The organism is Achromobacter sp. Bel, from assembly GCF_012928505.1.
Classification (GTDB): Bacteria; Pseudomonadota; Gammaproteobacteria; order Burkholderiales; family Burkholderiaceae_B; genus Achromobacter.
In genome coordinates this window covers 1-55,577 of record NZ_JABBJN010000032.1, presented here as the reverse complement: position 1 = coordinate 55,577, position 55,577 = coordinate 1, and the positions used below count along the sequence as shown (strand labels likewise).

Here is a 55,577-nt window from a genome sequence, read left to right as displayed (position 1 = left end):
CACGTTGATGCTGCATCTGGGCACCAAAGCCGAAAAGGATATTTCGGTGCTGGCCAACCCGGGCAGCGACGAAGAGCGCATCCTGTTTGCCGCCATCAAGGAAACGCTCAAGCGTGATCCCAAGTGGTATTCGACCCGCCTGGCGCAGATCAAAGGCGTGACGGAAGAAACCACGACCGGCGTGCATCGCCTGTACCAGATGTCGCAAAAGGGCGAACTTGCCTTTGCCGCCATTAACGTCAACGACTCGGTCACCAAGTCCAAGTTCGACAACCTGTACGGTTGCCGCGAATCGCTGGTGGACGGCATCAAGCGCGCCACCGACGTGATGGTCGCCGGCAAGATCGCCGTCGTGGCCGGCTACGGCGATGTGGGCAAGGGCTGCGCCCAGGCGTTGGTCGCGCTGCGCGCGCAAGTCTGGGTCACCGAAGTCGACCCGATCTGCGCCCTGCAAGCCGCGATGGAAGGCTTCAAGGTCGTGACGATGGAAGAGGCCGCCGCCCACGGCGACATCTTCGTCACCGCCACCGGCAACTACCACGTCATCACGCGCGAGCATATGAACGTGATGAAGGACCAGGCGATCGTCTGCAACATCGGCCACTTCGACAACGAAATCGACGTCGCCGGCCTGGCGGATTGCCAGTGGGAAGAGATCAAGCCGCAAGTCGACCACGTGATCTTCCCGGACGGCAAGCGCATCATCCTGCTGGCCCAGGGCCGCCTGGTGAACCTGGGTTGCGCCACTGGCCACCCGTCGTTCGTGATGTCGTCGTCGTTTGCCAACCAGACCATCGCCCAGATCGAGCTGTTCACGCGCAACGAAGCGTACAAGTCCGGCGAAGTCTACGTGCTGCCCAAGCACCTGGACGAGAAGGTTGCCCGCCTGCACCTGAAAAAGCTGGGTGTGAAGCTGACGACGCTGCGCCAGGATCAGGCCGACTACATCAACGTGCCGGTGGAAGGCCCCTTCAAGCCCAACCACTACCGCTATTGATGCATGTAGCAAAATAGGGAGGTGCCGCGCCATGTTGGCGCGGGCTTTCCGAACCGCGGAGTTCCCCCGGGCTCGCCTGGCGATCAAGGGGCCGCGGAGCGTTAATACAGGAGAACGAACATGGTGACTTTGATACTCGTCTGGATCCTGAATGCAGTGGCCCTGCTGGCTGTTGCCTACCTGTTGCCCGGCATCGTCGTGGCCAGCTTCGGATCGGCGCTTATCGCCGCGCTGGTGCTGGGCCTGGTGAACATGCTGGTCAAACCGGTGCTTGTGCTGCTGACGCTGCCGATCACGATCGTCACCCTCGGGCTCTTTCTCATTGTCATCAACGCCTTGTTGTTCTGGTTCGTCGGCTCCGTGCTGAAGGGCTTCCAGGTCAACGGGTTCTGGTGGGCCGTGGGCGGTGCGATTCTGTACAGCATCATCTCTGGCCTGCTTACCAAACTGATCCCCTAATGTCCGATTCGATGTCTCCCGCTTTTAGTCTGGAATTCTTTCCCCCGCGCGATCTGGCCGGCCAGGAACGGCTGGTCCGCGCGGCCAAGCAGATGCTGGCCATCCAGCCCAAGTACGTCAGCGTGACTTTTGGCGCGGGCGGTTCCACGCGTGCCGGCACGGCGGACGCCGTGCGCACGCTGCGCAACCTGGGTTGCGATGCGGCGCCTCACTTGTCGTGCGTGGGCGCCACGCGCCAGGATCTGCGGGACATCCTCCAGGCCTACAAGCGTGACGGCGTGCGGCGCGTGGTGGCCCTGCGCGGCGACCTGCCTTCGGGCATGGGCGGCGATGCGGGCGAATTGCGCTACGCCAACGAACTGGTCTCGTTTATCCGCGAGGAAACCGGCGACTGGTTCCACATCGAAGTGGCGGCCTATCCCGAAATGCATCCGCAAGCGGCCAATCCGTCGGCCGACCTGGACCATTTCGTGGCCAAGGTGAATGCCGGCGCCGATGCGGCCATCACGCAGTACTTCTTCAACGCCGACGCCTACTTCGACTTCGTCGACCGGGCCCAGGCCAAGGGCGTGCGCGTACCCATCGTGCCGGGCATCATGCCCATCACGAACCACACGCAGTTGCTGCGCTTTTCCGAAATGTGCGGCGCGGAAGTGCCGCGCTGGATCCGGCTGCGGCTGGCGGAATTCGGCGACGACAAGGCCTCCATCCGTGCCTTCGGCGTGGACGTCGTTACCGAGCTGTGCCAGACCCTGCTGGACAACGGTGCGCCGGGCCTGCATTTCTACACCTTGAACCATGCGGAAGCCCCGCTGGCGGTGTGGAAGGAGCTGGCGCTGTAATCGTTGCGCCCGGGGGCAATGCGAAAGGCCGGCAGATATCTGCCGGCCTTTTTTTCAGCCCTCTGGCGCAGCCTTCAATCCGCGTACACGCCCACCTTCCTGATGATGCCGCCCCACTTGCCGACCTCGGCCTGCAGCCAGGTCTGCAGGCCTTCCGGTGTTTGCTTGGATTCAGGCACGATCTCGGCGCCCAGCTCGGCCATCTTCTGCGAGAAGGCCGGGTCTTTCAGGGCCGCGCGCAGCGCCGCGTTGAACTTCGCGATGGCCTCCGGCGGCGTGCCCTTGGGCGCATAGACGCCGTGCCACACTTTGACCTCGAAGCCCTTCAATCCGCCTTCCTGCAGGGTTGGCGCGTCAGGCAGGGTCTTGATGCGGTCCAGCGTGGTGACGCCGTACAGCTTCACGCGTTCCGCCTTGATCTGCGGAATGGTCTGCGTGGTCTGGTCGCACAGCACATCGACCTGGCCGCCCAATAGCGCCGTCATTGCAGGCGCCGTGCCGGCATACGGCACGGTCGTGAACTGCACGCCCAGGGACTCCTGCAGCAGCATGCCGCACAGTTGCGACACCGCGCCCAGCCCCGCGTTGGCCAGGTTCACCTTGTTGCCGTTCTCTTTCGCATACTTGATGAAGCCCGCCATGCCGTCGGCGGGCAGGTCCTTGCGGCCCAGCAGCGTCATGGGCACGTCCGCCACCTGGCCGACATAAGCGAAGTCCGTCAGCGGATTGAACGACAGCTTGCGGTACAGCGCCGGCGCGGTGGCCATGCCGTTGTGGTGGATCAGGAAGGTATAGCCGTCCGGCGCCGCGCGTGCGACGTGCTGGGAGGCCAGCGTGCCGCCCGCGCCTGTGCGGTTTTCGATGATGATGCTCTGGCCCAGCGTCTTGGCCATGGAGGCGCCCAGGCTGCGCGCCACCACGTCCGTGGGGCCGCCCGCCGCGAACGGCACGACCAGCGAAATGGGATGGTTCGGATACGCGCCCTGCGCGCTGGCGGAACCCCAGGCAAGGCAGGACAGGGCCAGCATGGGCCAGGCGGCACGCGTCGCCGCGCGCGCGAAAATTGGGGGCATGTCTCGCTCCTTGTGGTTTTCTCGGACCCGCGAACGCATCGCGGACCGCAACCAGTGTGGCCTGTCATGCCAAGGATGAGAATTTGCCGTTTTACAAGCCGGGCTTCGGCAGGGGGAAAGCCGGGTTTACTCGGGTTGCGATGGATGCGCGGCAATTGCCGGCCCATCCTGTGCATTTTCCCCGTCGCACGGCGGCGCCGCAGCGTTCACGGACCGGCGTTTAATTCGCCTGGTCCTTGCCCGGGTCTTCCGCCAGTACCTGCGGCGTAGGGTAGTTGGGCTGCGGTGCGTTCACGGGTTCGATGCGCAGCGGCTGGTGGACGCGGCTGGGGGGCACCAGCGAACCGGGGTCATCCGGATTGGTCCACAGCGGGTCCGGGATTTCGGCGAAGACCTGGCGCAGGCGTTCGCCCCAGGTGCCGCGGATCATGCGGAAGTACTCGTTGTGCTCGTCGATGCTGGCGAAGTGCGTGACGCGCAGCGCGTGGGTGTCGTAGACCAGCAGGTCCAGGGGCAGGCCCACCGAAATGTTCGAGCGCAGCGTGGAGTCCATTGAGATCAGCGCGCACTTGGCGGCCTCGTCCAGCGAGGTGTCCGGGCGCAGCACGCGGTCCAGGATGGGCTTGCCGTATTTGGCTTCGCCGATCTGGAAATAGGGGCATTCCTGGCCGGCCTCGATGAAGTTGCCTGCCGAATAGACCTGGAACAGCCGGCAGCGCTCGGCGCCGATCTGTCCCCCGAAGATCATGCTGACGTTGAAGTCCACCCCTTGCTCATGCAGGGCGGGGGCTTCGCGTTGATAGACTTCGCGCACGGCTGCGCCGACGCAGCGGGTGGCCTCGAACAGGTCGGCCGCGCTCCAGATGGTGTCGCCGCCTTCGTCGTGCTGGCGGGTCAGCGCATGCAGCACGGCCTGGCTTACCGCCAGGTTGCCGGAGGTCATCAGGACCATGACGCGCTCGCCCGGGCGCTCGAAGACAGTCATTTTGCGGAAGACGCTGATCTGGTCGACGCCGGCGTTGGTGCGGGAGTCGGACAGGAAAACCAAGCCGGCGTCGAGGCGGGCTGCTACGCAGTAGGTCATGATCGGAAATTTGGAAAAACCACGCCGCATTGTATTGCGGCGCGGATCCGGCGGTTATTGCTGCCCGGAAGTCTGCACCTGCACGCTGATCTCCATGGATTCCTCGCCGCCGCCGCTGCGCACGCCGCGGATCGGCGACGCCGAGTCGTAGTCGCGCGCCACGGCCAGCCGGCAATGGCTGTCCGAGGCGAACTGGCGGTTGGTGATGTCGACGCTGGTCCAACCGATGTCGGGCAGCCAGACGTCGGCCCAGGCGTGGCTGGCGGAATGCTCCGAGGTCGTGTAGACGTAGCCGCTGACGTAGCGGGCGGGAACGCCCAGGCCGCGCACGCAGGCCAGGAACAGATGGGCATGGTCCTGGCAGACGCCATGCCCCATGGCCAGCACCTGGTTCGCCGCCGTGGTGACGTCGGTGGTGCCGGGTTCATAGGCAACCCGGTCGCTGATGGCATTGGCCAGCGCCAGGATGTCGTCCGGCGTGCCCAGGCCGTTGGGCAAGACTTCGCGCACGAAGGCCATGATCGTGTCGTCGGCTTGCGTGAGCGGCGTCTGCACGCAATAGGCGTGCACCGGCAGGCGGCTGTCTTCGCCGCCCAGCACGCCGCGCGCAAGCGGCGTGACCTGCACCTGCCCGACCACGCGCAATTCGATGTCGGTGTGCGGGTGGTTCAGGGTCAGCGTATGCGTGATGTTGCCGTAGGCGTCTACCTGCTTTTCCAGTGCGCCGGGCGCTTCGATGTGCCAGCGCAGCACGCGCTGGTGCTCGTCGTCGCGCGGCGTCAGGCGCAGGGTCTGGATGCTGTAGGTGACCGGCGCCGTGTAGCGGTAGTGGGTGACGTGGGTGATGAACTGTTTCATGGCTGTCTCCGAGTTATGCCGACAGCGGGACCAGGAAGTCCTGGCTGATCCGGTTGCCCAGGTCGTTGATGCGGTCCAGGAAGTGGTCCAGATACTGGTGCAAGCCGCTGTCGAGGATGTCCTCGACGCGGCCGTATTGCAGTTCGGCGCACAGCATGCCGGCGCGGCGTTGCGTTTCGGTCGAACGCTGGTTGGAGACGCGCGCCAGATCGTCGGCCACCGCCCGCATCGACGCCAGCAGCGAGCGCGGCATGTCGCCGTGCAGGATCAGCAGCTCGGCCACGCGGTCGGGCGTGATCACATCGCGGTACACCTTGCGGTAGATCTCCAGCCCCGACACCGAACTCAGCAACGCGGACCAGCGGTAGAACTCGCTTTGCAGCGCGGCGGTGCCGGTGGGTTCGGCGCGTATTTCCTGCGCCCCGTTCTGGGACCCGTTCTGGGACCCGTTCTGCGATGCGCTTTGCGACCCGCTGCCGCCGCGCTCGTGGAACTTCACGTCCAGCATGCGGGCGGTATTGTCGGCCCGTTCCAGGTGCATGCCGATGCGCAGGAAATACAGCGCTTCGTCCTCCAGCATCGTGCCGATGGTGACGCCGCGCGCCAGATGTGACCGGAACTTCACCCATTCAAAGAACTCGCCCGGATTGCGCTCCAGCAGGCCGGTGTGCAGATGCTTCAGCAGTTCAAGCCAGGTGGTGTTGTAGGTCTCCCAGACTTCGGTCGTCAGGCTGCCGCGCACCGCGCGCGCGTTTTCGCGGGCGGCTCGCATGCACGAATAGATGGACGACGGGTTTTCGGGGTCGCGCACCATGTACTGCAACACGTCATGGGGCGAGATGGCGGCGTATTTGCTCTGGTACAGGCCCTGCAGCTCGGAAATGCGCAGGACGCCCAGCCACGAGCCTTCGCGTGTCTGCGGGTCTTGCGGCAGCAAGGACATCTGCAGGTTCACATCAAGCATTCGCGCAGTGTTCTCGGCGCGTTCGGTGTAGCGGCACATCCAGAACAGGTTGTCGGCGGTTCGGCTCAGCATGTTCAGTCCTCCAGAACCCAGGTGTCTTTGGTGCCGCCGCCCTGGCTGCTGTTGACCACCAGCGAGCCTTCGGTCAGCGCCACGCGGCACAGGCCGCCGGGGACGGTGCGGATGTCCTTGCCGCACAGCACGTAGGGGCGCAGGTCCACGTGCCGTGGCGCCACGCCCGATTCCACATAGGTGGGGATGGTGGACAGCGCCAGCGTGGGTTGCGCGATGTAGTTGGCGGGGTTGGCGCGCACGCGGTCCTTGAACGCGTCGACTTCGGCGCGCGTGGCCGAGGGGCCCACCAGCATGCCGTAGCCGCCTGCACCGTGCACTTCCTTCACCACCAGGTCGTGCATGTTCGCCAGCACGTGCGACAGCTCGTCCGGCCGGCCGCAACGCCAGGTGGGAACGTTCGACAGGATGGGCTCTTCGCTGAGATAGAACCGGATCATGTCCGGCACATACAGATAGGTGGACTTGTCGTCGGCGATACCGGTGCCGATGGCGTTGGCGAGCGTGACGCGGCCGGCGCGGTACACCGACAAGAGGCCAGGCACGCCGAGTGCCGAATCGGCGCGGAACGACAGAGGATCGAGGAAGTCGTCGTCCAGCCGGCGGTAGATCACATCCACCTTGCGCGGGCCTTGCGTGGTGCGCATATAGACGGTGTTCTGTTCCACGAACAGGTCCTGGCCTTCCACCAGTTCCACGCCCATCTGCTGGGCCAGGAAGGCGTGCTCGAAATAGGCCGAGTTATACATGCCGGGCGTCAGCACCACCACGGTGGGGTCGTCGCCGCCGTGTGGCGCGACTTCGCGCAGATTGTCCAGCAGCAGGTCGGGGTAGTGCGCCACCGGCTCGACCTTGATGCGGCTGAACGCGTCCGGCATCAGCCGCATCGACATCTTGCGGTTCTCAAGCATGTAGGACACGCCGGAGGGCACGCGCAGGTTGTCTTCCAGCACGTAGAACTCGCCCGCGCCCGCGCGCACGATGTCCACGCCGGCGATGTGGCAGTAGATGTCCTCGGCCACGTCCACGTCCTGCATTTCGGGGCGGTATTGGGCGTTCAGGAACACCTGTTCGGCCGGCACGACGCCCGCGCGCACGATCTCGTGGCCATGGTAGATGTCGTGGATGAACATGTTCAGCGCGCGCACGCGCTGCTTCAGGCCGGCCTCCAGGTGACGCCATTCGTCGGCGGGGATGATCCGGGGGATCAGGTCGAAAGGGATCAGGCGTTCGGTGCCGGCGGCGTCGCCCGCAACCGAAAAGGTGATGCCGACGCGGCGGAAACTCAGGTCGGCTTCGAGCCGTCGCACGGCCATGGCTTCGGCCGATTGCTCTTGGTGCCAGCGCTCGAAGGCCTGGTATTGGGAGCGTATGCCGCCGGCGCTGTCGCGCATTTCGTCAAAAGCGGCTGGACGGGATGATCTGTCCTTCATGGCTCCTCCGATGCTGGGTGCTGCGGCCAGCCGGCAGGCGGCGGCCTTGCACACGGTCATTACCCGGCCGATGCGTGGCCGGTCCCAAAGAATAAGCAACCCCCGTGCCAGCTTTTCGGGCAAGCGGCCGCCTTGGGCACAATATCCTCCCAAGGGTGCCGAAACGCCATCCCCCGCCGCGCGTAATGCGCCTGCGGTACAGAATGCACCATATTGGTGCATTCTATCGGGCCGATCTGGTGCGTCAGTTCATCCGATAGGCGTGCAATGTCGTGCCGTTGGCGCCGCCTCGTTCCAGCGGCGCTTGCGGGACCCAGCCGTCTTGCGTCAGCACGGCATCCAACGGGAAGTCGTGCGCGGCCGGGGCGTAGTCGGCATCCAGTTCGCCGCAGCTCCAGGCGATGCCGATCGTGATGAACGGGTGGCCCCGTTCGCGCAGCGCCGCCAGGGTGCGATCGTAGTACCCGCCGCCGTAACCCAGGCGGTCGCCCTGTTCCGTGTAACCGAGCGTCGGCACCAGAACCACGTCGGGCAGCACGTCGGCACCCGCTGCCGGCTCCTGGATGCCATACGGGCCGGCGCGCAGTTCCGCGTCGGGCGTCCAGGGCAGGAACGCGAGAGGGGCGTTGCGTTCACGCACCACCGGCAGCGCCACGGCGATGCCGTTTTCCACCCATTGCGACAGCAGCGGACGCAGGTCGGGCTCGTCCGCCATGGGCCAGAACGCGGCCACGGTGGCGGGCGCCGGACGGCCGGCGCGGGCCGCTTCGTCGCGGGCCACGTTCAGCCAGGTGAACAGGCGCGCACGCATCAGCAGCCCCCCCCGGCTGCGCTGGTCTTCGGGCATTTCGGCACGCAGTTTCCGCAATCGCGTACGGTGCTGGACTGCGGTATCCTCTGGAGTATTTTGCGTAGTCATGCAGTGGCTGTGATGGGGGTGGACAATGAAGGCGAACATGCTGCAATCAGGCATGCAGGAATCTGGCACGCAGGAATCTGAAACGCCAGTCGGCATGCCGGCGTGCAGGGCCGGTGTATGACGGCAAATGAGGGACGCGGCATGACACAGATTCTGCAAGCTCGACGGTATCAGAAAACCGGTCGGAAATCCCCGCACGGCGCTGTCGCGCCGGACCCCCGCTCCGGCCTGCGCCGCTGGCTGCCGCTGCTGGCCCTGTTCACCGCTGCCTGTGCTCCGGTCGATGCGCAACAGCGCAGCGCCTCGGTCAACCTGCAGCCGCAACCCGCCGTTCAGGCGGCGCAACCGGTCATCTCGGTGCCACCCGCCGTATTGGCGGGCCTGCCGCCCACTGCCGATACCCCCGCCTTGGCCGCCGTGGTGGCCGCGCGTGAAGCGATGAACCGCAAGCAATGGTCCGTGCTGGGCGCGATGGTGCCCCAGGCCAAGTCCGACACGCTGGGCATGTACCCGGAGTATTGGCTGCTGCGCTATCAGCTCTGGACCCCACCCGCCACCGGCCGGCCCACCGCCGACCTGCAACGCTTCATCAGCAGCAACGGCGACGCCTATCTGGCCGATCGCCTGCGTGGCGACTGGCTGCTGGCCGCGGCCCGCAGCGGCGACTTCGAAACCGTGCGCAAGCTGGCGCCCGTGAAGAACAGCAACGCCCAGATCGAATGCGCCATCCTGGACGCCAAGCACATGACCGGCCAGCGCGCCACGGCGGCGCAGGCCAGGGCGGTGTTCGCGCCCGGCAGCGCCTGCTGGGCGCTGTACGACCAGTTGGTGGCCGACGGCATCCTCGGCTGGGAACAGCTGGAGCCGCAACTGCGCGACGCCATCGAGGCCGACAAGACGACGGACGCGCGCAAACTCGTGCAATACATGTTCGAGGCCCGCGACCTGAAGACCTACGACGTCCTCATGAAGGACCCGATGAAGTGGCTGACCCGGCAAGACCGCATGCCGGTGGGCCGCAACGAGAAAGAACTGGTGACCATCGCGTTGGCCCGCCTGGCGCGTTCGGACGTCAGCGTGGCCGATTCCTACCTGCGCCGCGAATGGGCCAAGTCCATGTCCAAGCCGAACCTGGCCTGGGTGCGCGGGCAGTACGCGCTGATGGCCGCCTTGAAGCTGGATAGCCGCGCTGACGACTGGTATCACGAAGCCGGCCACATCCGCATGACCGAATACAACAGCGGCTGGAAGGTGCGCGCCGCGCTGCGCCAACCGAAGATCGATTGGAAGTGGGTCATCGAATCCATCGACGAGATGCCCGCTTCGCAGCGTGACGACCCGTCGTGGGTGTACTGGAAAGCGCGCGGCCTGGCCGCCACCGGCCGCAAGGACCAGGCCAACGCCCTGTACGCCAGCATCGCCGACCGCTTTGATTTTTATGGCCAGCTGTCCGCCGAGGAGCTGGGCAGGCGCATTGACGTGCCGCCGCGTCCGGCGCCCGTCAGCGACCGCGAAATCGCCGAAGCCCGCGCCAATCCCGGCTTGCAGCGGGCCGTGCAGCTGTTCCGCCTGGGCTGGCGCGGCGAAGCCGTGCCCGAATGGAACTTCACGTTGCGCGGCATGAGCGACCGCCAACTGATAGCCGCCGCCGAACTGGCCCGCGCCGAGAACATCTACGACCGCGTAGTCAATACGTCCGACCGCACGGAAAAGGAATTCGATTTCAGCCAGCGCTTCATCGCGCCGTTTGAAGGCCGCGTCACGGCAAAGGCCAACGCCATCGCGCTGGACCCGGCCTGGGTCTATGGCCTGATCCGCCAGGAATCGCGCTTCATCATGGATGCGCGCTCGCACGTGGGCGCCTCCGGCCTGATGCAACTGATGCCGGCCACGGCCAAATGGGTCGCGGGCAAGATCGGCATGACGGATTTCACGCCGTCCAGCGTCAACGACTTCGACACCAACACCGTGCTTGGCACCAACTACCTGAACATGGTGCTGCGCGACCTGAACGGGTCGCAGATGCTGGCCAGCGCAGGCTACAACGCAGGCCCGCGGCGGCCGCACAACTGGCGTTCGACGTTCACGCATCCGGTCGAAGGCGCCATCTTCGCCGAAACCATCCCGTTCAATGAAACCCGCACCTACGTGAAGAACGTGATGTCCAACGCGGTCTATTACGCGGCGATGTTCAGCGGGCAGTCGCAGTCGCTCAAGGAACGCCTGGGCAACATCGTGCCGCTGGGCGCCGAGAGCACCTCGGTTCCATGACGCAGGACCCGGCCACCGACGGCTTGCAGGTCTATATCGTGGGCGGGGCGGTGCGCGACGCACTGCTCGGCCTGCCGCCAGGCGACCACGACTGGGTCGTGGTGGGCGCCACGCCCGAAGACATGGTCCGCCGCGGCTTCATTCCGGTCGGCGGCGATTTTCCGGTGTTCCTGCATCCGCGCACCAAAGAGGAATACGCGCTGGCGCGCACCGAGCGCAAGTCCGGCCGCGGCTATAAGGGGTTCACGTTCTACACCGGCGCCGACGTGACGCTGGAAGAAGACCTGCGCCGCCGCGACCTTACCGTCAACGCCATCGCCCAAACGCAGGACGGCCAACTCGTCGACCCCCTGGGCGGCGAAGCCGACGTTCGCGCGCGCGTGTTCCGTCACGTGGGTGAAGCGTTCCAGGAAGACCCGGTGCGCATCCTGCGGCTGGGCCGGTTCGCGGCGCGTTTCGACGATTTCACCGTGGCGCCCGACACGCTGGCACTGTGCCGGCGCATGGTCGAGGCCGGCGAGGCCGACGCGCTGGTGGCCGAACGGGTCTGGAAGGAATTGTCGCGCGGCCTGATGGCGAAGAAACCGTCGCGGATGCTGGGCCTGCTGCAGGAATCCGGCGCGCTGGCCCGGGTGATGCCCGAACTGCAAGGCGTGGACGCGGTCGGCGCCGACGTGGACCGCGCCGCGGCGCAGGCATTGTCGCTGGCGGGGCGCTATGCCCTGCTGTGCCGGCTGACGCCCGACCGCGAGGCGCTGGGCCGGCGCATGCGCGTGCCCACCGAATGCAATGATTACGCCCGCTTGCTGCCCGAGGTGCTGGCGGGCCTGGATGCCGCTGAAAGCAGCGGCCCGGATGCGCAGCTGGCGCTGATGGAACGCGCCGACGCGTTGCGCAAACCCGAGCGGTTTTTCGATCTCTTGAAGACGGCTTCGGTATTGCAGCCGGTGGACATGGCGGCGTGGCAGGCGCGTGCCGACGCCGTGCGCGGCGTGGATGCCGGCGCGATTGCCAAGGCTTGCGCGGGTGACCCGGCCCGCATCAAGGGCAGCGTGCGCCAGGCGCGGCTGGAGCGGCTTCAGGCGGGCTGAAACCGCCGGCCCGGCGCCGCAGGTCCTGCGCTTACAGCTTGCCCAGCCGGTCGCCGTGCGAGAACCCGGCCAGGGGCGCCGTCATGCCCCGGCCCACGGCCAGCACCTTGAAGAGTTCGCCCATTTCGGCTTCCGACAACAGCTTTTGAACGGGCGCCACGGCTTGCGCGTATTGCTGCGCGTCCGACGGATCCAGTTGCCCAAGCAGGTCCATCAGCCCGGCGTTCATCAGAAAGCGGGCCTGCGAGGTATACCCCAGCACTTGCAGCCCGGCCTCCAGCGCCGCGTCGGCCATGGCGGTGAAATCCACATGCGCGGTGATGTCCTGCAAGCCAGGGGCCGTGAAGGGATCGCCATGCGCGTGGTGCCGCAGGTGGCACATGAGCGTGCCGCCCGCGCGCTGGGGATGGTAGTACTCGCTGCGGGGAAAGCCGTAGTCCACCAGCAGCGCGGCGCCGCGTTCCAGCCAGCTGCCCATTGCGGCGATCCAGGCCTCGCCTTGCAGATTGATTTCCGACACGTAGCCGGGCAGCGCCGGCATGCGCGCGGCAACGGCCGATGCCAGCCCGGGCGGGGCCGACCGGTCTTCCCAGACGAAGCCGCCGTCCGCGTCCAGCGCCACGCCGCGTTCCTGCACGGTGCCGTCCGCGTCCCACGAGAACAGCGACACGGGCATCGCGTCCAGCACCTCGTTGGCCAGCACGCAGCCGGCGAACGCATGGGGCAGCGCATCCAGCCATTGCACGCGATCGCCGAACGGCGCCAGTCGCGCCGCCTGGCGGGCGCGCAGATCCGCGGACACTTCCAGGATCAGATATCGCGTCTGCTCCAATCCCAGCGCGTCCAGCTCGCGCAGCACGCCTTCGGCCAGCGCGCCCGTGCCTGCGCCGAATTCCAGCACGGCTTGTGTCTGCGTCTGGGCCAGCACCTGGGCCGCTTGGCGGGCAATCGTGCGGGCGAACAGCGGCGTCAGTTGCGGCGCGGTGACGAAGTCGCCGGCGGGCGCCTTGGCATCGTCGTCTCCATCGGCCAGTTTGACGTTGCCGGCGGCGTAATAGCCCAGGCCCGGCGCATACAAGGCCTCTGCCATCCAGTGGTCGAACGGTAGCCAGCCGCCATTGGCCGCGATAGCGGCGCGCAAATGCGCGGCGGCGGCGGCGCTGTGTTCCTGGGCGGCGGCGGACAGTGGGGGCAGATTGGCGGGGGCGGGGCGTTGCATGGTCGAAGAAGGCGTGGTCATCGCCACATTTTCCCAAAAAAAGAACGGTCATGCTGCGCGCGTTTTCCGCTCTGAAAACACAAACCCCGCGACAGGCGCGGGGTTTGTTTGGGGGTCAAGCGGGCGAATTAGCCGCGGCGATCAGCCGGCTTGGCGAAGCGCTTGGCGGGGCCGCCGGGGCGCTTGTCGAACGAGGGCTTGGCGCCACGGAAACCGCCTTCCGGACGATCACCGCCGCGGAAGCCGCCTTCGCGTTGCGGACGGTCGCCGAAGCTGGGACGGTCGCCGAAGCTCGGACGGGCGTCACGGTCGCCGCCGCGGAAGCCGCCTTCACGGGGAGCGCGCTCGCTGAACGGGCGGGCATCGCGCTGGGGGCGGTCGCCAAAGCTGGGACGGTCGCCGCCGAAGCTGGGACGCGCATCGCGGTCGCCGCCACGGAAGCCGCCTTCACGCTGGGGACGGTCGCCGAAGGGACGATTGCCCTGGTAGCCGCCTTCGCGCTGGGGACGATCACCGAAGCTGGGGCGGTCGCTGAACGAACGGGCCGGGCGGTCGCCGAAAGGACGATTGCCTTGGTAGCCGCCTTCGCGCGGTGCGCCGTCGCGGTTGCCTTGGTAACCGCCTTCACGCGGCTTGAACTCGCCACGCGGGGCAGCGCCTTCACGCGGGCCGCCAAAAGAACGGCCTTCACGGTTGCCTTGGTAGCCGCCTTCATGGCGCGAACCGCCGAAGCCGCCAGGACGCTTGCCGAACGGCTTGCCGCCGCGCGGGGCGCCGCTGCCGCCGGCCGACGGACGCGGCGTGCGCTTGGGTTCCAGGCCGGCGATCACTTCAGGCGTGATCGATTGGCCGATGTAGTGTTCGATGCGGCGGACCTTGTGGCGCTCGGAGTGCGTCGCCAGCGTGAACGCCAGACCGCTGCGGCCGGCGCGGCCGGTACGGCCGATACGGTGCACGTAGTCTTCGGCTTGCATCGGCAGGTCGAAGTTGACGGCGTGGCTGATGCCTTGCACGTCGATGCCACGGGCGGCCACGTCGGTGGCCACCAGGATGCGCAGCTGGCCGCGTTGCAGTTGCGACAGGGTGCGGGTGCGTTGGCGCTGGTTCATGTCGCCATGCAGGGCAGCGGCGGCAAAGCCTTGGTCGGCCAGGCGGTCGGCCAGGTCATCGGCGCCGCGCTTGGTCGACGTGAAGACAATGGCTTGATCCAGCTTGGCGTCACGCAGCACGTGGTCCAGCAACTGCATCTTGTGGCTGGCATCGTCCGCGTACAACAGGCTTTGCGTGATGTTGGTGTGCTTTTCCTTGGCGCCAGCCAGTTCGATACGCTGCGGGTCGCGCATCATTTTGGCCGCCAGCTTGGCGATCGTGCCATCCAGCGTGGCCGAGAACAGCAGCGTCTGGCGGTCTTCCGGCAGGCGGCCGACGATGGTCTCGATATCTTCGATGAAGCCCATGTCCAGCATGCGGTCGGCTTCGTCCAGGACCAGCGTGTGCACGGTGTTCAGCTTGACGCGGCCCGATTGCAGGTGATCGATCAGGCGGCCGGGGGTGGCGACCAGGACGTCAACGCGGCGCGACAGCGCCTTCAATTGCGCGCCGTAAGGCATGCCGCCGACGACGGTGGCCGTACGCAGGTCAGCCAGCTTGCGGCCGTACATATCGGTCGCTTCGGTGACTTGCAGGGCCAGTTCGCGAGTCGGGGTCAGAACCAGCACTTGCACGCCGACGCCCTTGTTGGCGGGCATCTGGGCAATACGGTGCAGGGCCGGCAGCATGAAGGCGGCGGTCTTGCCGCTACCCGTTTGCGCGGACACCATCAGGTCGTGACCGGCCAATGCTTGCGGAATGGCGGCAGCTTGAACGGGGGTGGGGGTGCTGAAGCCAGCTTCTTGGACGGCCGACAACAGAGCGGGTGCAAGACCCAGGTTTTCAAAAGACATTACTTTCCCTTGCCGCAATCAATGCGACGCAGTGCTTGGTCGGGCCAGGGGATTAGGCGGCCGGATCCAGGCGACGGTTGATGGAGCATCGTGCCGACCGAATCAACCGTGCGCATGGCGCGTTCTCGTATACAGACTGGAACGCAGGGCGAAAGGAAAGGAGGTCAGGAATCGATGATAGTTCGGCATGGGGCCGGGGCGTAGGCTGCCCGGCAGACTGCAAAAAATTCCGCTAAATCAAGGCGGTAAATGCCGAACTCGTTTTGTGCAGTGCGACGATCATAACCCGAATTCGCCTTGCAGCGGAATTATTTTTTTGTCCAGTCCCCAATCAATAGGGTTTTTCCCTTGGTCGACGAGCCAGTCGTTGGTCGCCCGGAAGTGGCCGCAGCCCAGAAAAGGCACCGGAGGCCGCCGGGCGGAAAGCGGGGAGGGATGGTTGGACATCAGGACCAGATGGCCGCTGTTGTCGGGAAGCAACAGCCGCTTGGCCTGCGCATGGGCGCCCCACAGCAGGAACGCCTTGGGCGACGGGTCCCGGGCGACCCGCGAGATCAGGGCGTCGGTCACGGTTTCCCAGCCGCGCTTGGCGTGGGAGGCGGGCTGGCCGTCTTCCACCGTCAGTGCGGTGTTCAACAGCAGCACGCCCTGGTCCGCCCAGGGGCTCAGGTCGTTGCCTTGTGGCACCGGCGTGCCCGGGAACTCCTGCGCGATCTCATTGAAGATGTTGCGCAGGCTGGGCGGGCGCTTGCAATCGTCGGGCACCGAGAACGCCAGGCCCTGGGCCTGGCCAGGCCCGTGATACGGGTCTTGCCCCAGGATCACCACCCGCACGTCCGACGGCGCCAGCCCGTGCAGGGCCCGGAACGGCGTGGCGGGATAGACCACCGCGCCTTCGGCAAGGCGCTTTTCGACGTGGGCGGTGACCGCGGCCAGCGCGTCGGCGACGGCAGGATTGCCGAAGGCGGCGGCCCAGGCGTCGGGAAGTTGCGCCGTCTGGGCGGCGAGGGCGTGGGGAACGAGGCGGTTATCGATCGGCATGGGCGCGATTTTGGCATAGCGGGGCGCGCCGGAATATTCGCGTCCCGGCCCATGCCGGAATCAGACTGGCCAGCCGGCTTGCCGGTGGGCCGAATCCCAGAACATCCATTCCAGTTGGGCGGCGTGCGTGTAGGCCTGGTGCATGGCCTCGCGCGTGTGGGCCGACGCCGTTTCGGCGGCGCGGTCCACCGAGGCGATCACGGCACGCACCAGGGCATGGAAGTCGTCGCCGGCATACGTGTCGATCCATGCCGCATAGGGATTGGGGCGCACCGCATGCGCATGGATCTCGCGGCCGATCTCGGCATAGATCCAGAAGCACGGCAGCAGCGCCGCCAGCGCCACCGGATACGGCGCGCTCCAGGCGGTGGCGATCAGGAAGCTCGTGTAGTGGTGGCTGGCAGGCGTCAGGGGCGTGGCCTCGAAGGTGGCGGCGTCGATGCCGAATTGCTTCATGAAGCCCGCATGCAGCGAACGCTCGGCCACGACGGCGCCTTTGGCCGCATCCGCGAACTGCACGACGCCGTCGGCATCGTCCGCCTTGGCGGCCGCGATCGCCAGCGCGCGACCGAACGCCACCAGGTAGTGCGCGTCCTGGATCATGTAGTGCTTGAATGCGTTCTCGTCGAGCAGGCCGCTGGCCAGTTCCTGGTTGAACGGCATATCGCGCGTTTTTTCGTAGAGCGCGGCATTGCGCGCCCAGGCGTCAGAGCTGAAAGACATGGGATTCCTTATGCCCGCAGGCAAGCCAATGGCGGCCGGCACGCAACGCCGCGCGCCGGCCAACGGCATAAGGGTATCAACTTCGGCGCGTCGGCCGCCTATTGCATGTACCAGCCGTGGCTGACCACGAACGATTGGCCGGTGAAGGCCGCGCTGGGGAAGGCGCACAGGAAAAGCGCGGTTTGCGCTACGTCTTCCACGGTGGTGAAGACGCCGTCCACCGTATCGCCCAGCATGACCTTCTTCACCACGTCCTCTTCGCTGATGCCCAGTTCGCGGGCCTGCTCGGGGATTTGCTTTTCCACCAGCGGCGTGCGTACGAAACCGGGGCAGATGACGTGCGAACGCACGTTGTGCGCCGCGCCTTCCTTGGCCAGCACGCGGGCCAGGCCCAGCAGCGCATGCTTGGCGGCGACATAGGCGGACTTCAGCGGCGAGGCTTCGTGCGAATGCACCGACCCCATGTAGATGACCACGCCGCCGCGATTGCCCTGGTACATGTGCTTGAGCGCCGCCTTGGTCGTCAGGAAGGCGCCGTCCACGTGGATGGCCTGCATCTTCTTCCAGTCCGAGTAGGCGAAGTTCTCGATCGGATTAACGATCTGGATGCCGGCGTTCGAGATCAGGATGTCGATACTGCCGTAGGCGGCCGCCACCTTGTCGATGCCCTGGTTCACGGCGTCTTCGCTGGTGACGTCCATCGCCACGCCCATCGCCTTGCCGCCCGCCTGCTCGATTTCGCGGGCAACGGCGTCCGCGCCCGCCTGGTTCAGGTCGGCGATCGCGACCGTCGCGCCTGCGCGGGCGAGGGTCAGGGCGATCTCTTTGCCGATGCCGCTGGCGGCGCCGGTCACGACGGCGACTTTTCCATTCAATTGGCTCATGCTGCTACCTCCGGGTCAGGAACGCCGGCATGTCCGCGCACGCTGCGTGGGGGCGCGGGCCGGCAATGGGCCTTGCGGGCAAGGACGGGTGCGCCGCTTGCTCAAGGAGCCTTCCTGGATGGTAGTCCTTCCGCTTGAGTGCAGCCTGAACGCCGGCAACCCTCGGTTGCCGGTAACATCTGCCCCATTCCGGTGGCCGGACCGCTTCCAGCTGCCTACCTTCTTGCTGGGGATCATCATCGGCGCCGCATCCGCGTTCATCCGTCGTTCTTCATGGGCCGCGACCCGCCTGGCGCTCTGCGCAGCAGGTCCGCTGGCGGCGCTGCCGGCGCAGGCCGCGCATATCGTCGTGGACACCGGGCACACGCTCAGCCGGCCTGGCGCGACGGGTGCAAGCGGGCGGGTGGAGTACCTGTACAACCTGGACGTCAGTAATCTGGTGGCGGCCGATCTGCGTGCCGCCGGCGACCGCGTGACCCAGGTGGCGGCGGACGGCGCGGAAGTGGAATTGGGCAAGCGGTCGCGCATGGCGCCGACGGCGGATCTTTTCGTCTCGATCCATCACGATTCGATGCAGCAGAAGTACATCGACGCGGGCCGCCAGCGCGAGTTCGCGGGCTTCTCGGTGTTCGTGTCCGAACGCAATCCCAAGTATGAACAGAGCCTGCGCTGCGCGCGCGCCATCGGCGAGGCGTTGGTGGCTGCCGGGGAAAAGCCTTCGCTGTACCACGCCGAACCCATCGCCGGCGAAAACCGGCCGTTGATCGACCGCGGGCTGGGTGTGCACCGCTTCGACGGGTTGGCGGTGCTGAAGACCGCGCCCATGCCTGCCGTGTTGGTGGAGGTGGGCGTGATCGTGAATCCGGACGAGGAACGCCGGCTGGCTCGCCCCGATGTCATGAAACGAGCCGCGCAAGCGATCGCACGCGGCGTTCGCGCCTGCCAGCAGCCCTAGGGCATGGCGGGACTCAGGCCGCGCGCGCGGGGTGGTGGCGCGCGTACTCGTGCAGCGCGTCGCACAGTACGACGGCCTGGTTGTGTTCGGTGTTGCGGGCGCCGTACAGCAGCGTCAGCGGGCGCTTGCCGGCCGCTTGAAGCAGGGCGGCCATGCGGGCCTGCTGCTCGGGCGCGGCCAGTTGCGCCAGGTACTGGGCGCGGAAGTCTTCCCAGCGTTCGTCCACGTGGCTGAACCACTTGCACAGCTCGGCGGTGGGCGCGATGTCGCGCGCCCATTCGTCCAGGCCCAGGTCGGCGCGGCGCAGGCCGCGCGGCCACATGCGATCGACCAGCGCCCGGTAGCTGCCCTCGGGGCCGGTGCCTTCATAGACGCGCTGCACATGGATGGTGGGCCGTTTCATCACGCCTCCTGCGAAAACGTTGCGGCCAGTCTACTGCAACGTCCGCAGGGCAGCTCAGCGCGGCTGCGCGGGTTCGGCCGACGTGCCGCTCATGCGCAGTAGCAGGAAGCCGACCACCGCCGACGCGAGCGATCCTGTCAGCACGCCGATCTTGGTGGCGTCCACGGTGGCTGCGTCGGTGAAGGCCAGCGCGCCGATGAACAGGCTCATGGTGAAGCCGATGCCGCACAGCAGCGCCACGCCGTACAGCTGCGTGAACGAGGCATGGCGCGGCAGGCTGGCCATGCCCATCTTGATGGCCAGCCAGGCAAAGCCGAACACGCCCAGCTGCTTGCCCAGGAACAGGCCCAGCGCCACACCCAGCGGCACCGGTTGCGCCAGGCTGGCCAGGCCCATGCCGGCGAACGACACGCCGGCGTTGGCGAAGCCGAATATGGGCACGATCAGCAAGGCCACGGGCTTGTGCAACGCGTGTTCCAGATCGTGCAGCGGCGAATGCGCCTCCGGTTTGCCCGCGTTGCGCGGCCGAAGGGGGATCGTCAGCGCCAGCGCCACGCCGGCCAAGGTGGCGTGCACGCCGGATTTCAGCACGAAATACCACAGCACGGCGCCGATCAGCAGGTACGGGGTCAGCCGCAGCACGCCTGCGCGGTTCAGGCAGAACAGGCAGGCCAGCAGCGCGCCGGCCATGACCAGTGCGAAGACATTCAATTGCGAGGTGTAGAACAGGGCGATGATGATGATGGCGCCCAGGTCGTCCAGGATCGCCAGCGCGGTCAGGAAGATCTTCAGGGACGTCGGTACGCGGCTGCCCAGTAGCGCCAGGATGCCCAGCGCGAAGGCGATGTCGGTGGCAGCGGGAATGGCCCAGCCGCGCAAGGTGCCGGGGCTGCCCAGGTTGATCAGCACGTAGATCAGCGCCGGCGCCGCCATGCCGCCCAGGGCGGCGATCCCGGGCAGGATGATCCTTCCCGCGCCGCGCAATTGGCCGTCCAGCACTTCGCGCTTGATTTCCAGCCCGACCAGCAGGAAGAACACGGCCATCAGGCCGTCGTTGATCCAGTGCAACACCGTTTCCTTGAGCACGACGGGCCCGGCCTGGAACCCAAGCTTGGTTTCCAACGCGTCGAAGTAGAACGGCGCGGCCGGACTGTTGGCGATGATCAGGGCGGCCAGCGCGGCGGCCATGAGCACATAGCCGCCTAAGGCTTCGGATTGCAGGAATGCCTGCAGGAATGAGGGGGGGCGGGAGTGGGGCGGAACCTGCTGGCTCACTGGGCCTCCTTGGTTATATTTTGTTAAGATACTGAATAGAGGCTGAATTTTAACTTAGCATGATTTCGGGGACAGATTAAATCCATCGAACGTCGGCCATTTTCTATTCAATTCTTGAAAAGAAGCGCTTACGTCAATCAATCTCCCGTCGCTCGACATTGCGGTGAGTACTGATGACCCCCCGGGCCCTTCCTACTAAATTCGATTTGCGGTGCCTTGGCGCGTAAAAAATATCTCAACCAATTTCAAAAATCGCGTTTTTTTTGAATATTTTGACCAGTTCGTGGCAAGCAACGCCGCCTGGCGACACCTGCTAGCCCATGACCCTGCCCACCTTATCTGTGGTGATCTACACCCCCGCAAAGCTCGGCGCCACAAGCCGTCTGGTCGACGTGGGGGAGTCATTGGACGCGCCCGCCGGCCAGCCGTCGCATGGCAGCTATCAACTCAAGCGGCTGTCGCCCAGCATGCGCCTCTTGACGTGGCAACGCGAGGGAGCGCGCTTCGATTGTTCGCGTAGCGGGGGGATCCGCGTGTGGACGGGTGGCCAGTTGATAGCGGCGGAGCACGCTTCCGACCCTTGGTCGGCGTCCGCGGCGCCACTGGCGCCCGAAGACATCGCTTATCTCGAAGCCTATCTGCTGCTGCAAAACCGTGGTTGGAACGATCCCGCCACCGTCGAGGGTCTTTCCCCATGATGCCCAGTCCCGCTGAACCGAATGCCGGCACCGCCGGCGCCCGCCTGCGCATCCTGCACACCGAGGCCGCCACGTCTTTCGGCGGGCAGGAGTTCTGCATCTACAAAGAGATGATCGCCATGCGCGACCGGGGCCATCACCTTGAACTGGTCTGCCAGCCGGGGGCCGAGCTGGGCGACCGCCTGGGCGCGGCCGGGTTTACGGTGCACCGCATCGGCATGGACGGCGCGGGCAACTTCGTGCGCGGGGTGGCATGGGTGCGGCGCTTGCTGCGGCGCGAACGTTTCGATGTGGTGAACACCCACAGCCGGCGTGACACCGTGCTGGCTGCCATCGCCGCGCGCCTGGCCGGCACGCCGTTGATCGTGCGCACGCGTCATCTGGCCAAGCCCATCAATTCCCTCTATGCCTACACCTGGCTGGCGCATCGGGTCATCGCCGTCAGCCGCTATGTGCAGAAGCAATTGCTGGACGGTGGGGCACGGCCGGAGTCGGTCACCACGATCCATTCCCCGGTTGTACTGCCGCAAGTGCGCGAAGGCGCGTGCGTGCGCCGCGAACTGGGGGTGCCGCAGGACGCGCTGGTGGTGGGCTGCGTGGCCGTGATGCGGGCCGAAAAGGGGCATGGCGATCTGATCGACGCCTTTCACCACGTGTCTGCCCGCTTTCCGTCGGCGCACCTGGTCCTGGTGGGCGATGGCATGCCGCTGTTCGATCAACTGCGTGCCAAGGCATCAGCGCTGGGGCTGACGGACAGGGTGCATTTCACCGGACGCCGGCAGGATATCGGCAACGTGCTGATGGCGTTGGACGTGTTTGCCTTGCCGACGCATCGCGAGGCCTTGGGCACGGTGTTCATCGAAGCGGCGGCGATGGGCGTGCCCGTCATCGGCACGGAAGTCGGCGGTGTTCCGGAAACCATGCAGGCCGGCGTGACCGGCTTGCTGGTACCGCCGCGCGATCCCGCCGCGCTGGCCGCGGCGCTGGAAACGCTGCTGGCGGATCCCGCCATGCGCCGCCGGATGGGCGACGCTGGCCGCCAACGGATCCGGGGCGAAGGCCTGTTTTCCGCCGAGCGCACCGCAGGCCTGGTGGAAGACGCCTACACGCACTGGCTGGCCGAGCTGGGCCGGTCGGTGCGCGTGGCCTGAGGCCCGAACCGCCGGCCCGGCCGGCATTCTGTGCCGGGTTCAATGCATGAGCAGCGCGTTCATCGCTTCGATCACGCGATTGCGGTAGCGGGGCAGCAAGGCTTGCGTGCGGGCTTGGCGGTCGCGCCATTGCGCGGGCTCGGACCCCGCCGCGACGCGAGGCGCCGCCCAGATCGGATCGGGGAAATGGCGGTCGCCGCGCCAGCGCGGAATCACATGCCAGTGCAGGTGCGGCACCATGTTGCCCAGCGAGGCCAGATTGATCTTGTCCGGCGCCAACACCGATTGCTGCGCTTCTTCCACCGCGTACACGGCGCGCATCAACAGGTCGCGCCCATGCGTGGACAGGCTGGTCATTTCGGCCAGGTGGGCGTTCCAGATAACGCGTGTGAAACCGGGGTAATCGGCATCGCCGACTTCGATCACGCGCAAATGCGGGCCGCGCCACAACAGCGTGCCGCCGTCTTCCTGGCACAGGGGGCAGTGGGGGTCGCGAGCGCTCAAGCCATCACCTTGCGGTACTGGATGAAGCCGGAGCGGTCCGCGATGCGGTCGTACAGCTGCATGGCGGTCGCGTTGGTTTCGTGGGTCAGCCAGTACACCCGGGCGCAATTGTTGGCCGCGGCCTGGGCGTAGACATGTTCGATCAGCTTGCGCCCCGCACCCGTGCCGCGCACGTCCGGATCCACATACAGGTCTTGCAGATAGCAGTAGTCGCCTGCCGTCCAGGTGGACCGGTGGAAGATCCAGTGCACCATGCCGACCGCCCGGCCGCTTTCATAGGCAAGCGCGGCGTGCATGGGTTCGGCCGGGTCGAGGAAGCGCGCCCACGTGTTGCGGGTGACGGCGTCGTCGATGCTGACGCGGTAGAAATCCTGGTAGCCCTTCCACAGGGGCAGCCAGACTTCGAAGTCGGCGGCGACGATGGGGCGGATATCGGCGGTGCTCATGGCGCAAGGCCTCCTGTTGTGTTCAGAGTTGGTCTTCCATCGCTTCGACGATGTGTCGCAGCACTTGCAGGCGAGCGTAGCGCTTGTCGTTGGCGGACACCAGATGCCACGGCGCATGCGCGACGTCGGTGCGGGCCAGCATCTCGTTGGTCGCCGCCGCGTATTCCTTCCACTTATCGCGATTGCGCCAGTCGTCGGGGGTGATCTTGAAATTCTTGAAAGGCGATTTCTCGCGTTCCTTGAAGCGCTCGAGCTGCACGTCGGCCGTCACGGCCAGCCAGAATTTCAGAACGATCGCGCCGCTTGCCGCCAGTTGCTCCTCGAAGTCGTTGATCTCGGCGTAGGCGCGGCGCCAGCGGGCGGGGGCGGTCAGTTTTTCCACGCGTTCGACCAGCACGCGGCCGTACCAGGAGCGGTCGAAGATCGCAACGCGGCCGTGGCGCGGCAGTTGGCGCCAGAAGCGCCACAGGTAGGGGCGCGACAGCTCGTAGCTGTTCGGCGCGGCCACGGGGGTGATGTCGAACTGCCGGGCGTCCAGCGCGTGGGTCACGCGGCGGATGGCGCCGCCCTTGCCGGCGGCGTCCTGGCCTTCGAATACCAGCACGAGCGAACGCTCCAGGAATTTTTCGGAGCGGGCCGCACGCGCCAGCCGGCCTTGCAGCAAGCCCAGTTCGGACTCGTAGTCGGCCTTGTCGACGCGCGCTTCGTAATCCATTTCGCCCAGCCGGTCGACGATGCGGGCAGGGGTGGAATGCGCCAGGAACGATTGCGGGATGCGGGGCACGCCGCGCTGGCGCATCGCGGCCAGCACGGCTTCGGCCGTGCGGGCGGAACGCATGTTCTCGTCGGCGCTGGGGATGACCACCCAGGGCGCGTGGCCGCTGTCGGTGTGGTTCACCACGACCTGGCCGCCTGCGCGGATGCGGTCGTACTTCTTGTAGACCTTCAGGTCCACCGGGCTGACCTGCCAGGACGTTTCGGGGCTGGCCAGAAGACGCTGCGCGCGGTCCTGTTGCGCCTTGGCCGACAAGTGGAACCACAGTTTGATGATCTGCACGCCTTCCGCAGCCAGCATCGCCTCGAAGCGGCGGATCGCGGCGGCCCGCGCCTCGATGGCCTCGTGGTCGGGCTTCTTGCGGGCGGCTTCGATGATCAGCGGCGCATACCAGGACCCGAACACGATGCCGGTGCTGCCCTTGGGCGGCAGGTCTTTCCAGTAACGCCAGAACGGCGGGCGGTCCTGCTCATCGCCTTCGGGCGGGCCGTAGGCCAGCGTCTTGATGTGGCGCGGGTCCATCCATTCATTCAGCAGGTTGACCGTGGCGCCCTTGCCGGCGCCGTCGATCCCCGCCACCACTACCAGCAGCGTCTTGTCCGCACTTTCAAGGCGCCGGTATTGCGCATTGAGCAGGGCGACGCGTAGCCGTGCCTCCAGCGGTTTGAATTCCTCTTTGGACAGGCTGGGGTCGGTTTCGGCTTCTGCGAACATGGGGGATCCGTCTGATCGGCAATCGGTAGATCGGCCGATCTTGCGGGATAAGCGCCCGGCGCGCAAGTGCGGCGCGGCGGCCCGGTCAGAGCGCGTCGAGGGGTATTTTCAGGTAGCGCACCCCGTTGTCTTCGGGCGGCGGGAAATGCCCCGCGCGGATGTTCACCTGGATGGCCGGCAGGATCAAGGTGGGCATGGACAGCGTGGCGTCGCGCCGGGTGCGCATGGCGACGAAGTCGTCTTCGCTGATGCCGTCGTGCACATGGATGTTGGCGGCCCGCTGTTCGGCCACGGATGTCTGCCAGCGGGCTTCGCGCGCCGGCGGCGGGTAGTCGTGGCACATGAAGAGGCGCGTGCCGCCAGGCAGGTGCAGCAGCCGCTGGATCGACCGGTACAACTGGTGTGCGTCGCCGCCGGGGAAGTCGCAGCGCGCGGTGCCCACGTCGGGCATGAACATCGTGTCGCCCACGAATGCGGCGTCGCCGACCAGATAGGCCATGTCGGCCGGCGTGTGGCCGGGCACATGGATCGCGGTGGCCTCCAGTGCCCCGATGCGGAAGGTTTCGCCATCGGCGAACAGGTGGCCGAACTGGGAGCCATCCAGTTGGAATTCCGGTTCCAGGTTGAAGATCTGCTTGAAGACGCCCTGCACGGTGCGGATGCTTTGCCCGATGGCGATGACCCCGCCCAACTGCCGTTGCAGGTAGGGGGCGGCGGACAGATGGTCGGCATGGGCGTGCGTTTCCAGCAGCCATTGGGTGGCCAGCCCTTGCTCGCGCACATAGGCCGCCACGCGGTCCGCGCTGGCGGTGCTGCTGCGCCCGGACTTGGGGTCGTAGTCCAGCACCGAATCGATGATGGCGCAGGCGCTGCCGTCGTGCACGACATACGTGACGGTCGCGGTGACGGGGTCGAAAAAGGCTTGTATGTGGGGATTCATGGCCACCGGCAGATAACAATATATGTATTTAAATAATATTGTTTGATAGTTTATTCGTCAATATAATGACCTATTCACGTTTGACCTGCCTATCCGCCGAATGAATGCCGCCCTGACCGATTGTGAACTTGCCGTCCTGCGGGAATCCGCCGCCCAGGCGTGCACGTTGCTTAAAGCGCTGGCCAACGAAGACCGCCTGCTGCTGCTGTGCCAACTGGTGCAGAACGAACGCAACGTCAGCGAACTGGAATCGCTGACCGGTATCCGCCAGCCGACCCTGTCCCAGCAGCTGGGCGTGCTGCGCGACGAAGGGCTGGTGACGACGCGCCGCGACGGCAAATACGTCTATTACCAGATGGCCAGCTTCGAAGTCAGCCAGGTCATGAAAACGCTATCCAGTTTGTACTGCGGCCGCGCGTTGGAGTCACTCGCATGAATCTGGACTGGGCCGCCTTCACTCCGGCGCAGGCCGCGGCGGGCGGTCTGCTGATCGGCGCCGCCGCCGTGTTGCTGATGGCGGGGGCGGGGCGCATCGCGGGCATCAGCGGCATCCTTGGCGGGTTGCTGCCGCCGCGGCGCGATGGCCTGTGGCGCGTGGCATTCCTGGCGGGCCTGTGCGCGTCGCCCTGGCTGTATCAATGGGGGGCGGCGTTGCCGACGATCACTGTCGAGGCGGGCACGCCGCGCCTGATCGTTGCCGGCCTGCTGGTGGGCATCGGCACCCGGTTCGCCTCGGGCTGCACCAGCGGCCACGGCGTCTGCGGCTTGTCGCGCGGATCGCGGCGGTCGTTCGTGGCCACTGCCGTGTTCATGGCCGCGGGCTTTGCCACGGTTTACGCCGTGCGGCATCTGGCGGGGGGCTGAGATGGTTGCGCTGATCGCCTTTGCGTCGGGCCTCGTCTTCGGGCTGGGCCTGATCGTGTCCGGCATGGCCAATCCCGCCAAGGTGCTGGGCTTCCTGGATATCGCCGGCAGCTGGGATCCGTCGCTGGCTTTCGTGATGGGCGGTGCGGTGCTGGTCACGGCCGCAGGTTTCGCCGTGCTGCGTCGCCGTCGGGCCAGTTTGTCCGGCGAGCCGATGCGCTGGCCGGCGGCTACCGAGATCGACCTGCGCCTGGCCGCGGGCAGCCTGGCGTTCGGCGCGGGCTGGGGGTTGGCGGGATTTTGTCCGGGACCTGCGCTGGTGGCCGCTTCGGCGGGCGTGACCGAGGCGCTGATCTTCGTGGCCGCGATGTTGGTCGGCATGGGGGTATTCTCGGCGTTTGAACATTTCAACAGCCGGTAGACCGGCGCGGAGACAGACATGCCCCAAGCAGAGTCAGCAGCACCGGCATCCGCCGATTTCGATGTCGTGGTGGTGGGCGGGGGAGCGGCCGGCATCGGCGTGACCGCCAGCCTGTTGCGGCGCCGGCCGGACCTGCGCATCGCCGTGATCGAACCCAGCGACAAGCACTATTACCAGCCGGCCTGGACGCTGGTGGGCGGCGGCGCGTTCGACGTGAAAAAGACCGTGCGCCCCACCCGTTCGGTGATGCCGTCGCGCGCCACATGGCTGCACGCGTCGGCGGCGGGCTTCGAGCCGCAAGCGAACCAGGTGCGGCTGGCGGACGGCGGCAGTGTGACGTACCAGCAGTTGATCGTGTGCCCCGGCCTGCGGCTGGCCTGGGACAAGATCGACGGCCTGTCCGACGCGCTCGGCCAGCACGGGGTGACGTCCAACTATCGCTATGACCTGGCGCCCTACACGTGGGAGACGGTGCGGTCGATGCGGCAAGGGCAGGCGCTGTTCACCCAGCCCGCCATGCCGATCAAATGCGCTGGCGCGCCGCAAAAGGCGATGTATCTGGCGTGTGACCATTGGCGCCGGACCGGTGTGCTGGACCGCATGCATGTGGAATTCGACCTGGCGGGCGCGGCGCTGTTCGGCGTGCCCACGTTTGTGCCGCCGCTGATGCGCTATGTTGAAAGCTATGGCATCGACCTGGCCTTCAATTCCGCCCTGGTGGCGGTGGACGGGCCGGCGCGCAAGGCCTGGTTCGATGTGAAGGGCGCTGACGGCAGCGTGTCGCGCGTGGAGAAGTCCTTCGACATGTTGCACGCCGTGCCGCCGCAAGTGCCGCACGACGTGGTGCGCGACAGCGCGCTGGCGGATGCGGCCGGCTGGTGTGAGGTCGACCCCGGCAGCCTGCGCCATGTGCGCTTCGACAACGTGTTCGGCCTGGGCGACGGCATCAGCACCAGCAACGCCAAGACGGCGGCCGCCGCGCGCAAGCAGATCGTGACCGTGGCGGAAAACCTGATCGCGGTGCGCGAAGGGCACGCCATGCCGGTCACGTACGACGGCTATGGATCGTGCCCGTTGACGGTCGAGCGCGGCCGCATCGTGCTGGCCGAGTTCGGCTACGGCGGCAAACTGCTGCCCACGTTTCCGCTGGACCCGACCGTGCCCCGCAAGAGCGCCTGGTTCCTCAAAGCCACGCTGCTGCCGTGGATCTACTGGAACGGCATGCTGCGCGGCCGCGAATGGCTGGCGCGGCCGCTGGGCAACTGAACGCGCGCTACTCGTAGGTGCGCACGTCGTCGATGACCTTGCCGTCGTTCGGCAGGCCGTCGGCGTCCACCCATTCCACGTCGGCGCGCAGCTTGGTCACGTCGCGCACCGATTCGGCGATCCGCTGGGACAGGTCTTCGCCGCGCACGCGCGAATCCACCTTCAACACCATGCGGTCCGATCCGGTGCTGCCGCTGATGACCAGGCGCGCGCGCAGGATTTCGGGATGGCGCCGCACGACGTCAGCGACTTGCGACGGGTGCACGAACATGCCGCGCACCTTGGTCGTCTGGTCCGCGCGGCCCATCCAGCCCTTGATGCGCGTATTGGTGCGCCCGCAAGGCGAAATGCCGGGCATGACCGCCGACAGGTCGCCGGTGCCAAAGCGCACCAGCGGGTAATCCGGATTCAACGTGGTGACGACCACTTCGCCGACTTCGCCGTCGGGCACGGGCTCGCCGGTGCCGGGGCGCACGATCTCGACGATGATGTCTTCGCCCAGCACCAGGCCCTGGCGGGCGGGCGTCTCAAAGGCGATCATGCCCAGGTCGGCGCTGCCGTAGGCCTGGTAGCCTTCGATGCCGCGGGCGGCCAGCCAGTCGCGCAGCGACGGCGGGAAGGCCTCGCCCGACACCAGTGCGCGCCGCAGGGAATCCAGCTTCACGCCCAGCTCGTCGGATTTCTCCAGGATGATCTTCAGGAAGCTGGGTGTGCCCGTATAGCCGCTGGGGGCCAGATCCTGGATGGCGCGCACCTGCTGCTCGGTTTGGCCCGTGCCGCCGGGAAAGACGGTGCAGCCCACGGCATGCGCCGCCGTTTCCATCATGGAGCCGGCTGGCGTGAAGTGGTAGGAAAAGCAGTTGTAGGCCAGTTCGCCGGCGCGAAAGCCCGCCGCGTACAGGGCACGCGCAAAGCGCCAGTAATCCGCGCGCGCGCTTTCGGGTTCGTAGATGGGGCCGGGCGAGGCGAAGACGCGCATCGCCTCGCCCCAGCCGATCGCCGAGAAGCCGCCGAAGGCTTTGCCAGGGCCGGCGGGCGCTGCCGCGTCGTCGCGGCTGTGCTGCTGGCGCTCCAGCAGTTCGTGCTTGCGCAGCACGGGCAGTCGGGCCAGCGCCGCGCGCGACGTGATGGCGGCGGGATCTATGCCGCGTAGCTGCTCGGCGATCGCCGGCGCGCGGGCAATCGCCCGTGTGATCGCGCCGGGCAAGGCGGCCATCAGCTCGCGCTCGCGTTGCTCGGGCGCTCGGGTTTCCAGGACATCGAAAAACTCGGACATGGGATCGCACCCTCTCGTGTGCCGTACTGCGGTGTCGTTGCTGGCGGGGCGCCGGTCCATACCGGCGCTGCCGCTCCAGGGATCAGGCCAGCCAGCGTTTGCGGCGGCGGTAGAACTTGTTGTCGCGGAAACTCTTTCTCTCGCCGCTGGAAATGCCCAGGTAGAACTCTTTGACGTCCTCGTTCTGGGCCAGGTCCAGCGCGGCGCCGTCCATCATCACGCGTCCGTTTTCCAGGATGTAGCCGTAGTCGGCGTAGCGCAGCGCGATGTTGGTGTTCTGCTCGGCCAGCAGGAAGCTCACGCGTTCGCGCTGGTTCAGGTCGCGCACGATCTCGAAAATCTCTTCCACGATTTGCGGGGCCAGCCCCATGGACGGTTCGTCCAGCAGGATCATGTTGGGGTTGGCCATCAGCGCGCGGCCGATGGCGGTCATCTGCTGTTCGCCGCCCGAGGTATAGCCGGACTGGCTGGCGCGCCGTTGCTTTAAGCGCGGAAAATACTGATAGACACGCTCCAGCGCGGCCGTGGTGTCGCCGCGGCTCATGCTGCGGGTGTAGGCGCCGGTCAGCAGGTTTTCTTCGATGGTCAGGTGGGCGAAGCAATGCCGGCCTTCCATCACTTGCACGACGCCGCGCTTGACCAGTTCCGCCGGGGACAGCCTTTCGATGCGCTGGCCGCGGTACTGGATATGGCCCTTGGTGACGTCGCCGCGCTCGCCCTTGAGCAGGTTCGAGATGGCGCGCAAAGTGGTGGTCTTGCCGGCGCCGTTGGCGCCCAGCAAAGCCACGATCTTGCCTTCTGGCACTTGCAGGGACACGCCCTTGAGCACCAGGATCACGTGGTTGTAAATCACCTCGATCCCGTTCACGTCGAGCAGCACCTTGGGCGCGTCGGCGGAAGGGGAGGCGGCGGGTGCAGCGGTAGATGCGGCAGTTGTTGCAGCGGTCATGACGATTCCTGCGGCGTGGTGGCGGCGGGCGCCGGCAAAGGCGCCCGCCGCCGGTTCACATCAGTTCTCGCAAGTGCGGGGCGTGATGTTCTTTTCCTTGGCGTACTTGGCCGCGGCTTCCTTGACCATCGGGTCCAGGATGGTCTTGTCGGCCTGGTACCAGTCGGAGGCGACCTTGAACTTGGCGCCGTCCCACTGCACGATGCGGGCCCAGTCGTCGCCTTTGTGGTTGCTGCACGAGGTCTTCACCGGGCGCATGATCTGGCCAAAGCCCAGCTTGTCCAGTTTCTCTTGCGTCAGGTTCAGGTTCTCGAAGCCCCAACGCACCTGCTCGGGCGTCAACGCCTTGCCTTTGCCGAATTTCTCTTGCGCCGTGCGGATCGCTTCCACTTGCAGCATCGAAATCATCATGCCGCGCGTGTGGGCGATGGTGCCCAGCGTGTTCTTGGCCGTCTTGTCCGAGCCCTGGCCCTTGTCGTAGACGAACTTCTTCAGGTCGTCGTAGACCTTGTCGTGCTCGGCGCCGCTGTTGTGCACGGTGATGGCGTTGTAGCCCTTGGCGACATCGCCCAGGTCCTTCACGTCGCCTTCAGAGCCGGCCCACCAGATCGCGTACATCTTGTCGCGCGGGTAGCCGCTGGCCTGCGCTTCGCGGATGGCGGTGGGCGTCATGATGCCCGCGCTCCACAGCAGCACATAGGCCGGACGCGCCTGGCGAATTTGCAGCCAGGTGGACTTCTGCTCGACGCCCGGCGCGGTCACCGGATACAACACCAGCTCGAAGCCTTCCTTGGCGGCGCGCTTCTGCAGCAGCGGGATCGGTTCCTTGCCATAGGGCGAGTCGTGGTAGACCAGGGCGATCTTCTTGCCCTTGAGCTTGTCCATGCCGCCTTCTTTCTTGGCGATGTCCTGGATCATCACGTCGGCCGCGGTCCAGTACGTGCCCAAGAGCGGGAAGTTCCACTCGAACACGCTGCCATCCACCGATTGCGACAGGCCGTAGCCCATCGTTTCGACGGGGACCTTGTCGACCATGGCCTTGTCGCTGACCGCGAACGTGATGCCGGTGGACTGGGTGTCGAAGCCCGAGGCCCCCGTGCCCTTGCCCTTCAGGCGTTCATAGCATTCCACGCCGCGGTCGGTGGCGTATGCGGTCTCGCACTCTTCGTACGTGATCTTGACGCCGTTGACGCCGCCGTCGCGCTCGTTGACCAGTTTCAGATAGTCCAGCTTGCCATCGGCCCAGGGAATGCCCAGCGGCGCGAACGACCCGGTGCGATACACCAGCAACGGAACGAACTGCTCTTCGGCCGCCATTGCCGGCGTGGCCACGGCGCCGACGGCGCCGGCTGCGGCCACCAGGGCTGCCGCCAATTTCAGGTTAAGACGCTTCATCTCCATTTACCTCCTGCGTGGTGTTTGGGGCAGTAAACCCTGGGACACCGGGATTGGCCCGGTCTTGAGCCGGGTATTCAGGATTCCGGTCGTGGCGCTTGTGCCGCCATGGCCGGTAATGATCAATACGGTCGTGATGCGATACCAAAAATCCTTCCGCTTGTGCGGTCCTGCTGCATGACACTTCGGTCTCCCTCATCGGGGCCGCGGCGGATCCGGCTTTGCCGGTCCCCAGCGGCGCCCCCTTTGGGGGGGAAGCGCCAAAGGCGCTTCGGGGGTGGGTCTTGCCCTCAATGGGGGAACGGCCAGATGCGCAGCTTTTCTTTTCCAATGCTCCACAAGCGCGCCAGTCCGTGCGGTTCCGCGATCAGGAAGAACACGATCAGCGCACCGAACACCATGTGTTCGATGTGCGCGGCCGTGTCTACCGACAGCGGGATGCCCAGCGCGTGCGGGATGTTCGACAACGCCACCGGCACCAGCACGATGAAGGCCGCGCCGAAGAAGCTGCCGATGATCGAACCCAGCCCGCCGATGATCACCATGAACAGCAGCTGGAACGACCGCGTCAGATCAAACGCCAGCGGTTCCCACGAACCCAGGTGGATGTAGCCCCACAAGGCGCCGGCCACGCCGACGATGAACGAGCTGACCGCAAAGGCGGTGAGCTTGGCGTACATGGGCCGGATGCCGATGACGGAGGCGGCCACGTCCATGTCGCGGATCGCCATCCACTGGCGGCCGATGGCGCCGCGCACCAGATTCTTGGCCAGCAGGCTGAAGACAACCACCAGGATCAGTACGAACAGGTACTTTTCCAGCGCGGACTGCACGGGCAGGCCGAAAGCCGTCAGCGGCGGCACCGACACGTTGCCCGACGACGAGTAGTTGGTGAAGAACGGGATGCGCAGGAACGCCCAGTCCACGAAGAACTGCGCGGCCAGCGTGGCAACGGCCAGGTACAGTCCGCGAATACGCAGGCTGGGGATGCCGAAGATCACGCCCACGATTGTGGCAAAGCAGCCGCCCAGCAGGATCTGGATCACCAGCGGCATGCCGGGAAAGCGCACGCCGAAGTTCCAGGCCGCATACGCGCCCACCGCCATGAAGGCGCCGGTGCCCAGCGAGATCTGGCCGCAATAGCCGACCAGGATGTTCAGGCCCACCGCCGCCAGCGCCAGGATCAGGAACGGGATCAGGATGGCGCGCAGCAGATAGTCGGACGACAGCGCCGGCACGGCGATGAACGCCACCGCCAGCAGCAGCCAGATGAAGATGCGGTCCTGGCGGATCGGGAAGATCTGCTGGTCGGCCCGGTAGCTGGTTTTGAACTGGCCGTTTTCGCGATAGAACATGTTTTTATCCTAGAGGGCCTGGTGGTTTACACGCGGTCGATGATCTTCTCGCCGAACAGCCCTTGCGGACGGAACAGCAGGAACACCAGCGCCAGCACATAGGCGAACCAGATTTCGATACCGCCGCCCACGAGCGACCCCAGGTAGACCTCGGACAGCTTCTCCCCCACGCCGATGATCAGGCCGCCCAGGATGGCGCCCGGCACCGACGTCAGGCCGCCCAGGATCACCACCGGCAAGGCGCGCAGCGCCGCGGTGGACAGCGTGAACTGCACGCCGAACTTCGATCCCCAGATGATGCCGGCCACCAGCGCGACCAGGCCTGCCACGCACCACACGATCACCCAGATGCGGTTCAGCGGGATGCCGATGGACTGCGCGGCCTGGTGGTCGTCGGCCACGGCGCGCAGCGCGCGGCCGGTCGAGGTGTACTGGAAGAACAGCGCCAGCACCGCCACCAGCAAGGCCGCGATGACCGCCGCCGTCAGGTCTTCCAGGTTGATGAGCAGCCCGCCTTCGAAGACGGTGTCCAGGATCATCATCGGATCCTTGGGCATGCCCACGTTGATGGAATACACCGAGCTGCCGAACGTGATCTGGCCCAGGCCGTCAAGGAAGTAGCTGATGCCCAGCGTTGCCATCAGCAGGGTCGTGGCTTCCTGGTTGACCAGGTGGCGCAGCACGAAGCGCTCGATGGCGACCGCCAGCAGGAACATCACCATGGCGCTGACGATGAACGCCAGCACGTTGGCCAGGAGCATGTTGTCAAAGCCGAGCCAGCGCGGTATCCACTCCGAGAAGCGCGCCATGGACAAGGCGGCCACCAGCACCATGGCGCCTTGGGCGAAGTTGAAGACGCCCGATGCCTTGAAGATCAGCACGAAGCCCAGGCCGATCAGCGCATACATCATGCCGCTCATCAAGCCGCCGAATAAGGTCTCTAGAAAAAATCCCATGTCTGTCCGCCTTAGTGCGACACGCCGAGGTAGGCTTTGATGACATCTTCGTTCGCGCGGACTTCGTCCGGGCGGCCGTCGCCGATCTTCTTGCCGTAATCGAGCACCACCACGCGGTCCGAGATGTCCATGACCACGCCCATGTCGTGCTCGATCAGCACGATGGTCGTGCCGAATTCGTCGTTCACATCCAGGATGAAGCGGCTCATGTCCTGCTTTTCCTCGATGTTCATGCCGGCCATCGGCTCGTCCAGCAGTAGCAGGCGCGGCTCCATCGCCAGCGCGCGGCCCAGGTCCACGCGCTTTTGCAGGCCGTAGGGCAGGCGTCCTACCGGGGTTTTGCGATAGGCCTGGATCTCCAGGAAGTCGACGATGTTCTCGACGAATTCCCGATGCCGGGTCTCTTCGCGCTCGGCCGGCCCCAGGCGGAACGCCTGCGACAGCAGCCCGCACTTCATGCGCAGGTTGCGGCCGGTCATGATGTTGTCCAGCACGCTCATGCCCTTGAACAGGGCCAGGTTCTGGAACGTGCGCGCGATGCCCATTTCGGCGGCGCGGCGCGGGTTCATCTTCGAGAAGCGCTCGCCCCGGAACGCGATGCCGCCTTGCTGCGGCGTGTAGACGCCGTTGATGACGTTCAGCATCGAACTCTTGCCCGCGCCGTTGGGGCCGATGATGGCGCGGATCTCGTGCTCGCGCACATTGAAGGAAATGTCCGTCAGCGCCTTGACGCCGCCGAAGGACAGGGAGATGTTCTGCATGTCCAGCATGACGTCGCCGATACGCTGGTCGCGGTCGTTGTTGCTCATGATCTCTACGCGGCCTTGGCGGTGATGGCGGGGAACGTCTTGACGGGGCGGATCTTCAGGTCGGCCGAGATCTTGCCGGAGCGTCCGTCTTCAAACTTCACTTCGGTCTCGATGAACTGCGATTGCTTGCCGCCGAACAGCGCGTCGATCAGCACGCCGTACTTCTGCGCGATGAAGGCGCGGCGCACTTTGCGCGTGCGCGTCAGTTCGTCGTCGTCCGGGTCCAGTTCCTTGTGCAGGATCAGGAAGCGGCTGACCTGCGAGGCCGACAGCTTCGGATCCGTGGCCAGGTCGGCGTTGACCTGCTCGACGCATTCCGCGATCAACTGGTAGACCTCGTCCTTGGCGGCCAGGTCGGTGTAGCCGGCATAGGGCAGGCCGCGGCGCTCGGCCCAGTTGCCCACGGCCTCCAGGTCGATGTTGATGAAGGCGCAGACGTCTTCGCGGTCGGCGCCGAAGGCCACGGCTTCCTTGATGTGCGGGAAGAACTTCAGCTTGTTCTCGATGTACTTGGGCGCGAACAGGCTGCCGTTGGCCAGCTTGCCCACGTCCTTGGCGCGGTCGATGATCTTCAGTTGGCCGTCGGTGTCCAGATAGCCCGCGTCGCCCGTGTGGAACCAACCGTCGGCGCTGCGCGCCTCGGCCGTGGCGTCGGGGTTGCGGTAGTACTCCTTGAACAGGCCCGGGCTCTTGACCAGGATCTCGCCGTTGTCCGCCACTCGGATCTCGACGCCGGCCACCGGCGGCCCGACGGTGTCGTCGCGCACGTGGCCGTCGGGCTGCACGCAGACAAACACGGAGGTTTCGGTCGAACCGTACAACTGCTTCAGGTTGATGCCGATGGAGCGGTAGAAGACGAACAGGTCGGGGCCGATGGCCTCGCCGGCGGTATAGGCGACGCGCACGCGGCTCATGCCCAGCGCGTTGCGCAAGGGGCCGTAGATCAGCGCGTTACCCAGCGCGTAGCGCAGACGGTCCCAGGCGTTAACGGATTCGCCATCCAGGATCCTGGCGCCGACGCGGCGAGCCAGGTTCATGCAGGCGCCGAATAGCTTTCGTTTGATGAAGCCCGCGTCTTCCATGCGGATCATCACATGGGTCAGCAGACCTTCCAGCACGCGCGGCGGCGCGAAATAGTAGGTGGGTCCGATGTCGCGCATGTCGATCGACACGGTGTCGGGCGACTCGGGGTGGTTCACGGTAAAGCCGGTGACCAGCAGCTGCGTGTACGAAAACATATTCTGGCCGATCCATGCGGGCGGCAAGTACGCCAGCACGTCTTCCTGGTCGGTCAGTTTCTCCATGTCGGACACGGCGCGGGCGCGGTCGATCAGCGCATGGTGCGTCAGCACCACGCCCTTGGGTTTGCCGGTGGTGCCCGAGGTATAGAACATGGCGGCCGGATCGTGCGGCTGCACGGCGGCAATGGCGCGGGCGAGATACTCGGGATGCTGCGCCGCGTATTCCTGGCCCCGCGTTTCCAGCTGCTCATAAGACAGCAGCATGGGGTCCGTGTAATGGCGCAGGCCGCGCGGGTCGTCGAACACCACATGCTTCAAGGCCGGGCATTGCTCGCGCACTTCCAGCATCTTGTCGACCTGTTCCTGGTCTTCCACGACGGCCACGCTGATCTCGGCGTCTTGCAGCACGTAGACCATTTCTTGCGCGACGGCGTCTTGATAGAGCGGCACGGGGATCGCGCCCAGCGACTGCGCCGCCATCATCGCCATATACAGGCGTGGCCGGTTTTCTCCGATGACGGCCACGTGCATGCCGGGCCGGATGCCCAGCGAGGCAAGGCCGTTGGCCACATGGCGGACATGCTCCGCCACGTCGGACCACGTAAGGGTTTGCCAGATCCCCAGATTTTTTTCACGTATCGCGGGCCGCGACCCGCGAACTTCGGCATGCGCGAACAGCAGCGCTGGAAAGGTGTCCAGCGCCGCCGGCACCTGTGCAGATGCGGGCGATGAATGTGCCACGTTGTCTCCTCCGGTTTGGGCACATCGCGCCAGGCGTCCGCGGGAGCGGCAGTGGCGGTGAAGGGCTTGACCAGTTGGTTTTAGATTTACGGCAGGAGTTAAGGTATAAGGTTGGGTTGCTACCAACTGTCACCATCGCGACATTCAAGGAACTTTTAGGGTATTCCCGATGCAGCTAGCCGACTCCCTGCAACTTGCCGCGGCCTGGTTTCGCTTGCTCAACGCCGAGCAGCAAACGCGCGTCGAGCGGGACCTGACCGTGCAGCAAGCCGTTGCCGGATCGATCATAGAGCGCAAAGGCGAACTCGCCCAGGCTTGGATTGGCGTATTGGCCGGGTTGGTCAAAGTGTCGGTCGGCAATGCCGAGGGCAAGGTCGCATCGCTGACCGGCGTGCCCGCCGGGGGTTGGATCGGCGAAGGGTCGTTACTGAAACGCGAAGTCCGCAAATACGACATCGTCGCGCTGCGCGATTCGGTGGTGGCCCGCCTGCCGGCGCCCACGTTCGACTGGTTGCTGGACACCAGCATCCCGTTCAACCGCTACCTGCTGCATCAACTGAACGAGCGCGTGGCGCAATTCATCGGCAAGGCGGAGTACGACCGCCTGCTGGATCCGGACGCGCGCGTGGCGCGCTGCCTGGCCGAGCTCTTCAACCCTTTGCTGTATCCCGGCATGGGGATGCGGCTGACGATTACGCAAGAAGAAGTCGGCTATCTGGCCCGGGTGTCGCGCCAGCGCGCGAACCAGGCGCTGCGCAAGCTGGAAGAGGCGGGCCTCTTGAACGTGGAATACGGTGCGGTCCGGGTGCTGGATCTTGAAGGCCTGAAACTTTACGGATCCGACCGCAGCACGGTCGAGGGCGAGCCGGCAATCTGATCGGGTGCGGATTTCTTTTTGAAAAAAGCGCTTGACGATAAATAGTGCGCTATTTAATATTGCACAATGAAATCCAGATCCAAACCCAAAGGCGCGTTCAACCCGCTGCTGCTGGACAGCCAGCTGTGCTTCGCCCTGTACTCGACCTCGCTGGCGATGAGCAAGGTGTACCGCAAGCTGCTGCGCGGGCTGGACCTGACCTATCCGCAGTATCTGGTGATGCTGGTGCTGTGGGAGGGCGACGAGATTACGGTGACGGATATCGGCGACCGCCTGTTCCTGGATTCCGCGACGCTGACGCCGTTGCTCAAGCGCCTGGAGGCCGCAGGCCTGGTCAGCCGCAAGCGGGCCGTGGACGACGAGCGCCAGGTGATCGTGTCGCTGACCAAGCAAGGGCGCGATCTGCGCGAGCAGGCGGAATCCGTCCCCCACGCCATTGCGGGCGCGGCGCAGTGCACGCTGGACGAAGCGCAGGGGATGATGAAGACGCTGCATGCGCTGCGGGAAAAGCTGGTCGACAGTCTTTGAAGTAAAGGGTGACGCGTGTCGTCATTCACTTAAATAAGTAGTGCGCGATATAGTTGTGTGCTATTAATGTGGTTCAGCGGGTTTGCATGTCATCGGTAAGCGCCAGCGCGGGAGGGCCCGCCCGGCGAGGCAGTTCAACTTTCATCCTATAAAGGAAACGCACCATGTCTATCGAAAAAGTCCTCTACCGCGCCAACGCCACCGCAACCGGCGGCCGTGAAGGCCGTGGCGTCAGCGATGACGGCAACCTCGACGTCAAGCTGACCACCCCGCGCGAGCTGGGCGGCGCAGGTGCGGCCGGCACCAACCCGGAACAACTGTTCGCCGTGGGCTATTCGGCCTGCTTCCTGGGCGCGATGAAGTTCGTCGGCGGCCGCGACAAGATCGCCATCCCGTCGGACGTGTCGGTAAACGGCATCGTCGGCATCGGCCCGATCCCCACGGGCTTCGGCATCGAAGTGGAATTGAAGATCTCGTTGCCCGGGATGGAGCGCGAGTTGGCCGAGAAGCTGGTGGCCGCGGCGCATATCGTTTGCCCGTACTCGAACGCGACGCGCGGCAATATTGATGTGACGTTGACGATTGTCTGATCGTTGATTGCTTTGGTTTTGCGGCGCGGGTGGGTGAGCTTCGTAGGTCGCCCGTCTAAGAGGGAGACTGTCTCGCACTCACCGTAGGCTGGGGGCGGCGCGGCAAATCCGTCACGAGACCAATGCTCGACATCGCACGCACCGCGCGCGAAGCGACATCATCGCACCGCAAGACGCCGCGTAGGCCCCACGAGGCCGCCTGCGCGGCCGGTATGGGGCGGGCCCCGCAAGATCTTCCACCCCACCCCGCCGGGGGTGCGAAGCCAAAGCAAGCCATTCGCCCCGGCCGCGGTGAGATTGCAACTGATGGAGCCTGGCGCGCCGGCGGCCTGCGGGATGCGGGGAGTCGATAAGCCCGAGGGAATCTGAAGGCAGTTGCCGTAGGCAACGACGAAGATGACGAAGGGGAAGTCCGGAGCGGAGGCTCCGGACCGCAATCGTTGACCCGCATCCCGCAGGCCGCCGGTGCGTCAGGCGTCTTAAGAACCCTACCGCCCACGCACAAAAAGCCCTTTAATGCCCACCCCCAAGATAAGCCGCCACCACCGCCGGATCATCCCGTAACTTCTCTGCACTCCCATGCACGGAAATGCGCCCGTTCTCCAGCACGTACCCGTAATCCGCCACGTTCAACGCGGCGGCGGCGAACTGTTCCACCAGCAGCATCGTCACGCCCTCGTCCTTTAACCGCGCAATGATCCGGAACACCTCTTCCACCAGGATCGGCGCCAGCCCCATCGACGGTTCGTCCAGCAGCACCAGTTCAGGATTCAGCATCACCGCGCGCGCCATGGCCAGCATCTGCTGCTCACCTCCCGACAGCGTGCCGGCCAATTGCTCGCGGCGTTCCTTCAGGCGCGGGAACAGGTCCATGGCACGGCCCAGGTCGGCCTGCACATCGCCCTTGGGGCGGCTGCCGGTCAGGCGCGGGAAAGCGCCCAGCAGCAGGTTGTCGGTCACCGACAGCGTCGGGAAAACACGGCGGCCCTCGGGCGAATGGGCCAGGCCCAGCCGCGCGATGCGGTGGGATTCCAGGCCGTCGATGCGTTTGCCGCTTAGCGTGACTTCGCCCGCGGTCGGGCGGATCATGCCGGACAGCGCGCGCATCGTGGTGGTCTTGCCGGCGCCGTTGGAGCCGATCAGCGTCACGACCTTCGCCTTCGGCACCTCCATGCTGATGCCGTGCAGCACTTTCACCTTGCCGTAACCCGCTTCCAGATTCTTGATCGATAGCATCTTGTTGTCCTCTTGGCGTCAGGCGGGCGCGCCGCCCAGATACGCCTCGATAACCTTGGCGTTGCTTTGCACCTCGTTCGGCAGGCCTTCGGCGATCTTCTGGCCGAAGTCCAGCACCGACACGGTGTCGCACACTCCCATCACCACATCCATATGGTGTTCGATGAGGATCTGCGTGATGCCGTGGTCGCGAACCTTGCGGATGATGGCCAGCAGCTCCACGATGTCGGGGGCAGTCAGCCCGGCCGCGGGTTCGTCCAGCAACAGCAGTTGCGGATCCAGCGCCAGCGCGCGGGCGATTTCCAGCAGGCGTTGCTTGCCGTAGGGCAAGTTGCGGGCTTCTTCATTGGCCAGCGATTCCAGGCCCACGAATTCCAGCAGCGCCATGGCGCGGGCGCGGGCGCCTTGCTCTTCGCCCTTCCACTTCGGCGTGCGCAGCGCGATGCCGGCCAGCCCGGTCGTGAAGGTGTGGTGCAGGCCCACCAGCACGTTCTCAAGCGCGGTCATTTCACCGAACAGCTGCACGTTCTGGAACGTGCGGGCGATACCGGCGGCGGCGATGTCCGCAGGCGCCAGGCCGACCAGCGACTTGCCCGAGAATTCCACCGCGCCGGCCGTCGGCACATAGATGCCGGTCAGCACGTTCATCATGGTGCTCTTGCCGGACCCGTTGGGTCCGATCAGGCCGTGGATGGTGCCGCGCTTGACGGTCAGGTCCACCTCGTTCAGCGCTTTCAAGCCGCCGAACTGCATCAGCACGCTCTTGGCGGTCAGCAGCGTTTCGCCCTTGCCGGCCACGGCCGCTGCCTCGGGGACCGCGTCCTGTTCCTTCACCAGGTCCGTCTTGACCGTCAGCGCCGCGCGGCGGGTCGAGAAGAACAGGTTGCGCACGAAGCCGACGATGCCGTCGGGCAGGTAGTACACGACGAACAGGATCATGGCGCCGAAGATGGTCAGGCGCCAGTCGGTCACGGCGTCCAGCCAATACGAGAAGACCGCCAGCACGATGGTGCCGACGACGGGCACCACCACGCGCCGGGGTTCCGCGCGGCCCTTGGACACCGCTACGATGCTGCCCACCGTTACCAGGATGGCCACGGCCAGAGCGATCAGCCGGAAGGTGCCGATGTCGTCCAGCATCTTGGGCAGCAGCACGATGATGGATGCGCCAAGCAGGGCGCCCGTGCGGCTCTTGCGGCCGCCCATGATGATGGCCAGCAGGAACAGGATGGTCAGTTCGAAGTTGTACGTGTTGGGCGAGATGTACTGTTCGGAATACGAGTACAGCGCGCCCGCCAGCCCGGCGAAACCGGCGCTGATCACGAAGGCGAACACTTTGTGCCGGTAGACCGACACGCCCATGCAGTCAGAGGCGATCGGGCTGTCGCGCAGGGCCTCGAAGGAACGGCCCAGATGCGACTTCATGATGCGGTGCACGACGATCAGCGAGATCACCAGCAGCGCGCCCACCAACCAGAAGTACTCGCTTTTCGTCAGGATGTGCCCGCCGATCGACGGCTTGGGGATCTTGATGCCTAAGGGGCCTTCGGTCATGAAGGTCATCTCGTTGATCAGGATCTGGATGATGGTGCCGAAGGCCAGCGTCACCATGGCCAGGTACGGCCCGGTGACCCGCAGCGCGGGCAGCGCCAGCACCACGCCGAACGCCGCCGCGATCAGGATGGCGGCGGGAAGGATCACCCAGATGGGCATCTGCAGATGGAAGAACAGCACGCCGGCGACGTATGAGCCGATGCCGAACAGCCCGGCATGACCCAGCGACACCTGGCCGGTGTAGCCCACCACGATATCGAGCCCGAACAGCAGGATCGAATAGATCATGATCGTTTCGATCAGGTGCAGGTAGTACGTGTTGGTCACGCCCAGCGGCACGGCGGCCAGGCAGGCTACGGCCACGACGGAAAGCAATAGATGCAAGGGTTTCATCGCTTACACCTTCTTGATCGCGGTCTTGCCGAACAGGCCGGCGGGCTTGAAGGTCAGAACGAGCAGCAGCAACACCAATCCCGGCACGTCTTTGTACCCCGTCGAAAGATAGAAACCGGTGGTCGTTTCGGCGATCCCGAGGATCAGCCCGCCCACCACGACGCCCATCCCGCTGGACAGGCCGCCGATGATCGCCACGGCGAATGCCTTAAGCCCCAGCACCGCGCCCATGGTCGCGCCGGTCAGCGTCAGCGGCGCCACCAGGACGCCGGCGAACGCGGCCGTCAGCGACGACAGCGCATAGGAAAACGTGATCACCATGCCCGTGTTGATGCCCATCAGGCCGGCCGCGTCGCGATCATTCGAGGTGGCGACGAAGGCCTTGCCGTAGATGGACTTGCGGTTGAAGATCTCCACCAGAATCATCATGCCCAGCGCGCCGAACACAACCAGCAGTTCCATGGGCAGCACGTTCGCGCCGAACACCTGGATCGGCGCTTCGGGTAGCGGGGAGGGAAAGCGCAGGTCGTCGCGGCCCCAGATGTTTTCGGCCACGTTCTTGAAGATGATCCCCAAGGCGATGGTTGCCATGATCCAGCCGAACTCCGACCGCGTCTTGATGGCCGGCCGCACGCCGACCCGTTCGACGAGTGCGCCTTGTGCGAAGCCGAAAATGCAGACGATGGGAATCATGACCCAGTAGTTCACGCCCAGGCCGACCAGCGTCAGCCCGACCAGCGCGCCCAGCATCAGGGCTTCGCCCTGGCCGAAGTTCAAGGTGCCCGACGTGGCGAAAGTAAGCTGGTATCCGAACGCGATGACGGCATAGATCATGCCTAGCGCGATACCGCTATAAATAAGCTGTAGAAGAATCATGGTGTGTGTCTTGAGGCGCTGTGTTCCGTCCCAACGCCCTTGGGCAGAACGCTGTTTTCAGGCGGCTGCATGCCCCGCGCCCGATCCGGGGCGCGGGCGGCGGCGGCCGGGAAGCCGCCGCCTACCTGCTACTTGATGCTCAGTTGGCCTTGACGACGCGTCCGCCCTTGACCTCGCCGATGACCACTTCCTTCGCGGTGATCGCGTCGTGGTTGTCGTGAGTAAACGGCTTGTTGTAGGTCATCACCACGCCTTCGACCGGCGTTTGCAGGTTTTCAAGCGCTTCGCGGACCTTCGGGCCGTCGGTGGAGTTGGCCTGCTTGATGGCCGCGGCCAACAGGAAGATCGAGTCGTAGCCCTGGGCCGCAGACACCGGGGAATCGATGCGGTTGTTCTTGGGCTTGAACTTGGCCAGGTAGGCGTCGATGAACGCCTTGCGCTTCGCGGTGTCGGGGTCCTGGATGAAGGTCTGCGGCATGCGCGCGCCTTCACCGTTGGCGCCCGAGTTGTCGATGTAGTTGGCCATCGACAGGGTCCAGCTGCCGATGATCGGCACCTTCCAGCCCAGCTTGGTCATGCCGTTGGCGATCTGCGCCAGTTCCGGGCCGATGCCGTAGGTCAGCACGGCTTCGGCACCGGCGGCCTTGGCCTTCAACAGCTGGGCCGTCATGTCGACGTCCTTGATGTTGAACTTTTCCACGGCCACGGCCTTGATGCCCTTGGCGTCCAGCGCCTTTTCCAGGTCTTCGCGGCCCAACTGGCCATAGTTGGTGGAGTCGGCCAGGATCGCGACCTTCTTGTAGCCGCGGCGGGTGATCGCTTCTTCCACGATCATCGGGGCCTGGATGCTGTCATGCGCCGCGTTGCGGAACACGTAGTTGTCGGGGTATTCCGGGGCCTTGAACTGGTGCGTGATCACGCTGCCGGTGGCCACGTTGTTGAAGACCGGGATCTTGGCGTCCTGGTAGAAGCGTTGCGAGGCCAGCGCCACGCCCGTATTGATGTAGCCGACCGTGGCCGCCACCTGCTCCTTGTTGATCAATTCCTGGGCGATCTGCACGCCGCGTTCGTTCTTGGCCTCGTCGTCGCGCTCGACAGCCACCAACTGGCGTCCGAGCACGCCGCCGTTCTTGTTGATTTCTTCAATGGCAAGCCGCACACCATCGCGCATGCTCACGCCCATGGATGAGGAGCCGCCGGTGTAGGGGCCGGCCACGCCGATCTTGATGGGGTCGGCGGCGAAAGACCCGGCCGATGCGGCAAACGCAAGGGTTCCTGCTAGCAGCTTCAAACGAAAATCCATGGATGTCTCCGTTGTAATTAGATGAACTGCGTGGAAAACCGTGTGCCGGCGCCCGACGGCGGGAAATCGAATGTTGCGGCGCTCTCCTGTGTTGCGTGTTGTGACTGTCTGCTTAATCGCTTACGCGAATCTGACCCGGCGGGGTTTTTCCGCGTAAATACCTAGTACAGGCGCAAGGGGCGCGGGCCATGCGTCGCAATGCAGCATGGACCGGCGGGCAAGGCGGGGCTTGCGGGGCGCCACCGCGTGCGACGGGCGGACAGCCGCGTTGGCCGCATGCTAGCCAGCGCAGGCGGCAGGCGCGCGGAAATTCGTTCCGCCCTTTACTGGAAATTTATTCCTGACGGGCCGGCAGGCCGCGTGGCCATTGGGATGCCAGTTTGCACACGTCTTCCAGCCATAGGGAAAACGCTTGGACCGCGCGGCCCGGCGGGCGCGCGCTTTCGGTGCACAGGTAGTACTGGGATTCGCCGGGGATGTCGATGTCCAGCACGCGCACCAGTTTGCCTTCATCCAGCCATTCGGCGGCCAACGTTCGACGGGTCAGAGCCAGGCCCTGGCCGGCACGAGCGGCGGCCAGCATCATGCCCAGGTCCACCAGCCAGACCCCGCGCGAGGGCTCGGGCCAGTCCAGGCCGGCCGCGTCCAGCCAGGGGCGCCAGGGCTCCATGGGACAACGCAGCAGGCCGGCTTGGGCCAGATCGGCCGGGCGGTGGAACGGGCCATGTTTGGCCAGGTACGACGGCGAGCACACGGCGAACACCGGGTCCGCCGTGAGTTGCCGCGCCTGCAGGCCGGGATACTTGCCGCTGCCGAACCGTATCCAGACGTCGGCGTTGGGGGGCATGATGTCCAGGTAGGGGATGGACAGCATGATTTCCAGTTCGACGTCGGGATGCGCGGCCGTGAAACTGGGCAGATAGGGGATCAGCACCTGGCGGGCGAAGGTGGGCGTGGAGACGACGCGCAGCGGTTCCGGTTTGGGTTCGCCGCGCTTGTGCAGCGAGGCGTCGGACAGCAGGTCCAGCGCGGTGCGCACCTGGTTCAGGTAGTCCCGTCCGGCGGCGCTGAGGGTGGCGCCGCGGCTGCTGCGGATGAACAGCGACACGTCCAGCAACGCTTCCAGCGCGGCGATGCGCTTGCCGATGGCGCTGGCGGTGACGAAGAGTTCTTCGCTGGCGCGTTCGAACGAGCCCAGCCGGGCGGCGGCTTCGAAGGCCTGGATGGCGGCCAGCGGGGGCAGGCGCACATCTTTGGAAGGGGAGGGTCCGCGCATGATCGTCTGGCGGGCCGGCCGTGCGCCCGACGAAAGAGTGGCAACGGGGACATTATAAAAGTGATGGCGGCGCGCCTTCCCGGCGCGCCGCGGTGGCCCGGACAAGCCGGGCCGGCTTAGATGCCCTTGATGGCCAGGCTGACCGCCAGGCCGGCCATGATCACGGCGATGAGGCCGTCCAGGACGCGCCAGGCCGACGCGCTGGCGAAGAAGCGGGCGAACAGGCGCGAGCCGATGCCCAGCACGGCCAGCCACAGCAGGCTCGCGGTGAAAGCGCCGGCGGCGAATGCCATGCGGGCGTCGTCGAAGCCGTGCGCGAGTGAACCCACCACCACCATGTCCAGCCAGAAATGGGGGTTCAGCAGCGAAAAGCCCAGCGCGCCCAGCATGGCCGCGCGGCGCGACGGGACCACGTCGCGTGCGGCGGCCAGGCCGCCGGTGGCCGTCCAGGCGCGGCGGGCCGATTGCACGGCATACCAGGACAGGAAGGCCACGCCGAACCACAGCACGGCGGTGGTCAGCCACGGGAACCAGGACGTCAGCGCCTGCAAACCGGACACGCTGGCGAAGATGAACACGGCGTCGATCAGCGCGCAGATGGCGACAACGCTGAGCAGATGCGCCCGCATCAGGCCTTGGCGCAGGATGAAGGCGCTTTGCGCGCCGACCACGGCGAACAGGCCCAATCCGGTGGCGGTTCCGCTGGCCCAGGCGGTCAGGAAGAGGGGGGATGACAAGGTGGCGAACATGATGCAAATACCTGTGACTGCAACGCCTGTGGCGGCGCTTTGATGAGGGTTCCAGAGGCATTGCGCACTCTGGAGATAGCGTATTTTCGCTTGCGTGCGAGATGAAATACAGCTAATTTTCCTTCACTATATTAAGTAAAACTAATCAATGAAACTCGATCACGGAAACTTGCGGGCGCTGGCCGCCGTGGTGCGCGAAGGCAGCTTCGAACGCGCCGCGCTGTCCCTGAGCGTGACGCCGTCGGCGGTGTCGCAGCGGATCAAGGCGTTGGAAGACCGAATGGGCCGCCTGCTGGTCCAGCGCACCGTGCCGGCCGCCGCCACGGCGGACGGGCAAGTGCTGGTGCAACTGGCCGAACAGACGGCGCTGCTGGAGCACGATGCGCTGAACCGCCTGGGGGTGTCGGACGACGAGGTTCCCCACGCCAGCATCCCCATCGCGGTCAACCACGACAGTCTGGAGACCTGGTTCGTCGACGCGGCCCTGCAGTTCTCGGCCCGCACCCGGGCCACGCTGGACATGTTGTCCGAAGACCAGGACCACACCGCGGCGCTGCTGCGCAACGGCTCGGTGCTGGGCGCCGTGACCACGTTGGCCGACCCCGTGCAGGGTTGCCGCATCCACGCGTTGGGCTGCATGCGCTATGTGGCCACCTGCACGCCGGATTTCCACAAACGCTACTTCGCGCAGGGCGTGAACGCGCAGACCCTGGCCGAAGCCCCGGTGCTGGTGTTCAACCGCAAGGACGCCTTGCAGGCGCGCTTTGCCCACAAGATATCGGATCCGGCGCCGTGGCAGCCTCCGGTCTGGTGGGTGCCTTCCACGCGCGCTTTCGTGCAGGCCACGCTGGGCGGACTGGGCTGGACCATGAATCCGCTGCCGCTCGTCCAGGAGCACCTTGATGCAGGTCAGTTGATGCTGCTTCGGGGCCGCGCCTGGGAGGATGTGCCGCTGTATTGGCAGCATTGGCGGGTAAACTCCGAGGCGATGGAAGCCTTGACCGATTCGGTTCTGTCGGCCGCCCGCAGCTTGGTCCGGCGGCGTTAACCCACTAGGAGGACACCCCATGAACATCCGCAAGTTCGCAGTCATTGCCGCCCTGGGCCTGTGTACGGCCGGCACGGCATGGGCGAAGGACTACAAGGTCGGCCAGGTCGAAGTCGACGACCTGTGGGTCCGCGCCTCGGCGCCGGGCCAGTCCAACGGCGCGGGGTATATGGATATCGATAACGACGCCAAGACCGAAGACCGCCTGCTGTCGGTGTCGTCGGATGCCGCCGAGCGGGTCGAACTACATACCGTGCAGACCGAGAACGGCGTGTCGAAAATGCGTCAGGTCGAGGGCGGCATTGCGCTGCCTGCCGATACCGAGGTCAAGCTCAGCCCGGGCGGCTACCACGTCATGTTCATCAAACTGAAGGCGCCGTTCACCGACGGCGCGACCGTGCCCGCCACCCTGAAGTTCGAAAAGGCCGGCGAAGTCGCCGTGCAGTTCAAGGTCAAGCCGGCCTCGCACAACCCCGGCATGAGCCATGGCGGCATGGACCACGGCGCGATGAAACACTAGGCGTCCAGCGCAGCCCGCGCCTGCTGGCGCGGGTGTGTTTCACCTGAACAGACTCTCAATCGGGCATGTCTGTCCCGATCAGAGGCAGGTCTACCCCAATCGGGGCCGCGCGGATCCGGCTTCGCCGGTCCGCAGCGGCGCCCCCCTGGGGGGGAAGCGCGCAGCGCTGCGGGGGGGGGGGAAATCAATACAGCCCTTGCTGGCGCATCGCGTCTGCCACCTTCACGAAACCAGCGATGTTGGCGCCGTCCAGGTAGTTGACGTATTCGCGCTCGCTATGGCCGTGACGCACGCAGTTCTCGTGGATGTCGCGCATGATGGCGTGCAGACGGGCGTCGACCTCTTCGCGTGTCCAGGCCAGGCGCGCGGAGTTCTGGGCCATTTCCAGGCCCGATACGGCCACGCCGCCGGCATTGGTGGCCTTGCCCGGGGCGTACAGCACGCGGGCGGCGATGAAGGCCTTGGCGGCTTCCAGCGTGGCGGGCATGTTGGCGCCCTCGGCCACGCATAGCACGCCGTTCTTGATCAGCGTTTGCGCATCGGCCAGTTCCAGTTCGTTCTGCGTGGCGCACGGCAGGGCCACGTCCACCGGCACGTGCCACGGACGCTTGCCGGCTTCGTACTTCAGGCCGAATTGCTGGGCATAGGTGTCCAGGCGGCCGCGCAGGTCGTTCTTGATGTGCATCAGGGCCACCAGCTTCTCATGCGTGAAGCCGGCTTCGTCCACCACGGTGCCGTTCGAATCCGACACCGTGACGACCTTGGCGCCCAGCGACATGGCTTTTTCGATGGCGTATTGCGCCACGTTGCCCGACCCCGAGACCGACACGCGCAGGCCGTCGAAGGACTTGCCGACGCGCTTGAGCATCTCTTCGGCGAAGTAGACGGTGCCATAGCCGGTGGCTTCGGGGCGGATCAGGCTGCCGCCGAAGGTCAGGCCCTTACCCGTGAAGACGCTGGCGGTCGAATTCGACAGCTTTTTCATCATGCCGGCCATGAAGCCGACTTCGCGCGCGCCCACGCCGATGTCGCCGGCCGGCACGTCGGTGTCCGGGCCCAGGTGGCGGTACAGCTCGATCATCAGCGCCTGGCAGAAGCGCATGACTTCGGCGTCGGACTTGCCCTTGGGATCGAAGTCCGACCCCCCCTTGCCGCCGCCCATGGGCAGCGTGGTCAGCGAGTTCTTCAGCGTCTGTTCGAACGCCAGGAACTTCAGGATGGACAGGTTCACCGAGGGGTGAAAGCGCATGCCGCCCTTGTACGGGCCGATGGCCGAGCTGTGCTGGATGCGGAAAGCGCGGTTGACCTGGGCGCGGCCTTGGTCATCGGTCCAGCACACGCGGAACTGGATCACGCGTTCCGGCTCGACCAGGCGCTCCAGCACGGCATGTTCGGCGTAGTGCGGGTGTTTTTCGATGAAAGGCCACAGGCTCAGCATCACCTCCTGGACGGCTTGCATGAACTCAGGCTGCTGCGGGTCGCGCGCGGCGACGCCACGCAGGAAGTCGTCCAGACTCTGCACTTTCAACATGATCTCCTCGGGGGTGCTTCGAACAGGTGCGGGTGTGCGCCGTTTTGGGGCGCGAATTATTGGTTCTGGTGCATGATTCGCACCAGCATGGTGCGGAATTGTAGGGGCAAATTGTTGCTCTGCGCAAAGCCAGAAACGTCGCCATCACCTTGATATTTAAGCACTTTTTATTGCTGTATATTGGGGACGTATTAAATCCCGAGAAACCCGGTTTGCAGGGGAAAAGACGTGGTGCGGGGGCATTAGCCTTGTATTTACAGGGAAAATTAATATGTCCCCGTTTTATTGGAAGATGCCTGAAGGCTGCGGAACGGTCCATCCCTCAGGAAATAAGGGGCTCCTGGCGGTATCCGGGTGTCCCGCCTCTCGTTTCTTCCTATTTATGCGTCCCCATTATTTATTTGAGAAAGATCACCTGATTCCACGCGGAATCAGACCTGTACAACCGCCAGTGTCGCGCCCAATGCCATCAAGATGGCGCCCACCACCCGGTCAGCGGTGCGCTGGTGATCCAGCAGCAGCCGGCGCAGGATCACCGACGACACCGACCACGCCACCACGCTGAACCACACCCAATGCGCGAAGGACATGAACAGTCCGTAGCCGAACTGCTGGGGCAGCGGCGTGCCGGGTGCCACCACCTGCGTATAGGTGCTGATGACAAACAGCGTGGTCTTGGGATTCAGCGCATTGGTCAGAAAGCCGCTGTAGAGCGCCTGCCAGGCCGAGATCGGGGGGCGCGCCGACAGGTCGCGGCTGACCGGGGTACGGTTGAAGAAGGTCTTCCAGCCCATGAAGACCAGATAGCAGGCGCCGGCCAGTTTGATGCCTTGCAGCACGGGCTGCGCGTAATGGGCCAGCAGGCTTACGCCGAACATCGTATAGAACACGTGGACCTGCACGCCCAGGGCGATGCCTAGCGCGCAGACAAGGCCCGTGCGCCGGCCGAACAGGTAGCTGTAGCGTGTCACCATCGCAAAATCGGGCCCCGGGCTGATGACGGCAAGCACGGTGATGAGGGCAACGGCGATCAGTTCGGTCATGGCAGCGGCGGCGGGAAAGGCGCGCGACAAGGGTTATGGAAGGGGCGCCCATTGTGTGGCGCTGGTGCAGCGATGAAAAACGATTTTTAATGCCGGATATCCGTCAGAAAAAATCACCTATTACGATGAAGCTTCCCCCACTGGGCTCCTTGCGTGTCTTCGATGCCGCAGCCCGCCATGAGGCCTTTGGCCGGGCGGCGGAAGAGTTGCATGTCACACACGGCGCGGTCAGCCGGCAGATCAAGCAGTTGGAGCAGGCGTTGGGGCTGGTCTTGTTCGAACGCCGGAATCGGGCTGTTTTCCTGACCGATGCCGGGCGCCAGCTGCTGGTGCTGACGCGCAGTCTGTTCGAGCAGTTGTCAGCGGGGCTGGCGCAACTGCGCCAGCCTGCCGCCGACGCGCCGCTGGTGCTCTCGTGTGAGCCGACCATTGCCATGATGTGGTTGATTCCGCGCCTGCCCGATTTCCAGCGGGCACATCCGGGCATCCAGGTGCACCTGTATGCGGCGGGCGGCCCTGTGGATTTCGCGGCGCAGGGCGTGGACGTGGCGCTGCGGCGCAACGATTTTGAATGGGACGCGGCCGTGCATGCCGAGCGCGTATGCGATGAATGGACGGGCCCGGTCTGCCGGCCGGGCGTGGCGGGCGGTTCAGGCGAGCAAGCCTGGAATGGTGCGGCGGCCTTGGGCAGCGCGACCCGGCCCGGCGCTTGGCGGCAATGGGCTCAGGTCTCGGGCCACAAGGCCCCGCGCAAGGCAGGACCAGTCTATGAACATTTCTATCTCAGCCTGCAGGCGGCCGCGGCAGGCTTGGGGCTAGCCATCGGCTCGGCACTGATGGTGCGGGACGCGTTGCGCGACCACCGGCTGGAGGCGCCTTGTGGGTTCATCCGCGACGGTTCGGCGTACTTCCTGCTGTCGCCCCGCCCGTTCGAGAAGGATCCCCGGGCGGCGGCGTTCCTGGCATGGCTGCGCCAGGAGGCTGCGGCGTCGTTGCCGGATGCGGAGGGCTACGACGCCTGGCCGCGTCAGAGCGTGGCGTCGTAGTCGATCGTCAGCGGCGCGTGGTCCGAGAAGCGCTCGTCCTTGTAGATGGCCACGTTGCGGGCGCGGGCCGCGATGCCCGGGGTCGCGATCTGGTAATCGATCCGCCACCCGACGTTCTTGGCCCAGGCTTGGCCGCGGTTGCTCCACCAGGTGTACTGGTCGGGCCGGTCGTCGATGGTGCGGAACACGTCCACGAAGCCGCGCTTGTCGAACACGTCGGTCAGCCAGGCGCGTTCCTCGGGCAGGAAACCGGAATTCTTCAGGTTGCCCTTCCAGTTCTTCAGGTCGATTTCCTTGTGCGCGATGTTCCAGTCGCCGCAGATGATGAACTCGCGGCCGGTGGTCTTGTGCTCGTGCATCAGGGCGTCGATCCAGGGGCCGAAACGGTCCAGGAAACGGTACTTGGCTTGCTGCCGTTCGTCGCCGCTGGAACCCGACGGCAGGTAGGCGCTGATCACCGACAGGTTCTTCCAGTCGGCGCGGATGATGCGGCCTTCGGGGTCGAACTCTTCGCAGTCCAGTCCGACGTTCACGCGTTCGGCGGCGTCGCGCAGGTAGATGCCCACCCCGCTGTAGCCCTTCTTGACCGCATGGTGGAAGTGGCCGGTATAGCCGGGAGGGTGGCGCAGGTCGTCGGTCAGGTCCGCCTCGGCGATCTTGATTTCCTGAAGGCAAAGGACGTCTGCGGCATGCTTGTCCATCCAGGGTTGCAGGCCCTTGCGGAAGGCGGACCGGATGCCGTTGAGATTGATGGACGTGATGCGCAGCAAAGCGAGACTCCTGTAGAGCGGCCGCGGAGGCCGGAACAATGCCAGGAATTTAACCGACTCGGCGCCGGCGCCGGGCAATAGCCCTGACAACGGATAAAATGCCGGGGTTTGCCATCTACCGGATCCCCCTCGTATGCCCGCCGCCACTTCTTCCGCCACCTCCCTCGATTTTGTCCGCTTTGCCCTGAACGAAGGCGTGCTGCGCTTTGGCAGTTTCAAGGTCAAGTCGGGCCGGATCAGCCCCTATTTCTTCAATGCCGGCCTGTTCAACAGCGGCGGCTCGGTCGGCAAGCTGGCGCAGTTCTACGCGCAGGCGCTGCTGGATTCGGGCGTGGCATTCGACATGTTGTTCGGCCCGGCATACAAGGGCATCCCGTTGGCGACCGCAACGGCCGTGGCGCTGGCCGGCCACCCGGCCATGCAAGGCCGCGGCGACGTGCCGTTCGCCTACAACCGCAAGGAGGCCAAGGACCACGGCGAAGGCGGCACCCTGGTCGGCGCACCGCTAAAGGGCAAGGTCGTCATCATTGATGACGTGATCACGGCAGGCACGTCGGTGCGCGAATCGGTGGAGATCATCCGCAGCGCGGGCGCCGAACCGGCCGCCGTGCTGATCGCCATGGACCGCATGGAACGCGCCGGCCCGGACGACGCGCTGTCGGCACATTCGGCCGTGCAGGATGTGGCCAAGACCTACGGCATTCCGGTCGTGGCGATCGCGTCGCTGTCGGACATCATGGCGTTGTTGCAAGACGACGCATCGTTCGCCGAAAACCGCGACGCCGTGCAGGCGTACCGGACGAAGTACGGGGTGAAATAAAAGCGGTGCGGCAAGGGGCTGGCGGGCGCGTCCAATTCCGCTCAGCCGTATCGCGCCACGGATTCAGCAACGCCATGGCGCTGCCCGAACACCGGCACGCCATAGGCTCGGGCGGCGTCAGCCAGTTTCTTGTCGAACGTGGCCAAATTGCTGCCGGACCTGGCAGCTAGCTCCACGTAGGCCGCGTCATAGGCCGTCAAGGCATGCGTCGTTGCGATGTTATGTGTGGATCGCCATCTATCGGGGGTGTGCGGCCGGTCGTGCTGTATTGCCAGCCGTTCAAGCTTATCCAGGAAGGCACTGGTTTCGGTGGCGGACACCGCGCGAGCGCGTTGGGTTCCTTAGCATGCCATTGCCGACCTCGGCGTGCCAGTGGTGCGGAACAAGGATTTTGAAGTGCTTGGCCTGTTCCAGCAGATGCCTTGCGACCAACGCTTCAGAGCGATCGTTGCGGATCAACAGCCATGCAAGCGCAACCGACGCATCCAGCACGGTTTTCATCGCTGGTCCTCGGTGACCCAGGCGCGAACTTGCTCGTCCGACACGCCCCGATTCAAGGGGAAGGCCTGCAGCGCCTCAATAGCGTCGTACATGTCTTCGGTCATGTCCGGATTCGCCGGGCGGATATAGGCGCGGGCGACGCCGTCTTTCGTGATGACGACACGTGCGCCGTTCTGGGCGGCCAGAATCAGCGCCTCAAGGCGCTCAGCGACGGCGTCCTGGGACACTTCGATGTAGGCAGACATTTGGGGGCTCCGATCAAAGGTTGACCATCCCCATTCTTCGCAAAAGAAAAGGCCGCGGCAAGGTGCCGCGGCCTGTTATCAGTCTGATTCCCGACGGAACTATCAGCTGTCGAGCTTCTGCTTGAGCAGGTCGTTCACTTGCTGCGGATTGGCCTTGCCGCGGGCGGCCTTCATGATCTGGCCCACCAGCGAGTTGAAGGCCTTCTGCTTGCCGGCCCGGTACTCTTCCACGATGGCCAGGTTGGCGGCCAGCACCTCGTCGATCATGGCGCCGATGGCGCCCGTGTCGCTGATCTGCTTCAAGCCGCGCGCGTCGATGATGGCGTCGGCGTCGCCGCCGTTCTCGCCCGCCCACATGGCGCCGAAGACTTCGCGGGCGATCTTGTTGGAGATCGTGCCGTCGATGATGCGGCCGATCAGCGCGGCCAGCGCCGGCGCCTGCACGGGCGAATCGGCGATGCTCTTTTCGTCCTTGTTCAAGGCGGCGGCGACTTCGCCCATGACCCAGTTGGCGGCCAGCTTGGCCTGGCCCGCCGGCAGCACGCGCGCCACGGCTTCGAAGTAGGCGGCCAGATCGCGGGCAACGGTCAGTTGGGCGGCGTCGTAGGCGGGCAGGCCGAATTCCGATTCGAAGCGGGCGCGCTGGGCGGCCGGCAGTTCGGGCATGGTGGCGCGCACCTCGTCCACCCAGGCGGGCGAGATCACCAGCGTGGGCAGATCGGGGTCGGGGAAGTAGCGGTAGTCGTGCGCGTCTTCCTTGCTGCGCATGCTGCGTGTCTCGTCGCGGTCGGCGTCGTACAGGCGCGTTTCCTGCACGACCGTGCCGCCGTCCTCGATCAGTTCGATCTGGCGGCGCGCTTCATAGACGATGGCGCGTTCCAGGAAGCGGAACGAGTTGACGTTCTTGATCTCGGTGCGGGTGCCGAATTCCTTCTGGCCCACCGGACGCACCGACACGTTGGCGTCGCAGCGAAACGACCCTTCCTGCATGTTGCCGTCGCAGATGCCCAGCCAGACCACCAGGCTGTGCAGGGCGCGGGCATAGGACACGGCCTCGGCGGCCGAGCGCATTTCAGGCTCGGTCACGATTTCCAGCAGCGGGGTGCCGGCGCGGTTCAGGTCGATGCCGCTGGCGGGCGCGCCGTTGGCCAGGGTGAAGTCGTCGTGCAGCGATTTGCCGGCGTCTTCTTCCAGGTGCGCGCGCGTCAGGTTGACGGTCTTTTCTTCTTCGCCCACGAAGAACGACAGCGAGCCGCCTACGACCACCGGCAGTTCGTATTGGCTGATCTGGTAGCCCTTGGGCAGGTCGGGATAGAAGTAGTTCTTGCGTGCAAAGACCGAACGCGGCGCGATGGTGGCGCCCACGGCCAGGCCGAAACGGATGGCGCGTTCGGCCGCACCGCGGTTCATGACCGGCAGGCTGCCCGGCAGGGCCAGGTCCACTTCGTTGGCATGCGTGTTGGGTGCGGCGCCGAAGGCGGTGCTGCTGCCCGAAAAGATCTTGGAGCCGGTGGAAAGCTGAGTGTGCGTTTCCAGGCCGATTACGATTTCCCAGTTCATTATCTGTAGTTCCAATCAATAGTGCCGCAGCGGCGCGCGCCAGCGGCGCCGGGCCGCCCCAAGGCGCTGGCAGCCCCCTCGGGGGGCAGCGAACGGAGTGAGCG

General features: G+C 65.6%; 56 protein-coding genes (1 of these 56 running past the window's edge). 19 read left to right on the top strand and 37 right to left on the bottom strand.

The window, feature by feature from the left end; all coding sequences use genetic code 11:
- The 3 genes from ahcY to metF form a co-directional block, all read left to right on the top strand.
- Positions 1–997, top strand: the 3' portion of a protein-coding gene (gene ahcY / locus HG262_RS19725) for an adenosylhomocysteinase (protein WP_169272622.1). Its footprint begins 422 nt before the window's first position; only the last 997 of its 1,419 coding nucleotides appear in the window; the start codon falls outside the window, past its left edge; it ends in the stop codon at positions 995–997.
- Positions 998–1,120: 123 nt separating this feature from the next.
- Entirely contained in the window at positions 1,121–1,456 is a 336-nt protein-coding gene (locus tag HG262_RS19720) for a phage holin family protein (RefSeq protein WP_043518993.1), read from the top strand.
- A complete protein-coding gene (gene metF / locus HG262_RS19715) occupies positions 1,456–2,298 on the top strand; it encodes a methylenetetrahydrofolate reductase [NAD(P)H] (RefSeq protein WP_169272621.1) in 843 nt (280 codons plus the stop codon). Before HG262_RS19720 ends, metF begins: the two co-directional genes overlap by 1 nt.
- Positions 2,299–2,372: 74 nt before the next feature.
- Here metF and HG262_RS19710 read toward each other — a convergent pair whose 3' ends face one another.
- From HG262_RS19710 to HG262_RS19685, 6 genes are all read right to left on the bottom strand, one after another.
- On the bottom strand, positions 2,373–3,371 hold the full coding sequence (locus HG262_RS19710) for a tripartite tricarboxylate transporter substrate-binding protein (protein WP_169272620.1): 999 nt from the start codon (positions 3,369–3,371) through the stop codon (positions 2,373–2,375).
- 220 nt (positions 3,372–3,591) lie between these two features.
- Positions 3,592–4,455, bottom strand: a complete 864-nt coding sequence (locus HG262_RS19705) for a proteasome-type protease (protein WP_169272619.1) — start codon at positions 4,453–4,455, stop codon at positions 3,592–3,594.
- Between the two features lie 54 nt (positions 4,456–4,509).
- Positions 4,510–5,313: a transglutaminase family protein gene (locus tag HG262_RS19700; protein WP_169272618.1), complete on the bottom strand. Its 804-nt coding sequence runs from the start codon at positions 5,311–5,313 to the stop codon at positions 4,510–4,512.
- A gap of 13 nt (positions 5,314–5,326) precedes the next feature.
- Positions 5,327–6,349 (bottom strand): alpha-E domain-containing protein, encoded by a 1,023-nt coding sequence (locus tag HG262_RS19695; protein ID WP_169272617.1) that lies wholly within the window; start codon positions 6,347–6,349, stop codon positions 5,327–5,329.
- 2 nt (positions 6,350–6,351) lie between these two features.
- Positions 6,352–7,782 (bottom strand): circularly permuted type 2 ATP-grasp protein, encoded by a 1,431-nt coding sequence (locus HG262_RS19690; protein ID WP_169272616.1) that lies wholly within the window; start codon positions 7,780–7,782, stop codon positions 6,352–6,354.
- A 244-nt stretch (positions 7,783–8,026) separates the two neighbouring features.
- Complete coding sequence (locus tag HG262_RS19685) at positions 8,027–8,701, bottom strand: 5-formyltetrahydrofolate cyclo-ligase (protein WP_169272615.1); 675 nt, start codon at positions 8,699–8,701, stop codon at positions 8,027–8,029.
- Between the two features lie 141 nt (positions 8,702–8,842).
- Between HG262_RS19685 and HG262_RS19680 the strand changes: the two genes are divergently transcribed.
- The gene (locus HG262_RS19680; protein WP_169272614.1) at positions 8,843–10,972 is read left to right on the top strand and encodes a lytic transglycosylase domain-containing protein; all 2,130 of its coding nucleotides are present in this window, start codon (positions 8,843–8,845) and stop codon (positions 10,970–10,972) included.
- Positions 10,969–12,063 carry a CCA tRNA nucleotidyltransferase gene (locus HG262_RS19675; RefSeq protein WP_169272613.1) on the top strand — a complete coding sequence of 365 codons (1,095 nt, stop codon included), beginning with the start codon at positions 10,969–10,971 and terminating at the stop codon, positions 12,061–12,063. Before HG262_RS19680 ends, HG262_RS19675 begins: the two co-directional genes overlap by 4 nt.
- A gap of 31 nt (positions 12,064–12,094) precedes the next feature.
- Here HG262_RS19675 and HG262_RS19670 read toward each other — a convergent pair whose 3' ends face one another.
- The 5 genes from HG262_RS19670 to HG262_RS19650 all read right to left on the bottom strand — a co-directional run bounded on the left by HG262_RS19670 (position 12,095) and on the right by HG262_RS19650 (position 17,873).
- Positions 12,095–13,282: an SAM-dependent methyltransferase gene (locus HG262_RS19670; RefSeq protein ID WP_169272643.1), complete on the bottom strand. Its 1,188-nt coding sequence runs from the start codon at positions 13,280–13,282 to the stop codon at positions 12,095–12,097.
- 128 nt (positions 13,283–13,410) lie between these two features.
- Complete coding sequence (locus tag HG262_RS19665) at positions 13,411–15,225, bottom strand: DEAD/DEAH box helicase (protein ID WP_169272612.1); 1,815 nt, start codon at positions 15,223–15,225, stop codon at positions 13,411–13,413.
- A gap of 279 nt (positions 15,226–15,504) precedes the next feature.
- The gene (locus HG262_RS19660) at positions 15,505–16,266 is read right to left on the bottom strand and encodes a uracil-DNA glycosylase (RefSeq protein ID WP_169272611.1); all 762 of its coding nucleotides are present in this window, start codon (positions 16,264–16,266) and stop codon (positions 15,505–15,507) included.
- A 60-nt stretch (positions 16,267–16,326) separates the two neighbouring features.
- Positions 16,327–16,989, bottom strand: coding sequence for a thiaminase II (gene tenA, locus HG262_RS19655; protein ID WP_169272610.1), 663 nt, complete (start codon positions 16,987–16,989; stop codon positions 16,327–16,329).
- A 98-nt stretch (positions 16,990–17,087) separates the two neighbouring features.
- Complete coding sequence (locus HG262_RS19650; RefSeq protein WP_169272609.1) at positions 17,088–17,873, bottom strand: 3-hydroxybutyrate dehydrogenase; 786 nt, start codon at positions 17,871–17,873, stop codon at positions 17,088–17,090.
- A gap of 226 nt (positions 17,874–18,099) precedes the next feature.
- Here HG262_RS19650 and HG262_RS19645 point away from each other — a divergent pair, with 226 nt between their 5' ends.
- Positions 18,100–18,828: an N-acetylmuramoyl-L-alanine amidase gene (locus HG262_RS19645; RefSeq protein ID WP_169272642.1), complete on the top strand. Its 729-nt coding sequence runs from the start codon at positions 18,100–18,102 to the stop codon at positions 18,826–18,828.
- 13 nt (positions 18,829–18,841) lie between these two features.
- On the opposite strand, the gene HG262_RS19640 is transcribed toward HG262_RS19645, so the two are convergent.
- On the bottom strand, positions 18,842–19,231 hold the full coding sequence (locus HG262_RS19640) for a DUF488 family protein (RefSeq protein ID WP_169272608.1): 390 nt from the start codon (positions 19,229–19,231) through the stop codon (positions 18,842–18,844).
- A 54-nt stretch (positions 19,232–19,285) separates the two neighbouring features.
- The gene (gene nhaA, locus HG262_RS19635; RefSeq protein ID WP_169272607.1) at positions 19,286–20,506 is read right to left on the bottom strand and encodes a Na+/H+ antiporter NhaA; all 1,221 of its coding nucleotides are present in this window, start codon (positions 20,504–20,506) and stop codon (positions 19,286–19,288) included.
- A gap of 320 nt (positions 20,507–20,826) precedes the next feature.
- Between nhaA and HG262_RS19630 the strand changes: the two genes are divergently transcribed.
- Both HG262_RS19630 and HG262_RS19625 read left to right on the top strand, forming a co-directional pair.
- Positions 20,827–21,204, top strand: coding sequence for a hydrogenase (locus HG262_RS19630; RefSeq protein ID WP_169272606.1), 378 nt, complete (start codon positions 20,827–20,829; stop codon positions 21,202–21,204).
- Positions 21,201–22,355, top strand: coding sequence for a glycosyltransferase (locus tag HG262_RS19625; protein ID WP_169272605.1), 1,155 nt, complete (start codon positions 21,201–21,203; stop codon positions 22,353–22,355). Before HG262_RS19630 ends, HG262_RS19625 begins: the two co-directional genes overlap by 4 nt.
- 39 nt (positions 22,356–22,394) lie before the next feature.
- Here the strand turns inward: HG262_RS19625 and HG262_RS19620 are convergent, their stop codons facing one another.
- The 4 genes from HG262_RS19620 to HG262_RS19605 all read right to left on the bottom strand — a co-directional run bounded on the left by HG262_RS19620 (position 22,395) and on the right by HG262_RS19605 (position 25,734).
- Positions 22,395–22,859 carry an HIT family protein gene (locus HG262_RS19620; RefSeq protein ID WP_169272604.1) on the bottom strand — a complete coding sequence of 155 codons (465 nt, stop codon included), beginning with the start codon at positions 22,857–22,859 and terminating at the stop codon, positions 22,395–22,397.
- Positions 22,856–23,305: a GNAT family N-acetyltransferase gene (locus HG262_RS19615; protein ID WP_169272603.1), complete on the bottom strand. Its 450-nt coding sequence runs from the start codon at positions 23,303–23,305 to the stop codon at positions 22,856–22,858. Before HG262_RS19615 ends, HG262_RS19620 begins: the two co-directional genes overlap by 4 nt.
- 22 nt (positions 23,306–23,327) lie before the next feature.
- Positions 23,328–24,794, bottom strand: a complete 1,467-nt coding sequence (gene pap / locus HG262_RS19610) for a polyphosphate:AMP phosphotransferase (RefSeq protein ID WP_169272602.1) — start codon at positions 24,792–24,794, stop codon at positions 23,328–23,330.
- 85 nt (positions 24,795–24,879) lie between these two features.
- Positions 24,880–25,734 carry an MBL fold metallo-hydrolase gene (locus HG262_RS19605; RefSeq protein ID WP_169272601.1) on the bottom strand — a complete coding sequence of 285 codons (855 nt, stop codon included), beginning with the start codon at positions 25,732–25,734 and terminating at the stop codon, positions 24,880–24,882.
- Between the two features lie 100 nt (positions 25,735–25,834).
- Between HG262_RS19605 and HG262_RS19600 the strand changes: the two genes are divergently transcribed.
- From HG262_RS19600 to HG262_RS19585, 4 genes are read left to right on the top strand one after another with little or no spacing between them, the layout of a single operon-like run.
- Positions 25,835–26,170 (top strand): metalloregulator ArsR/SmtB family transcription factor, encoded by a 336-nt coding sequence (locus HG262_RS19600; protein WP_169272600.1) that lies wholly within the window; start codon positions 25,835–25,837, stop codon positions 26,168–26,170.
- Positions 26,167–26,598: a YeeE/YedE family protein gene (locus tag HG262_RS19595; protein WP_169272599.1), complete on the top strand. Its 432-nt coding sequence runs from the start codon at positions 26,167–26,169 to the stop codon at positions 26,596–26,598. The genes HG262_RS19600 and HG262_RS19595 overlap by 4 nt, the downstream gene beginning before the upstream one ends.
- Position 26,599: 1 nt before the next feature.
- Positions 26,600–27,019 (top strand): YeeE/YedE family protein, encoded by a 420-nt coding sequence (locus HG262_RS19590; protein ID WP_169272598.1) that lies wholly within the window; start codon positions 26,600–26,602, stop codon positions 27,017–27,019.
- A gap of 18 nt (positions 27,020–27,037) precedes the next feature.
- Positions 27,038–28,285, top strand: coding sequence for an FAD/NAD(P)-binding oxidoreductase (locus HG262_RS19585; RefSeq protein ID WP_169272597.1), 1,248 nt, complete (start codon positions 27,038–27,040; stop codon positions 28,283–28,285).
- 7 nt (positions 28,286–28,292) lie between these two features.
- On the opposite strand, the gene HG262_RS19580 is transcribed toward HG262_RS19585, so the two are convergent.
- The 7 genes from HG262_RS19580 to HG262_RS19550 form a co-directional block, all read right to left on the bottom strand.
- A complete protein-coding gene (locus HG262_RS19580; RefSeq protein WP_169272596.1) occupies positions 28,293–29,561 on the bottom strand; it encodes an AMP-binding protein in 1,269 nt (422 codons plus the stop codon).
- A gap of 82 nt (positions 29,562–29,643) precedes the next feature.
- On the bottom strand, positions 29,644–30,510 hold the full coding sequence (locus HG262_RS19575) for an ABC transporter ATP-binding protein (RefSeq protein WP_169272595.1): 867 nt from the start codon (positions 30,508–30,510) through the stop codon (positions 29,644–29,646).
- 60 nt (positions 30,511–30,570) lie between these two features.
- Entirely contained in the window at positions 30,571–31,911 is a 1,341-nt protein-coding gene (locus HG262_RS19570; RefSeq protein WP_211187555.1) for an ABC transporter substrate-binding protein, read from the bottom strand.
- A gap of 284 nt (positions 31,912–32,195) precedes the next feature.
- Positions 32,196–33,260: a branched-chain amino acid ABC transporter permease gene (locus tag HG262_RS19565; protein WP_169272593.1), complete on the bottom strand. Its 1,065-nt coding sequence runs from the start codon at positions 33,258–33,260 to the stop codon at positions 32,196–32,198.
- A gap of 26 nt (positions 33,261–33,286) precedes the next feature.
- Positions 33,287–34,216: a branched-chain amino acid ABC transporter permease gene (locus tag HG262_RS19560; protein ID WP_169272592.1), complete on the bottom strand. Its 930-nt coding sequence runs from the start codon at positions 34,214–34,216 to the stop codon at positions 33,287–33,289.
- Between the two features lie 11 nt (positions 34,217–34,227).
- Positions 34,228–35,025, bottom strand: coding sequence for an ABC transporter ATP-binding protein (locus HG262_RS19555; RefSeq protein WP_169272591.1), 798 nt, complete (start codon positions 35,023–35,025; stop codon positions 34,228–34,230).
- Positions 35,026–35,030: 5 nt separating this feature from the next.
- Positions 35,031–37,007 (bottom strand): AMP-binding protein, encoded by a 1,977-nt coding sequence (locus HG262_RS19550; RefSeq protein WP_169272590.1) that lies wholly within the window; start codon positions 37,005–37,007, stop codon positions 35,031–35,033.
- A 169-nt stretch (positions 37,008–37,176) separates the two neighbouring features.
- Here HG262_RS19550 and HG262_RS19545 point away from each other — a divergent pair, with 169 nt between their 5' ends.
- The 3 genes from HG262_RS19545 to HG262_RS19535 all read left to right on the top strand — a co-directional run bounded on the left by HG262_RS19545 (position 37,177) and on the right by HG262_RS19535 (position 39,002).
- Positions 37,177–37,884, top strand: a complete 708-nt coding sequence (locus HG262_RS19545; protein WP_169272589.1) for a Crp/Fnr family transcriptional regulator — start codon at positions 37,177–37,179, stop codon at positions 37,882–37,884.
- Positions 37,885–37,950: 66 nt separating this feature from the next.
- A complete protein-coding gene (locus HG262_RS19540) occupies positions 37,951–38,412 on the top strand; it encodes a MarR family transcriptional regulator (RefSeq protein WP_169272588.1) in 462 nt (153 codons plus the stop codon).
- A 164-nt stretch (positions 38,413–38,576) separates the two neighbouring features.
- Positions 38,577–39,002, top strand: a complete 426-nt coding sequence (locus HG262_RS19535) for an organic hydroperoxide resistance protein (RefSeq protein ID WP_006224765.1) — start codon at positions 38,577–38,579, stop codon at positions 39,000–39,002.
- Between the two features lie 513 nt (positions 39,003–39,515).
- On the opposite strand, the gene HG262_RS19530 is transcribed toward HG262_RS19535, so the two are convergent.
- The 6 genes from HG262_RS19530 to HG262_RS19505 form a co-directional block, all read right to left on the bottom strand.
- Positions 39,516–40,238, bottom strand: coding sequence for an ABC transporter ATP-binding protein (locus tag HG262_RS19530; protein ID WP_006224764.1), 723 nt, complete (start codon positions 40,236–40,238; stop codon positions 39,516–39,518).
- A gap of 18 nt (positions 40,239–40,256) precedes the next feature.
- Positions 40,257–42,185, bottom strand: coding sequence for a branched-chain amino acid ABC transporter ATP-binding protein/permease (locus tag HG262_RS19525; RefSeq protein WP_169272587.1), 1,929 nt, complete (start codon positions 42,183–42,185; stop codon positions 40,257–40,259).
- Between the two features lie 3 nt (positions 42,186–42,188).
- Positions 42,189–43,061 carry a branched-chain amino acid ABC transporter permease gene (locus tag HG262_RS19520; protein WP_088588679.1) on the bottom strand — a complete coding sequence of 291 codons (873 nt, stop codon included), beginning with the start codon at positions 43,059–43,061 and terminating at the stop codon, positions 42,189–42,191.
- 139 nt (positions 43,062–43,200) lie between these two features.
- On the bottom strand, positions 43,201–44,364 hold the full coding sequence (locus HG262_RS19515; protein WP_169272586.1) for an ABC transporter substrate-binding protein: 1,164 nt from the start codon (positions 44,362–44,364) through the stop codon (positions 43,201–43,203).
- A 334-nt stretch (positions 44,365–44,698) separates the two neighbouring features.
- Positions 44,699–45,640, bottom strand: coding sequence for a LysR substrate-binding domain-containing protein (locus HG262_RS19510; RefSeq protein WP_169272585.1), 942 nt, complete (start codon positions 45,638–45,640; stop codon positions 44,699–44,701).
- A gap of 116 nt (positions 45,641–45,756) precedes the next feature.
- Positions 45,757–46,389 carry a LysE family transporter gene (locus HG262_RS19505; RefSeq protein ID WP_169272584.1) on the bottom strand — a complete coding sequence of 211 codons (633 nt, stop codon included), beginning with the start codon at positions 46,387–46,389 and terminating at the stop codon, positions 45,757–45,759.
- A gap of 148 nt (positions 46,390–46,537) precedes the next feature.
- Between HG262_RS19505 and HG262_RS19500 the strand changes: the two genes are divergently transcribed.
- Both HG262_RS19500 and HG262_RS19495 read left to right on the top strand, forming a co-directional pair.
- Positions 46,538–47,437 carry a LysR family transcriptional regulator ArgP gene (locus tag HG262_RS19500; protein WP_169272583.1) on the top strand — a complete coding sequence of 300 codons (900 nt, stop codon included), beginning with the start codon at positions 46,538–46,540 and terminating at the stop codon, positions 47,435–47,437.
- A gap of 19 nt (positions 47,438–47,456) precedes the next feature.
- The gene (locus HG262_RS19495; protein WP_169272582.1) at positions 47,457–47,957 is read left to right on the top strand and encodes a copper chaperone PCu(A)C; all 501 of its coding nucleotides are present in this window, start codon (positions 47,457–47,459) and stop codon (positions 47,955–47,957) included.
- A 184-nt stretch (positions 47,958–48,141) separates the two neighbouring features.
- Here HG262_RS19495 and gdhA read toward each other — a convergent pair whose 3' ends face one another.
- Positions 48,142–49,488 (bottom strand): NADP-specific glutamate dehydrogenase, encoded by a 1,347-nt coding sequence (gdhA, locus tag HG262_RS19490; RefSeq protein WP_169272581.1) that lies wholly within the window; start codon positions 49,486–49,488, stop codon positions 48,142–48,144.
- Positions 49,489–49,919: 431 nt separating this feature from the next.
- Complete coding sequence (locus tag HG262_RS19485) at positions 49,920–50,531, bottom strand: LysE family translocator (protein ID WP_169272580.1); 612 nt, start codon at positions 50,529–50,531, stop codon at positions 49,920–49,922.
- A 125-nt stretch (positions 50,532–50,656) separates the two neighbouring features.
- On the opposite strand from HG262_RS19485, the gene HG262_RS19480 reads away from it, so the two are divergent.
- A complete protein-coding gene (locus HG262_RS19480; protein ID WP_169272579.1) occupies positions 50,657–51,577 on the top strand; it encodes a LysR substrate-binding domain-containing protein in 921 nt (306 codons plus the stop codon).
- On the opposite strand, the gene HG262_RS19475 is transcribed toward HG262_RS19480, so the two are convergent.
- Positions 51,559–52,347: an exodeoxyribonuclease III gene (locus HG262_RS19475; protein WP_169272578.1), complete on the bottom strand. Its 789-nt coding sequence runs from the start codon at positions 52,345–52,347 to the stop codon at positions 51,559–51,561. The two genes, HG262_RS19480 and HG262_RS19475, sit on opposite strands and share 19 nt — an antisense overlap.
- 133 nt (positions 52,348–52,480) lie before the next feature.
- Between HG262_RS19475 and pyrE the strand changes: the two genes are divergently transcribed.
- Positions 52,481–53,167, top strand: coding sequence for an orotate phosphoribosyltransferase (pyrE, locus tag HG262_RS19470; RefSeq protein WP_169272577.1), 687 nt, complete (start codon positions 52,481–52,483; stop codon positions 53,165–53,167).
- 41 nt (positions 53,168–53,208) lie between these two features.
- Here the strand turns inward: pyrE and HG262_RS31045 are convergent, their stop codons facing one another.
- The 4 genes from HG262_RS31045 to gatB form a co-directional block, all read right to left on the bottom strand.
- Entirely contained in the window at positions 53,209–53,367 is a 159-nt protein-coding gene (locus tag HG262_RS31045; protein ID WP_248293428.1) for a type II toxin-antitoxin system VapC family toxin, read from the bottom strand.
- A gap of 85 nt (positions 53,368–53,452) precedes the next feature.
- Positions 53,453–53,668, bottom strand: coding sequence for a type II toxin-antitoxin system VapC family toxin (locus HG262_RS31040; RefSeq protein WP_248293427.1), 216 nt, complete (start codon positions 53,666–53,668; stop codon positions 53,453–53,455).
- Entirely contained in the window at positions 53,665–53,913 is a 249-nt protein-coding gene (locus HG262_RS19460; RefSeq protein WP_169272576.1) for a hypothetical protein, read from the bottom strand. The genes HG262_RS31040 and HG262_RS19460 overlap by 4 nt, the downstream gene beginning before the upstream one ends.
- 102 nt (positions 53,914–54,015) lie before the next feature.
- Positions 54,016–55,473 (bottom strand): Asp-tRNA(Asn)/Glu-tRNA(Gln) amidotransferase subunit GatB, encoded by a 1,458-nt coding sequence (gatB, locus tag HG262_RS19455; protein WP_169272575.1) that lies wholly within the window; start codon positions 55,471–55,473, stop codon positions 54,016–54,018.
- Between the last annotated feature and the right edge of the window lie 104 nt (positions 55,474–55,577).

Coding starts and splice junctions, on each gene's coding strand:
- HG262_RS19535 (WP_006224765.1), top strand. CDS start 38,577: ATGTCTATCGAAAAAGTCCTCTACCGCGCCAACGCCACCGCAACCGGC.
- HG262_RS19575 (WP_169272595.1), bottom strand. CDS start 30,510: ATGACCGCTGCAACAACTGCCGCATCTACCGCTGCACCCGCCGCCTCC.
- HG262_RS19690 (WP_169272616.1), bottom strand. CDS start 7,782: ATGAAGGACAGATCATCCCGTCCAGCCGCTTTTGACGAAATGCGCGAC.
- HG262_RS19660 (WP_169272611.1), bottom strand. CDS start 16,266: ATGCCGATCGATAACCGCCTCGTTCCCCACGCCCTCGCCGCCCAGACG.
- HG262_RS19525 (WP_169272587.1), bottom strand. CDS start 42,185: ATGAAACCCTTGCATCTATTGCTTTCCGTCGTGGCCGTAGCCTGCCTG.
- HG262_RS19460 (WP_169272576.1), bottom strand. CDS start 53,913: ATGTCTGCCTACATCGAAGTGTCCCAGGACGCCGTCGCTGAGCGCCTT.
- HG262_RS19565 (WP_169272593.1), bottom strand. CDS start 33,260: ATGTTCTATCGCGAAAACGGCCAGTTCAAAACCAGCTACCGGGCCGAC.
- HG262_RS19580 (WP_169272596.1), bottom strand. CDS start 29,561: ATGTCCGAGTTTTTCGATGTCCTGGAAACCCGAGCGCCCGAGCAACGC.
- HG262_RS19700 (WP_169272618.1), bottom strand. CDS start 5,313: ATGAAACAGTTCATCACCCACGTCACCCACTACCGCTACACGGCGCCG.
- HG262_RS19505 (WP_169272584.1), bottom strand. CDS start 46,389: ATGTTCGCCACCTTGTCATCCCCCCTCTTCCTGACCGCCTGGGCCAGC.
- HG262_RS19665 (WP_169272612.1), bottom strand. CDS start 15,225: ATGTCTTTTGAAAACCTGGGTCTTGCACCCGCTCTGTTGTCGGCCGTC.
- HG262_RS19600 (WP_169272600.1), top strand. CDS start 25,835: ATGAATGCCGCCCTGACCGATTGTGAACTTGCCGTCCTGCGGGAATCC.
- HG262_RS19510 (WP_169272585.1), bottom strand. CDS start 45,640: ATGCGCGGACCCTCCCCTTCCAAAGATGTGCGCCTGCCCCCGCTGGCC.
- HG262_RS19675 (WP_169272613.1), top strand. CDS start 10,969: ATGACGCAGGACCCGGCCACCGACGGCTTGCAGGTCTATATCGTGGGC.
- HG262_RS19630 (WP_169272606.1), top strand. CDS start 20,827: ATGACCCTGCCCACCTTATCTGTGGTGATCTACACCCCCGCAAAGCTC.
- HG262_RS19615 (WP_169272603.1), bottom strand. CDS start 23,305: ATGAGCACCGCCGATATCCGCCCCATCGTCGCCGCCGACTTCGAAGTC.
- HG262_RS19650 (WP_169272609.1), bottom strand. CDS start 17,873: ATGAGCCAATTGAATGGAAAAGTCGCCGTCGTGACCGGCGCCGCCAGC.
- HG262_RS19640 (WP_169272608.1), bottom strand. CDS start 19,231: ATGAAACGGCCCACCATCCATGTGCAGCGCGTCTATGAAGGCACCGGC.
- HG262_RS19485 (WP_169272580.1), bottom strand. CDS start 50,531: ATGACCGAACTGATCGCCGTTGCCCTCATCACCGTGCTTGCCGTCATC.
- HG262_RS19520 (WP_088588679.1), bottom strand. CDS start 43,061: ATGATTCTTCTACAGCTTATTTATAGCGGTATCGCGCTAGGCATGATC.
- gatB (WP_169272575.1), bottom strand. CDS start 55,473: ATGAACTGGGAAATCGTAATCGGCCTGGAAACGCACACTCAGCTTTCC.
- HG262_RS19500 (WP_169272583.1), top strand. CDS start 46,538: ATGAAACTCGATCACGGAAACTTGCGGGCGCTGGCCGCCGTGGTGCGC.
- pap (WP_169272602.1), bottom strand. CDS start 24,794: ATGTTCGCAGAAGCCGAAACCGACCCCAGCCTGTCCAAAGAGGAATTC.
- HG262_RS31040 (WP_248293427.1), bottom strand. CDS start 53,668: ATGAAAACCGTGCTGGATGCGTCGGTTGCGCTTGCATGGCTGTTGATC.
- HG262_RS19680 (WP_169272614.1), top strand. CDS start 8,843: ATGACACAGATTCTGCAAGCTCGACGGTATCAGAAAACCGGTCGGAAA.
- HG262_RS19495 (WP_169272582.1), top strand. CDS start 47,457: ATGAACATCCGCAAGTTCGCAGTCATTGCCGCCCTGGGCCTGTGTACG.
- HG262_RS19540 (WP_169272588.1), top strand. CDS start 37,951: ATGAAATCCAGATCCAAACCCAAAGGCGCGTTCAACCCGCTGCTGCTG.
- HG262_RS19585 (WP_169272597.1), top strand. CDS start 27,038: ATGCCCCAAGCAGAGTCAGCAGCACCGGCATCCGCCGATTTCGATGTC.
- HG262_RS19670 (WP_169272643.1), bottom strand. CDS start 13,282: ATGCAACGCCCCGCCCCCGCCAATCTGCCCCCACTGTCCGCCGCCGCC.
- HG262_RS19560 (WP_169272592.1), bottom strand. CDS start 34,216: ATGGGATTTTTTCTAGAGACCTTATTCGGCGGCTTGATGAGCGGCATG.
- HG262_RS19605 (WP_169272601.1), bottom strand. CDS start 25,734: ATGAATCCCCACATACAAGCCTTTTTCGACCCCGTCACCGCGACCGTC.
- HG262_RS19705 (WP_169272619.1), bottom strand. CDS start 4,455: ATGACCTACTGCGTAGCAGCCCGCCTCGACGCCGGCTTGGTTTTCCTG.
- HG262_RS19595 (WP_169272599.1), top strand. CDS start 26,167: ATGAATCTGGACTGGGCCGCCTTCACTCCGGCGCAGGCCGCGGCGGGC.
- HG262_RS19695 (WP_169272617.1), bottom strand. CDS start 6,349: ATGCTGAGCCGAACCGCCGACAACCTGTTCTGGATGTGCCGCTACACC.
- HG262_RS19685 (WP_169272615.1), bottom strand. CDS start 8,701: ATGACTACGCAAAATACTCCAGAGGATACCGCAGTCCAGCACCGTACG.
- HG262_RS19590 (WP_169272598.1), top strand. CDS start 26,600: ATGGTTGCGCTGATCGCCTTTGCGTCGGGCCTCGTCTTCGGGCTGGGC.
- HG262_RS19625 (WP_169272605.1), top strand. CDS start 21,201: ATGATGCCCAGTCCCGCTGAACCGAATGCCGGCACCGCCGGCGCCCGC.
- HG262_RS19710 (WP_169272620.1), bottom strand. CDS start 3,371: ATGCCCCCAATTTTCGCGCGCGCGGCGACGCGTGCCGCCTGGCCCATG.
- tenA (WP_169272610.1), bottom strand. CDS start 16,989: ATGTCTTTCAGCTCTGACGCCTGGGCGCGCAATGCCGCGCTCTACGAA.
- gdhA (WP_169272581.1), bottom strand. CDS start 49,488: ATGTTGAAAGTGCAGAGTCTGGACGACTTCCTGCGTGGCGTCGCCGCG.
- HG262_RS19480 (WP_169272579.1), top strand. CDS start 50,657: ATGAAGCTTCCCCCACTGGGCTCCTTGCGTGTCTTCGATGCCGCAGCC.
- HG262_RS19545 (WP_169272589.1), top strand. CDS start 37,177: ATGCAGCTAGCCGACTCCCTGCAACTTGCCGCGGCCTGGTTTCGCTTG.
- HG262_RS19570 (WP_211187555.1), bottom strand. CDS start 31,911: ATGGAGATGAAGCGTCTTAACCTGAAATTGGCGGCAGCCCTGGTGGCC.
- HG262_RS19515 (WP_169272586.1), bottom strand. CDS start 44,364: ATGGATTTTCGTTTGAAGCTGCTAGCAGGAACCCTTGCGTTTGCCGCA.
- HG262_RS19555 (WP_169272591.1), bottom strand. CDS start 35,025: ATGAGCAACAACGACCGCGACCAGCGTATCGGCGACGTCATGCTGGAC.
- pyrE (WP_169272577.1), top strand. CDS start 52,481: ATGCCCGCCGCCACTTCTTCCGCCACCTCCCTCGATTTTGTCCGCTTT.
- HG262_RS19530 (WP_006224764.1), bottom strand. CDS start 40,238: ATGCTATCGATCAAGAATCTGGAAGCGGGTTACGGCAAGGTGAAAGTG.
- metF (WP_169272621.1), top strand. CDS start 1,456: ATGTCCGATTCGATGTCTCCCGCTTTTAGTCTGGAATTCTTTCCCCCG.